This is a genomic window from Paenibacillus macerans (genome assembly GCF_900454495.1).
In the GTDB taxonomy this organism is placed as follows: Bacteria; Bacillota; Bacilli; order Paenibacillales; family Paenibacillaceae; genus Fontibacillus; species Fontibacillus macerans.
The window spans coordinates 748,114-805,784 of sequence record NZ_UGSI01000002.1 but is presented as its reverse complement, the minus strand read 5'-3'; the positions used below and the strand labels follow the sequence as shown (position 1 = coordinate 805,784).

The 57,671-nt window shown below is 45.6% G+C and carries 46 protein-coding genes (2 of these 46 only partly in view); 1 reads left to right on the top strand and 45 read right to left on the bottom strand.

The genetic code is table 11. The features are described from left to right. The 34 genes from DYE26_RS26685 to DYE26_RS26515 all read right to left on the bottom strand — a co-directional run. A protein-coding gene (locus tag DYE26_RS26685) for a glycosyltransferase (RefSeq protein WP_036619329.1) crosses the window boundary here: on the bottom strand, nucleotides 1–441 show its start. It extends 708 nt beyond the left edge of the window; 441 of the gene's 1,149 nt are visible here — the first part of the coding sequence; its start codon is at nucleotides 439–441; the stop codon falls past the left edge of the window. A 15-nt stretch (nucleotides 442–456) separates the two neighbouring features. Beyond that, on the bottom strand, nucleotides 457–1,569 hold the full coding sequence (locus DYE26_RS26680; protein ID WP_036619328.1) for a glycosyltransferase: 1,113 nt from the start codon (nucleotides 1,567–1,569) through the stop codon (nucleotides 457–459). Nucleotides 1,570–1,664: 95 nt separating this feature from the next. Further along, a complete protein-coding gene (locus DYE26_RS26675) occupies nucleotides 1,665–3,014 on the bottom strand; it encodes a sugar phosphate nucleotidyltransferase (protein WP_036619327.1) in 1,350 nt (449 codons plus the stop codon). Between the two features lie 16 nt (nucleotides 3,015–3,030). After that, entirely contained in the window at nucleotides 3,031–4,134 is a 1,104-nt protein-coding gene (locus DYE26_RS26670) for a glycosyltransferase family 2 protein (RefSeq protein ID WP_051985223.1), read from the bottom strand. Next, complete coding sequence (gene fcl / locus DYE26_RS26665; RefSeq protein ID WP_036619326.1) at nucleotides 4,127–5,077, bottom strand: GDP-L-fucose synthase; 951 nt, start codon at nucleotides 5,075–5,077, stop codon at nucleotides 4,127–4,129. The genes DYE26_RS26670 and fcl overlap by 8 nt, the downstream gene beginning before the upstream one ends. A gap of 18 nt (nucleotides 5,078–5,095) precedes the next feature. Next, nucleotides 5,096–6,133 carry a GDP-mannose 4,6-dehydratase gene (gene gmd / locus DYE26_RS26660; RefSeq protein WP_036619325.1) on the bottom strand — a complete coding sequence of 346 codons (1,038 nt, stop codon included), beginning with the start codon at nucleotides 6,131–6,133 and terminating at the stop codon, nucleotides 5,096–5,098. 11 nt (nucleotides 6,134–6,144) lie between these two features. Then, nucleotides 6,145–7,869, bottom strand: coding sequence for a glycosyltransferase (locus DYE26_RS26655; RefSeq protein WP_051985222.1), 1,725 nt, complete (start codon nucleotides 7,867–7,869; stop codon nucleotides 6,145–6,147). Between the two features lie 2 nt (nucleotides 7,870–7,871). Continuing rightward, nucleotides 7,872–8,972, bottom strand: coding sequence for a DegT/DnrJ/EryC1/StrS family aminotransferase (locus DYE26_RS26650; protein ID WP_036619323.1), 1,101 nt, complete (start codon nucleotides 8,970–8,972; stop codon nucleotides 7,872–7,874). Between the two features lie 39 nt (nucleotides 8,973–9,011). Further along, entirely contained in the window at nucleotides 9,012–9,641 is a 630-nt protein-coding gene (locus tag DYE26_RS26645) for a PglD-related sugar-binding protein (RefSeq protein WP_036627432.1), read from the bottom strand. A gap of 57 nt (nucleotides 9,642–9,698) precedes the next feature. Further along, a complete protein-coding gene (locus DYE26_RS26640; RefSeq protein WP_051985220.1) occupies nucleotides 9,699–10,937 on the bottom strand; it encodes a hypothetical protein in 1,239 nt (412 codons plus the stop codon). Nucleotides 10,938–11,149: 212 nt separating this feature from the next. Next, nucleotides 11,150–12,418, bottom strand: a complete 1,269-nt coding sequence (locus tag DYE26_RS26635; protein WP_036619321.1) for a UDP-glucose dehydrogenase family protein — start codon at nucleotides 12,416–12,418, stop codon at nucleotides 11,150–11,152. A 41-nt stretch (nucleotides 12,419–12,459) separates the two neighbouring features. Beyond that, complete coding sequence (locus DYE26_RS26630; protein ID WP_036619319.1) at nucleotides 12,460–13,407, bottom strand: UDP-glucuronic acid decarboxylase family protein; 948 nt, start codon at nucleotides 13,405–13,407, stop codon at nucleotides 12,460–12,462. Nucleotides 13,408–13,732: 325 nt separating this feature from the next. Beyond that, entirely contained in the window at nucleotides 13,733–14,746 is a 1,014-nt protein-coding gene (locus tag DYE26_RS26625; protein ID WP_036619317.1) for a UDP-N-acetylglucosamine 4,6-dehydratase family protein, read from the bottom strand. Continuing rightward, the gene (locus DYE26_RS26620; RefSeq protein ID WP_036619315.1) at nucleotides 14,743–16,611 is read right to left on the bottom strand and encodes a motility associated factor glycosyltransferase family protein; all 1,869 of its coding nucleotides are present in this window, start codon (nucleotides 16,609–16,611) and stop codon (nucleotides 14,743–14,745) included. Before DYE26_RS26620 ends, DYE26_RS26625 begins: the two co-directional genes overlap by 4 nt. Continuing rightward, nucleotides 16,608–17,189, bottom strand: coding sequence for a DUF8042 domain-containing protein (locus tag DYE26_RS26615; protein WP_477529254.1), 582 nt, complete (start codon nucleotides 17,187–17,189; stop codon nucleotides 16,608–16,610). The genes DYE26_RS26620 and DYE26_RS26615 overlap by 4 nt, the downstream gene beginning before the upstream one ends. Nucleotides 17,190–17,313: 124 nt before the next feature. Beyond that, nucleotides 17,314–18,150: a flagellin N-terminal helical domain-containing protein gene (locus DYE26_RS26610; protein WP_036619311.1), complete on the bottom strand. Its 837-nt coding sequence runs from the start codon at nucleotides 18,148–18,150 to the stop codon at nucleotides 17,314–17,316. 105 nt (nucleotides 18,151–18,255) lie between these two features. Further along, on the bottom strand, nucleotides 18,256–18,660 hold the full coding sequence (locus DYE26_RS26605; RefSeq protein ID WP_036619309.1) for a hypothetical protein: 405 nt from the start codon (nucleotides 18,658–18,660) through the stop codon (nucleotides 18,256–18,258). Further along, nucleotides 18,653–19,036 (bottom strand): flagellar export chaperone FliS, encoded by a 384-nt coding sequence (gene fliS / locus DYE26_RS26600; RefSeq protein WP_036619307.1) that lies wholly within the window; start codon nucleotides 19,034–19,036, stop codon nucleotides 18,653–18,655. The genes DYE26_RS26605 and fliS overlap by 8 nt, the downstream gene beginning before the upstream one ends. Nucleotides 19,037–19,072: 36 nt before the next feature. Further along, a complete protein-coding gene (gene fliD, locus DYE26_RS26595; protein WP_036619305.1) occupies nucleotides 19,073–20,473 on the bottom strand; it encodes a flagellar filament capping protein FliD in 1,401 nt (466 codons plus the stop codon). 23 nt (nucleotides 20,474–20,496) lie between these two features. Next, complete coding sequence (locus DYE26_RS26590; protein WP_036619304.1) at nucleotides 20,497–20,856, bottom strand: flagellar protein FlaG; 360 nt, start codon at nucleotides 20,854–20,856, stop codon at nucleotides 20,497–20,499. A gap of 28 nt (nucleotides 20,857–20,884) precedes the next feature. Beyond that, nucleotides 20,885–21,124: a carbon storage regulator CsrA gene (csrA, locus tag DYE26_RS26585; RefSeq protein WP_036619302.1), complete on the bottom strand. Its 240-nt coding sequence runs from the start codon at nucleotides 21,122–21,124 to the stop codon at nucleotides 20,885–20,887. Further along, nucleotides 21,125–21,553, bottom strand: a complete 429-nt coding sequence (gene fliW / locus DYE26_RS26580; RefSeq protein WP_036619301.1) for a flagellar assembly protein FliW — start codon at nucleotides 21,551–21,553, stop codon at nucleotides 21,125–21,127. Further along, a complete protein-coding gene (locus DYE26_RS26575; RefSeq protein WP_036619299.1) occupies nucleotides 21,550–21,942 on the bottom strand; it encodes a DUF6470 family protein in 393 nt (130 codons plus the stop codon). Before DYE26_RS26575 ends, fliW begins: the two co-directional genes overlap by 4 nt. Next, on the bottom strand, nucleotides 21,939–22,826 hold the full coding sequence (gene flgL, locus DYE26_RS26570) for a flagellar hook-associated protein FlgL (RefSeq protein WP_036619298.1): 888 nt from the start codon (nucleotides 22,824–22,826) through the stop codon (nucleotides 21,939–21,941). The genes DYE26_RS26575 and flgL overlap by 4 nt, the downstream gene beginning before the upstream one ends. Nucleotides 22,827–22,867: 41 nt before the next feature. Beyond that, nucleotides 22,868–24,439, bottom strand: a complete 1,572-nt coding sequence (gene flgK, locus DYE26_RS26565) for a flagellar hook-associated protein FlgK (protein WP_036619296.1) — start codon at nucleotides 24,437–24,439, stop codon at nucleotides 22,868–22,870. Nucleotides 24,440–24,472: 33 nt separating this feature from the next. Further along, nucleotides 24,473–24,973 (bottom strand): flagellar protein FlgN, encoded by a 501-nt coding sequence (locus tag DYE26_RS26560; protein WP_036619295.1) that lies wholly within the window; start codon nucleotides 24,971–24,973, stop codon nucleotides 24,473–24,475. 9 nt (nucleotides 24,974–24,982) lie between these two features. After that, nucleotides 24,983–25,270, bottom strand: a complete 288-nt coding sequence (flgM, locus tag DYE26_RS26555) for a flagellar biosynthesis anti-sigma factor FlgM (RefSeq protein ID WP_036619294.1) — start codon at nucleotides 25,268–25,270, stop codon at nucleotides 24,983–24,985. 133 nt (nucleotides 25,271–25,403) lie between these two features. After that, nucleotides 25,404–25,820 carry a TIGR03826 family flagellar region protein gene (locus tag DYE26_RS26550; RefSeq protein WP_036627427.1) on the bottom strand — a complete coding sequence of 139 codons (417 nt, stop codon included), beginning with the start codon at nucleotides 25,818–25,820 and terminating at the stop codon, nucleotides 25,404–25,406. Nucleotides 25,821–25,930: 110 nt separating this feature from the next. Then, nucleotides 25,931–27,022, bottom strand: coding sequence for a ComFC family protein (locus DYE26_RS26545; protein WP_051985219.1), 1,092 nt, complete (start codon nucleotides 27,020–27,022; stop codon nucleotides 25,931–25,933). Further along, complete coding sequence (locus tag DYE26_RS34395; protein WP_244927446.1) at nucleotides 27,023–29,698, bottom strand: helicase-related protein; 2,676 nt, start codon at nucleotides 29,696–29,698, stop codon at nucleotides 27,023–27,025. A 779-nt stretch (nucleotides 29,699–30,477) separates the two neighbouring features. Further along, complete coding sequence (locus DYE26_RS26530) at nucleotides 30,478–30,897, bottom strand: hypothetical protein (RefSeq protein WP_036619291.1); 420 nt, start codon at nucleotides 30,895–30,897, stop codon at nucleotides 30,478–30,480. Between the two features lie 727 nt (nucleotides 30,898–31,624). After that, nucleotides 31,625–32,353, bottom strand: coding sequence for a response regulator (locus tag DYE26_RS26525; RefSeq protein WP_036619290.1), 729 nt, complete (start codon nucleotides 32,351–32,353; stop codon nucleotides 31,625–31,627). Beyond that, on the bottom strand, nucleotides 32,346–33,518 hold the full coding sequence (locus tag DYE26_RS26520; protein WP_036619289.1) for a sensor histidine kinase: 1,173 nt from the start codon (nucleotides 33,516–33,518) through the stop codon (nucleotides 32,346–32,348). The genes DYE26_RS26525 and DYE26_RS26520 overlap by 8 nt, the downstream gene beginning before the upstream one ends. Before the next feature lie 48 nt (nucleotides 33,519–33,566). Next, the gene (locus tag DYE26_RS26515) at nucleotides 33,567–36,299 is read right to left on the bottom strand and encodes a stalk domain-containing protein (protein ID WP_036619288.1); all 2,733 of its coding nucleotides are present in this window, start codon (nucleotides 36,297–36,299) and stop codon (nucleotides 33,567–33,569) included. 373 nt (nucleotides 36,300–36,672) lie between these two features. Here DYE26_RS26515 and DYE26_RS26510 point away from each other — a divergent pair, with 373 nt between their 5' ends. Further along, nucleotides 36,673–37,353, top strand: a complete 681-nt coding sequence (locus tag DYE26_RS26510; protein WP_036619287.1) for a hypothetical protein — start codon at nucleotides 36,673–36,675, stop codon at nucleotides 37,351–37,353. A gap of 380 nt (nucleotides 37,354–37,733) precedes the next feature. Here DYE26_RS26510 and metK read toward each other — a convergent pair whose 3' ends face one another. The 11 genes from metK to DYE26_RS26455 all read right to left on the bottom strand — a co-directional run. Beyond that, nucleotides 37,734–38,936: a methionine adenosyltransferase gene (gene metK, locus DYE26_RS26505; RefSeq protein ID WP_036619286.1), complete on the bottom strand. Its 1,203-nt coding sequence runs from the start codon at nucleotides 38,934–38,936 to the stop codon at nucleotides 37,734–37,736. Between the two features lie 187 nt (nucleotides 38,937–39,123). Next, nucleotides 39,124–39,399, bottom strand: coding sequence for an alpha/beta-type small acid-soluble spore protein (locus DYE26_RS26500; RefSeq protein WP_036619285.1), 276 nt, complete (start codon nucleotides 39,397–39,399; stop codon nucleotides 39,124–39,126). A gap of 103 nt (nucleotides 39,400–39,502) precedes the next feature. Then, nucleotides 39,503–40,027, bottom strand: coding sequence for a hypothetical protein (locus DYE26_RS26495; RefSeq protein WP_036619283.1), 525 nt, complete (start codon nucleotides 40,025–40,027; stop codon nucleotides 39,503–39,505). 71 nt (nucleotides 40,028–40,098) lie between these two features. After that, the gene (locus DYE26_RS26490; protein ID WP_036619282.1) at nucleotides 40,099–42,615 is read right to left on the bottom strand and encodes a hypothetical protein; all 2,517 of its coding nucleotides are present in this window, start codon (nucleotides 42,613–42,615) and stop codon (nucleotides 40,099–40,101) included. A 137-nt stretch (nucleotides 42,616–42,752) separates the two neighbouring features. Next, nucleotides 42,753–44,273 (bottom strand): stalk domain-containing protein, encoded by a 1,521-nt coding sequence (locus DYE26_RS26485; RefSeq protein WP_036619280.1) that lies wholly within the window; start codon nucleotides 44,271–44,273, stop codon nucleotides 42,753–42,755. Between the two features lie 161 nt (nucleotides 44,274–44,434). After that, complete coding sequence (locus tag DYE26_RS26480; RefSeq protein ID WP_036619278.1) at nucleotides 44,435–46,864, bottom strand: copper amine oxidase N-terminal domain-containing protein; 2,430 nt, start codon at nucleotides 46,862–46,864, stop codon at nucleotides 44,435–44,437. A 468-nt stretch (nucleotides 46,865–47,332) separates the two neighbouring features. Then, complete coding sequence (locus DYE26_RS26475; RefSeq protein WP_036619276.1) at nucleotides 47,333–48,691, bottom strand: efflux RND transporter periplasmic adaptor subunit; 1,359 nt, start codon at nucleotides 48,689–48,691, stop codon at nucleotides 47,333–47,335. A gap of 34 nt (nucleotides 48,692–48,725) precedes the next feature. After that, nucleotides 48,726–51,860 carry an efflux RND transporter permease subunit gene (locus DYE26_RS26470; protein ID WP_036619274.1) on the bottom strand — a complete coding sequence of 1,045 codons (3,135 nt, stop codon included), beginning with the start codon at nucleotides 51,858–51,860 and terminating at the stop codon, nucleotides 48,726–48,728. Between the two features lie 412 nt (nucleotides 51,861–52,272). Then, nucleotides 52,273–56,217 (bottom strand): S-layer homology domain-containing protein, encoded by a 3,945-nt coding sequence (locus DYE26_RS26465; RefSeq protein ID WP_036619272.1) that lies wholly within the window; start codon nucleotides 56,215–56,217, stop codon nucleotides 52,273–52,275. A gap of 375 nt (nucleotides 56,218–56,592) precedes the next feature. Beyond that, complete coding sequence (locus DYE26_RS26460; RefSeq protein WP_051985218.1) at nucleotides 56,593–56,868, bottom strand: hypothetical protein; 276 nt, start codon at nucleotides 56,866–56,868, stop codon at nucleotides 56,593–56,595. 638 nt (nucleotides 56,869–57,506) lie between these two features. Further along, nucleotides 57,507–57,671: the final stretch of a glycosyltransferase family 4 protein gene (locus tag DYE26_RS26455; RefSeq protein WP_036627422.1), read on the bottom strand. It continues 957 nt past the right edge of the window; the window shows 165 of its 1,122 coding nt (coding positions 958–1,122); its start codon lies off the right edge, out of view; its stop codon occupies nucleotides 57,507–57,509.

Sequence of the window (57,671 nt, the reverse complement as noted above, 5' to 3'; positions counted from 1 at the left end):
CATTTGGACGAACCCCTCCTGTCCATGAAGATCGTAACCGCTAAATATTCCCGATATGGCTTCTCCTCTCTCATCCACTTGAAGGGCCTGACTATACACTGCACAATAACGCGCTGGATTCTCCTGCAAAAACCGGGTATAGGTCTCGATCAGGGTAGGTGCACATTCGTCATCTGCATCCAGGAAAAGAATCCAGTCACCCTGCGCATTGTTTAGGCCTGTATTTCTTGCGGCCGATGCTCCTTGGTTGGCTTGCTGCAGGAGTACAATGTGCTCATAGGTTCTTTGTAGGGCTTTTACTATCTTTACTGTATCATCGGAACTACCATCGTCAATGATAATGATCTCGTGCAGCGTTTGGGATTGAAGGATTAAACTGGATATCGATTTTTCTATATACTCTTCAGCGTTATAAGCAGGTATAACTGCGGATATCTTCATCATAGATCTCCTTATTCACCTAAAATATGGATCAATAAAATGCATTCCTTCAACCCATCCCGCTTCCGTAAGTGTTGCCTTAATCGCGTTATAGGCATGATACGGAGAAATAAGCACTTTACTTGGGGACGCATTTACGATGTTATGTGGAGCGTATACTTGCTTACCTAGCACAAACTGCCCTTGCTTCTTCGCTTCACTATCTATAAAACCACTCATCAATGGCTGATGCGGCATCAAGGCATGACACACACTTTGCCCAGCCTCTCCTGCTCCCCAAATCCAAAAATGGTCATCGCCAATAAAATGTTTACACTTTTCTATATCGATTTGATTATAGAAATAGGTATTTTCCAAGAAACTTTCTGTTGTGTACTGAATGGTTGGCATACCATATTTTTGAGCACAGCTATTAAAAAAGTTATAGAGTTGCTCTGTATATACTTTATGAACATCTGGATCCGCCATCTTCCCCCAAGTATTCTTGCCATGCCTCCTGTAGTAAGCCAAAGGCTCAAGCGAGGTATGAATGGTTGAGGTCAAAGCCGCTATAATCATTAATCTGGTATCCACACATAGATGGATCAATTCATCCTCAGGCAAAGGCATAACTCTGTCAAAGAAACTTTTTCGGAACGCCAAACCACTTGTCATGGAGAATAAATGAAACAGAGATTCAGATGAATAAATATATTCTTTATAATTCTGAACATTCTTAAACACCGGAATGATTGCGTTGTTCGATTGCCCCTGGGAATTTACTTCCTCCAACGCATGCTGAATGACTTCCAGCTTAGGATTGCTCTCAAAAATATTAATAATATGTTCAACCTTGTTACTTTTAAACCAGTCGTCACTATCCAGAAGGAATATGTACTCCCCTTTGGAATGCAGGTATGCCTGATAGACAGCATTCATTTGATTTAAATTATTGGATTTTCCGTGGTTCGCCTTGGAGATCACCTTGATATCTGAATACTGTGATAATTTCTCTAGGGAATGATCTGTTGATCCATCATCATATACGATAATTTCAATATCCTTGTAGGTTTGATTAAGAACCGAATCAACACATTGGACAATAAAATCCTCATAATTGTAGTTGTTGATTAACAGAGAGACCAGCATTGCGTTCCTCCTCAAAGCCGGGATACAATGAATCATAATTCCATCAACCTGTATCCAAGCACATAGGGATTTTATAACTTGAAGCTCACCACTGCCTAAATAGTGAGGATATGTTGAATATCTTCCTCCAGGCGGACAATATCATCATCGACCGTTACCCTTCCAATCTGTACTTCAATTAACTCCGTATCCTCCTGGGCTTGTAAACAATGTCTGGTACCGCTCGGAATCTCAATCACGGCCCCTGCCGTTACCATTTGAGCTATGCCGTCTATGACCAGAGTGGCTCTTCCAGCCGTAATAGTCCATACCTCAGTTCTCATATTATGATAATGATAGCTGAAATGATAGCCTGCCTTGATACAGAGACGTTTAGTCAACACTTCATTGTTCTCTGACTTGGAATAATCCAATATTCTATACCAGCCCCAGCGCCGTTCTTCGTACATGGGTCTTGAGAACAAGCCTTCATGCAGCATATCCTTCATACGGGAACTTGACGGCTTATCTGTGACCAATATGCCATCCGGGCTCACAGCAATAACCGCATTAGATATCCCTAAGACTTTTACAGGCAGTTCGAGCTCATTGACAATATGGGTATTATGGCAATCATCACTGAGACCGCCGTTGCCTATCACATTTTGAGACATCTCTTCCGTCAATGTATTCCAGGTCCCAAGATCCTTCCAATAACCCTCATAGGTAAGAGCTACAATAGAATCTAAAGTCTCCAGCAGTTCGTAGTCAAAGCTCTTTTTCGGCAACATCGTGAACCTGTCCAATAAATCCTCATAGCTGACAGGCATCTTCAGATTCTCAAGATGATCCATAATTAATTGCAGTTGAAATACAAAAACACCACTATTCCAATACGATCCATTTGCGATTAACTGCTCCGCCTCTTCTTCTGTAGGCTTTTCTTTAAAGCGCCCCACCCTCATATAGTTCTGAACTTCTCTAGGAATCAAATAACCATACTTTGAAGAAGGATAAGTGGGTTTAATTCCGATTAGACCTATCTGAGCATCGGTTGTTCGAACAAGCTGCTCCAAGTCCTTTAGCATCCTATAAAATTCTGTGCCCACATAAGTGTCTACGGACACAACGCCGACGATTTCATCTTTTGCAATCTCGACATGGGAATACAAATATGAACAGGCTAACGCCACTGCAGGAAATGTGTCCCTACGCTCTGGCTCAATAATCATCGGAATGTTGCCCAACTGATTAGCAATCATATCCACCTGCAGCTTATTGGTAGCAATAATAATATCATCCGCGGATACAATCTTTAATAGCTGGCAATAGACACGCTCCAGCATCGATTCCATCTCATGGGTTTCCTGATTATGAAGCACCTTTAAGAACTGTTTTGCTCGTGAATCATTAGATAGCGGCCATAGACGGGTACCTGATCCGCCCGATAACAATATAATTTTCATAATATTCCCCTAGGATTTACGAGATAAGCTCTTGCCAAGTGTATAATTGAGCGTTTGTGAATCGTTCACTTAATATGCCTTTTACTTCACTCATTACAGAATGTCTTTCAACAGATACTATAATTGTCATCTCGGCAGTTGCATCCAGCTCCTGGGGCGAAATAATTGGAATATTATGCATCATATTTCCTTGCATTCTCTGATCATTATCCAAAAAATATTCCACCTCAATGCCTTGCTTCTGAAGATCAAGATATAAAAATGTTGCGAGCTTTCTCGTACCGAATATGATAACTTTATCAAGATTCTTGGCCAGCAGCTTTGAGGCAGCGCCAGCATTGCCCAACAGTATGTTTTGCAGCCATAATTGATAATGGTTACTGCTTTGGACCAAATCTACATTATCTAAATAATCAGAAGCCTGTTTAGGAATACATTGGAAATGCTCCAAGTGAATAATTGCATTTTCGTTATACATTCTGCTTTCGTGATGAACATGGGTGCTTACACCGCCAAGCCTGAAGGTTGCTATTTCCAGTGGTACATACGCAAAATGAGCCTCGTATTTTTTGATACATTTAATAGTAAAATCGACATCCGCTAAAATTTTATATCTTACATCAAAGCCTCCGAACTCTTCAAAAAGCTTCTTATGTGTAAAGACTGATTGATGAGGGCACATTTTACCGTTTTTCATATCATCAACTGTAATCGGTTGTCCGTCGATATGCCAAATCCCCAATGCATCATTCATCACTCTCACGTTGCCGTGAAGCATGAGCACATCAGGATTCGATACTAAGTAATTGGCCACCTCTGCAACAACTTGTCCGGATGAGAAAAAATCATCCGCATTCATAAAGTTAATAAAATCCCCGGTGGCCAATTGTACGCCCTTATTAAAGGCATCATATATCCCATGATCAGGTTCAGATACAATGGTATTTATACGATCCTTATATTTATGAATAATATCCAAAGTATGATCTGTGGATGCACCATCCACGATAATATACTCCAAATTAGAATAGCTTTGGTTTAGTACACTTTGAATGGTCTGCTCGATCGTATCGGCAGCATTATAACAGACTGTAACAACAGAAATTTTAGGTTTATTCATCGTTGTTCACCACATGCTCGAGGTACCATTGATAGGTATCCCGAACCCCTTCCTCTAATTCAATGGAATAACGCCAACCTAATTGTTCCAGCTTTGTCACATCAGTTATTTTTCTTGGCGTACCATCCGGTTTGGTTGAGTCATAAACCAGTGTTCCCTCGAAGCCAATATTACTACACAACTGTTCTGCAAGCTCTCGAATAGAGATTTCTTTACCAGTGCCAATGTTTACGAAGGTGCCTATTTCCTCTGCCGAGTGATTTTCCATGAGATAGACGCAGGCATCTGCCAAATCATCTACATGCAGGAATTCACGAAAAGGTGTACCGCTGCCCCAGATGGTGACCGTTTCACTTCCGTTTGTTTTGGCCTCATGTATTTTCCGCATTAATGCCGGCAACACGTGCGAGTTCTGCAAATCAAAATTGTCATTGGGACCATATAGATTCGTAGGCATGACGCTCATAAAGTTCGTACCGTATTGTTTATTGTAAGCATTGCACATTTTTATGCCAGCAATCTTCGCTATGGCGTATGGCTCGTTGGTTGGCTCCAATTCATCCGTAAGCAGGTATTCTTCCTTAAGCGGCTGAGGAGCCAATTTAGGATAAATACAAGTGCTTCCTAAAAAAAGCAGCTTCTTAACACCATAGTTCCTAGCTGCTTCAATAATATTAGATTGAATCATAAGATTATCGTATAGGAACTGTGCCGGATAAGTGGAATTAGCCAGAATACCGCCTACTTTTGCAGCTGCTAGATATACGTACTCCGGCTGTTCTTCTTCGAAAAATCGCTTAACTGACGACTGATCACGTAAGTCCAGCTCTTGACTAGTTCTCCCTAGTATGTTGTTGTAGCCTTTCGCCTTCAGTTTTCGCACAATGGCAGAACCTACTAATCCACGATGACCAGCAACATAAATTTTAGAATTTGCTTGCATTTCGATCACCTTTTCAAGCTAATTGTGTTTGCCTTTGCTCGCTGTTTTTCTAAGATCCTCTTGAACCATCATAGCTACCAACTCGTTAAAGCTAGTTTTAGGACTCCAACCAAGAATATTCTTTGCTTTCGCCGGATTGCCGAGTAGTAGATCTACTTCAGTAGGACGGAAAAATTGCGGGTCTACAGCCACAATTACCTTTCCGGTTGTCGGATCGATCCCTTGTTCATGTACCCCTTCCCCATGCCATTCGATATCAATCCCTGCCTCCTTAAAGGCTAACTCAACAAATTGACGCACTGTTCTTGTCTCGCCGGTTGCGATCACAAAATCTTGCGGAATATCCTGTTGCAGCATCAGCCACATCGCCTCAACATAATCTCCCGCATACCCCCAGTCACGTTTGGCGTCCAGATTCCCCAAGAATAGACAATCCTGATATCCATACTTAATATTAGCTACCGCCATTGTAATTTTGCGGGTGACAAAGGTCTCACCACGCATTGGAGATTCGTGATTAAACAATATGCCGTTGCAAGCAAACATATTGTACGCCTCACGGTAGTTAACCGTAATCCAGTAGGCGTACATTTTAGCAGCTGCATATGGGCTGCGTGGATAGAAGGGTGTAGATTCAGATTGGGGTGTTTCTTGGACTTTCCCATACAACTCGCTTGTAGATGCCTGATATATCTTTGTCGTCTGTTCCAGCCCTAGAATACGTATCGCCTCAAGCAAACGCAGAGTACCAATTCCGTCTGCATTTGCCGTATACTCCGGCGTATCAAAAGAGACCTTGACATGACTCATTGCAGCCAGATTATACACTTCATCCGGTCTTATTTCTGCCATTAATCGGATAACGTTAGATGAGTCTGTCATGTCTCCATAATGAAGCTTTACTCTGGGATGTTCTAAATATTGTTCTATTCGATCATATCGTTCAATCGAAGCACGTCTAATTAACCCATGCACTTCGTATCCTTTATCTAACAATAAATTTATAAGATAAGCTCCATCCTGCCCTGTTACTCCAGTGATAAGTGCTGTTTTCATAATTCCACCATTCAATCCCCATATATTCTTAAAATTTTATTGCATGGAATATTGGCCTTTATTAGTTCTCCGTATATATCCCTTTCATAACTAGCTGATGAAATTAATATATAACAGTTTTCTTGCATCAAATTTTGATTGTAAGAGATAATGGGGTAACCTTCCATAACCCCACCGTCATTCTTTTTGGATATAATTCCTTTTAGGTTGTAATTTGAAAAATCTACATTTTTCAACAATCTTTCTGTATGTCCACCATCAGCATAAATATATATAACGTCACTTCTTTGGACGGATTGAAGTACATATTTTTCAATATAGTGCGCAATCGGTATAGAAAACAAATCTTCCTCTACTTGTTCTGTTATATTTAAATCGGTCGTATTAAAAGATATTTGTGAAGAAATAATCTTATAAAAATAACCGGAAGAAACCGACCTGTAAAAAGCATTTTGATCTTTGTCCAAAAGTAACACTGAAGAAATTTTCCCCTGCCCATGATTAGTAACTATATTTTCATTTAGTCTACAGGATTGGAGAATTCGGGAATCGAAATAACTATAATTTATTACTTCTCCCTCAATATCACTACTTATATTTCTACTTTTTTTTCGAATATCATCAAAAGCATTAAATAGGGCCGTTCCTAATTCAAGTCTATTCGCTTCATGATTTATTTGGTTATCAGATGATGAATCTTTTTGCATAGCTAAAGCCTTGTTCATAGCTTTTTCTAAGTCGCTAACTGAATTGCTATTAAAAAAGATAACTTTAGAATTGATAATCTCTCTGTTCACTTTAATATCTGATAAAATCACTGTCTTATTTAGTGATAATGCATCGTATGTCGAACCTCCACCAGGTCCGCCCTCAAACAGTGTGGGTTGAATTACGGCAATGCATTGATTCAGCAATTGAATCTGATCTTTTTTGGAAATTAACCCCAACAATATTATTTTATTATTTAGTTTGTTTTCATTGATATATTCCAATAGCTCATTAGTATATGTTAGATCCCTATAGTCAGTTAAATCTCCAGTACATATTAACCGAATGTTAGACAGATGCTTATTATTCTCGTAGAACAATTTCATTGCTTTAAATGCAAGTATATGATTCTTATGCTTCCAAAATTGATTGGAAATCATAAAGTATTCAGTTCCTATCAAATGTTCAAACTCTTTATCAATATCATTATTTAAATACTCTTCATATCCATTTTTCAGAAAAGGTACAAAAGGCAAGGAATATACGTTTTTGATGTTATGCGTCAAAAATTTGAAAATGTCATGCTTCGTATCCAGAGAATTTACAATTATTCCATCAGAGTCCTTTAGCATCTGGGAATAAAATGCATCGCGATAAACTATTTCTTGTTTACTAAAATTGGAAGGTAAATATTTATGTTGAAAGTCTGGAAGGTATCCAACCCAAGGAACAGGCATAAATTTACCTAAATGTGTTTGGAATGAAAAAATCACATCTATCCTCTTATCTTTTACGATTTGATATACTCTATCTTTACTTACCCCATCTACTTCAGTAAATTCTATCTTAAACTGATCAATAAACTGATTTAATATACTTTTATCATTTCTTGTACCAATAATACTCAATTCCAGTTTTACTTTTATGTCACTTTGGACCAATCCTGAAAGTAAATAAAAGACAAAATCCTTTCCACCGTTCCAAGAAAACATAGTATTAGGTATCAAACAGATTTTTAATTTTTCCATACTTATCTCGTCCTATAGAATTCTTTTATTATATTACATATATGTGTTATTTTTTCTTGACTAAGTAAAGGAGAACTAGGCAAGTTAATCCCACTTTTGCTTAATTTAATAGCATTAGGGTAATTATAGGATGACCCTTCATTTTTATACATATCCATTAGATGTATCGGATGAAAGAAAGGACGCGTCTCTATTCCAAATTGATACAAATGACTTCTTAATAAGTCTCGATAATCCCCTTGTTCTAATACTACTGAAACCATCCAATGTGAATTTATGACCTTTTTATCATCTACGAAGTCCATAGGTAATTCCTCAAGTTCCTGCTTATACTGATCTGCTATCTCCCTTTTTCTCACGAGGATAGATTCTATTCTCTCCAACTGTGCGAGTCCAATTGCCGCACAAATGTTGGTCATTCTGTAATTATAACCAACCACCTCATGCCAATACTCTATATTCTTGGAAACTCCCTGCCCCTTGAACAATTCTACGCGCTCTTTTAAAATAAGATCATTAGTGCAAACCATTCCTCCTTCTCCAGTCGTGATGGTTTTATTACCAAAAAAACTAAATGTAGAGACATCACCGAATGTTCCTACATGCTTATTATTAAAATACGTTCCTATTGCTTCTGCGCAATCTTCTACTAAAAATATATTATGCTCGTTACATATATTTCTTAGTTCCTCCAGATCACACGCATTTCCATATAAATGTACTGCTATTACTGCTTTTGTTCTTCTATTAATATTCTTTTTTACTTGTTCTAAATCTAACTGCCAATTTTTTATATCGCTATCTACAAAAACAGGCGTGGCCCCAACGTATCTAATACAATTCACCGAGGATATATAGGTCAATGTTGGAACAATGACCTCATCCCCTTTACCTATTCCTAATGCCAGCATAGCTAAATGCAGCGCCGTAGTGCCATTGGAGGTACTTACAGCATATTGGGTTCCCACATAGCTCGAAAAATGATCCTCAAATCTGTGAACATATTTTCCTTTTGAAGATATCCAATTTGATTCCAAGCAATCCATTACATATTTTTTCTCATTTCCATCTAATGCAGGCTCATAAACTGGAATTTTGATCATTATTCTCTTTCTCCAATCTAGTTGACTTGTTGAATGATTTTACTTGGCAGGTATTCCTTTTACTATTGCATGAGGAGCAATATTATTAATGACAACTGCTCCCGCCCCAACAATTGAGTTAGGACCAACATGTAATTTTTCGTGTACGCCTTTCCCTTGAATCACTGTTGCTCCAATCCCTATAAATGCCTCTTCATGGAGATGCACATTGCCAGCTATGTTTGCACCTGGTGAAATGGTTACAAAGTCTTCAATGATACAATCATGGGCAATCGTTGCATTAGAATTAAACAACCCGAAATCACCCATTTTTATATTATTTGAGAACCTAACGCCTGCACCAACTATATTCCCTTTATGTCTTTGCAACTCATTTAATTGCATCCTTCCAAACGTCGCACTAGGATGTATAATATTTATGAATTTAAGGTTATTAAATTTTCTATATATTTTTTTTCTGATAGCTCCGTCCCCTACTCCAATTACAAACGAGTATTTTTCATAATACTCATTAATGTTGGACTCACTTACAATCTCAATTCCTGTAATCGGATCTTTACCTTCTTTGATATCTATAAACAAAAGATTCTTGAACCCTATTTCCAGGCAAATATCAGCAACTTCACGTGCTTGACTAGAAGAACCAAAAATCCCTATGCCGTTGTTCACTCGCACTAGTCCCCTCCTTAGGTAGACGCTGCTCTAGTTATTCCCCTAAGCACAATGCTACAAATCTTTCCAGCTTATAATTTCCAGGTCATATCCCTTAAATTTGTTTTTTAGTTCATTTATGATACTCACATCATGTCCTCCCTCTATTGAAATCAAAATTGTCGAAGGAGTACTGAGATCAAGGTCATCTATGGATTTAATCGGAGTACCTTCCACCAGGATGTTGGGAGAAGGATTATAACTTGTTAGAAAACTACTTATTTTGATTTCCTTTATTTCTAATATTTTTTTTAACAGTATTCCGTATTCACCATATCCAAATATATATACATTTCTCTGAAAAAAATTATAATTTTCATAGTCATTCTTAAGGATCAATTTGTTTACTGTTTTCAACTTATTTTGATCTGTTATTGCCTGCTGCTTTAATGCATTGATTTTATATATCATTTCACAGGTAAAGAAATCATACATTCTATTCCGCTCTATAACATCTGGATGCTCTAAAGGAAAATTAATGGGATATGTTGGTAAACTGGCTTCCAAATTATCATACATTGTTGTATGTGTAGCACTTTCGTCAAAACCAATATTACTGATTAAATTAACAGAAGGTATTATACCGAAAGCATTGCGAGACCATGAACTAAATAAAAACGGATACGCCCAACTATCTATCTTCCCTTCGTATGTTTGGTCAAATATATTCGTCCAGTATTTTCTAAAAAATGGATCATAACATATTTTTTCAAAATCATCTGACTGTCTATAAGAAGGCCAATCAAGCATACGCATATCTCTTAGTTTCCAGGCTCTTCTCCATGTCGCCCAACCTGAACTATGAAAAAACAAAGAAAAGTAGTAACTAAACTCAGGCTTGTAGTATTCATTTTTTTGTTGAAAATTATTTCCTGATATGCCGGTTATTTTGTCATTATGTTTATATCTATCTAGTAATTCTTCACAAAATTCAAAAAAATCCTCGCTCGGAACACAATCATCTTCTAGAATTATGGCATCTTCCACTTGCTTAAATACTTCATCAAGTCCTGATGAAATGCGTCTCCGACAACCTAAGTTCTCTTCAGCATAGAAATACTTCACATCACAATCCCAATCAACCTGGATCACGGCTCGCGTTTCTTCACACAATTGAACGTCGCGTTCTTTATCTGGTCTAGGACCATCCGCAATAACAAACAACTGTTTTGGTGAATACTTACGGATTTTTTCGAAAACAATGGCAGCTTTATCAGGACGATTAAATATTATGAATGCTACTGGCTTTGTCAAATTGAATCCCCCAATTTAAAGCTTATTAACTCATTACTATTAGAAGGAAATGCCACATCCTTAGCTAAAATGCTAGCAGTTTTATCAGTGAAGGAGGGGATATATTATCATCGTAGTTGTTCCCCCTAAACTATTTTTAATAGCAATGCAAAGGTGCTCCCGTTCCTCATTACTTCTTCTCTATAAACAATAATCAGCCCTTATCCAAAATTTTATATATTGGAATAGTTAGCTCTTTTATGAAGCAAGTTTCTTCCATCGAAAATGACATCATATTGCAAGACTGATTTTAATTGTATCCAGTCTACATCAACAAACTCATTCCATTCTGTCACTAGTAGAACAGCAGCAGCTTCACTAACGGCCTCTTCCAACGAGGCAGCATACTTCAAGCTAATCCCATTTAATACATCCGTATATTTGACAACAGGATCATAAACAAAAATGTCAGCCTTTTGTTCTGCTAATGCTTTAATGATGTCGATGGATGGTGCCTCTCTCATGTCATCAGTATCAGGCTTAAATGCTAAGCCCAGAACAGCTATCTTCTTACCTCTAACATTCCCATCAAAATGTTTTAACACCTTATTAATAAAAAATGTGCGCTGATCATGATTTGCCTTAATGGCAGATTCTACAATACTCAGAGATACATTATTTTCTCTACCTAGCTGCACGAGTGATATAGTGTCCTTAGGAAAACATGAACCACCGTACCCTAGCCCCGCATTTAGAAACTGGCGGCCAATCCGTTTGTCCATGCCCATTCCATCCGCGACTGCATTAATGTCCGCCCCTAATTTATCGCAAAGATTTGAAATTTGATTGATATAGCTTATTTTCACAGCCAAAAAAGCATTGGAGGCGTATTTAATCATTTCTGCGCTGCGACGATCGGTACGTAAAATAGGTATTTCAATGTTGCTATATAACGCTTCAACGGTGTCGCCTGCTGCTTTACTTTCTGCCCCAATAATAATCCTATCTCCATAAAAGGAATCATGAATGGCATGACCCTCACGTAAAAATTCCGGATTTGATACCACATCAACATGAATATCGTTCTGTTTATTTTCACGAATGAAATTCTCTACCCAGTCATTTATCCCTACTGGTACTGTGCTCTTCATAACGACAATTACATCGTGATCCACATTCTTCGCTATACTCATTACGGCCTGCTCAACATAGCTCAAGTTGGCTGCCCCATTTTCTCCTTGAGGCGTACCTACTGCAATAACAATCACTTCAGCATCTTGAAATGCTTCTGCAGGGCTTGTTGTGAAAAACAAACGTTGGCTTACAATATTCCTTTGTAATAATTTATCAAGGCCTGGCTCATAAATTGGAGATGTGCCTGTTTGTAATTTAATTATTTTCTCCTCATCTACATCTACGCACACTACCGTATGACCAACCTCAGAAAGTATAGTACCCGTAACCAACCCTACATATCCTGTGCCGATAACTGCCACTTTCATATGGTAACCTGCTTTCACGCTGGATTTAAACTGTAAGCGTTCTATGAATTTGCTTTATTAATCAATTGGTCAAAATATAAAATAGTAGGTTGAAGTCCTTCATCAAGAGTTACTTTTGGATACCAATTAAGCACTCTTTTAGCTTCTTCTATGACAGGCTTGCGCTGCTTAGGATCATCCTCAGGCAATAACTCATACTTTAATTCCGTATTGTTCTTGGTCCATTTCATGACTTTTTCGGCAAGCTCCAACATGGTGAACTCATCCGGGTTTCCCAGATTAATGGGGCCTGTTACTTCCTCCGGAGTCTCCATCATTCGCAGGAAGCCTTCGATTAAATCATCCACGTAGCAGAATGATCGAGTCTGCTGTCCATCACCATACACTGTCAGCGGTTTGTTATGCAGCGACTGTACAATAAAGTTACTTACAACACGGCCATCTTTTGCATCCATTCTTGGACCATACGTATTGAAGATACGTACCACTTTAATTCGAACATCGTACATTCGTGCATAATCAAAAAACAAAGTTTCTGCCCCACGCTTGCCCTCATCGTAGCAACTGCGAATTCCTATAGGATTCACATGTCCCCAATATTGCTCAGGCTGAGGATGTACCAAGGGGTCTCCGTATACCTCGGAAGTCGAAGCTTGCATTATTTTCGCACCACATTTGCGGGCAATTTCAAGCAGCTGTAGAGAGCCAAGTATATTTGTTTTAAAAGTATGTATTGGATTGGCTTGGTAATGAATCGGACTAGCAGGACAGGCCAGATTATAAATCTCATCAAATTCACCCAGTTCAGGAAGAGGCTCAGTAATATCATGCTGAATAAAAGTAATGGCATCCATCACATGATCAATATTCCTAAGTGAACCTGTCTGCAAATTATCTACACAAACAATTTCATGCCCTTGCTTTAGCAATCGATCTATTAGGTGTGATCCCAAAAAACCAGCGCCACCCGTCACTAATATCTTTTTCATGACTGCCCTCCGAATTTTCTCTTATGCCAATTCCAAGCTATTTCAATAATTTCATTCAAATGATAACGTGCTTCCTCAATCAAATTATACTTTTCTTACCGTTATATAATATATCGGCAGTTTACTCTACTGAATAGAGGATTTATTTATTGGAAATTGATTCCACCCTTTAACGAAAAAGAATCGCTATCAGTATAGAGCCACAATTCGCTCATCTCACCGAACACGATTCCTTTGTCCACCAACCATATACCTTGTCCGGTATTTATGGATTTTCGTTGCCCCACGCTAAACGGAGAATAGAATAACCTTTATACCCGTTCTATCAGGCCAAAGCCCCTGATCGTATTAGCAACTCTGTTACCTCGTCAAACTCCAACGTTGTTTGATCCTCTGAGCTATACTTCCCATCTTTAACAGGCTTTGAATTTGGATAATCTCCCTTTTTATAAAATTCATTTGGAATGACAAACATTTCCGTTAGTTCTTTGGCCCGTTTTCCTTCATCTTCCGTCATAAGTTCCTCATACATTTTTTCACCGGGGCGCAAACCAATTTCTTCAATCTCTATTTCCTCAGGAGTTATTCCTATTTTTTTGGACATTTCTAGAATTACAGCTTTTATTAGATCTTCCAATCTAACTACAGGCATTTTTAATACAAAAACCTCTCCACCTTGAGCATAATCTGCAGCTTTAAGGGTTAACTCAGTGGCTTCTTCCATAGTCATCATAAAACGAGTCATATTTTTGTGAGTAATTGTAATCTTACGCTGAGATTCGATCTGCTTTTTAAAAAGCGGTATAACAGATCCTCTTGACCCCATAACGTTTCCAAAACGCACAGCTGCAAATGTGGTATTAGCTGAACCTGCTTGGTATTGTGCAGAAGAAATTAGACGTTCGGCCATTAATTTAGATGCCCCATAAGTATTTGTCGGGGCAATGGCTTTGTCCGTACTCACAAAAATGACTTTTTTCACTCTAGCCTCCAATGCAGACTGTATTACATTTTGCGTGCCGATTATATTGGTTTGTACGGCTTCAAAAGGATTATATTCACATGCCGGGACATGCTTCATAGCAGCACAGTGAAAGACATAATCTATGTCCGCCATGGCCCGGGACAATCTTTGCGCATCTCTTACGTCACCTATTAAGAAACGCAACTGTTGAGCATACTGCTGCAGCTCCTGCGCCATTTCAAACTGTTTGAATTCATCTCTGCTGAATATGCGAATAACACCGGGTTTTTCCTGCAACAAACGTCTAACAAGACGTTGACCTATTGTCCCAGTCCCCCCTGTTATTAAAATTTTCTTGCCTTTATATAAACTCACGGCTTTTCCTCCTGCTGATGCAATCGATCCATGCGATGAAGGGCATGTTGGATATAATTAGTCATTTTGGGGTTGAAGGAAATTAGTTCATCTACTAATTTGCCTAAGTGCTCCATAATTAATGAGGCTTTTACGAATGGATTCGTTGCGTCAACGATCTTGGGAACAAATCTCATATAGTGGTTAATATGATGAGCCAGTCCAAAACTGTGAAAATATTTAAAGATGTCTTGGTCCGTTATTGATTGCCATAGCTTATTGACTTTCAGCAAATTTTTATTTAAATTATTTACGTTTTTGGTTTTTACGCTCCTAGCCATTGAAGTCAATTCTTGCTTTATCTTAGTCAAACTTTTATCCAGCATTTGGGCTTCGCTTAATATATGATTCATTTTCTTCGAAACTTTCTCACTTAAGTTTTCTTCCATTACTGGCATGGAATTTAAACCATACAAAGCAGGCACCGGATTTGCCGGCAATACCTTTATGATGCGCTCAAGGCTTTCCCACTCTGCGCCTTTTATTTTCGCTCCCTTGGCGGAAGTATTTATGAATTTAATTCCATCAAGCTGTAAAACTGAAATAATGTTTTCTATGTTCTTACGAGTAATCGTCATAACCGCATTGGTGGGATTCATGCCGCCTAATACGTTTTCCACATATTCCGTTGCACTGCTTAGAGCGTTGGCCAAGCCCTGTTCTGTCACATGATTAGCACCAGCGCTATAATACTTTTGATCGGGGAAAGATAAATCCTGCCCGAGCAAAATGATATCCTTTGCGCCCATATAAGCCGCTAATTGTATGGCTGTTCCAGTGACTGACGCAGTTGGTCTAAATGAGGGGCCCATATCCTCCTCCAACAAGTATTGACTTATCGTATCGCCTTCAAAAGTGGCATGAAACATCCCCGACTGGTACATATCTTGGATTTGAAAATGACTATGATTGACAAAGATCAAGGGAGTCCGTCCACAATCTATATTATTAAAAACTTTTAGATTTGGGTCACCGCCATCCATTGTTACTATAAAATGCGGATTGATGTGATGGTGCTGCAAAACCTGAATACTGGAACCGGCTGCAATCAGAATACATTTTTGTTTCAATTGCTCAAGTAAATGAATATCTTCTTGCAATGATGGACCAGAGCCGATAACCGCAACCGCTCCTTTATTGCTAATTCCTTTAAGAGGAGCTATAGAAGGATTCACAATACAATGCGGGATATTATAAAGGATGTTCCGCACCCATTCCATTTGATATCTTTGATAGGTTTGAAAGTTTGACTGACTATTGAGAACTCCGTGTTTAATCACTTCTTCCAATTGATTAAACGTTTCTTTATATAGCCGTCTGTATATTGGCGCAGCGATCAGTGTAATTGTTCCGGCCAACTGCCCACTGATATAATCTGCCAACTCTGAAAGAACTAGCTCATGTTCCCCCAAAGCCACCATCTTAACACGATCATTGTCTAACAATTCACTGACATCCTGGTGCTGTAACATGCTATGGAATACATTTATATCAGGCTCATATACAATGATTTGCTTGACCTCGGTCTCTTCCAATACAGCTTTCAAAAAATGGCCCATCCCCACTCCAAACAGCAATAAAGGCCCTTCATTATCCGATTTCCCAGCCATAGTTGCCTGAACCCATCTAGCAGCTTCCACTTCGGCATTATATTTACTATGGAAAAAATATTCTACGCCATCTTCGTGCCGCTTCAGGTTAAACTCATTGTTTTTCGTATAAACAACTTCATATTGTTCCCGATCGGGAACATTGTGATCAATAACCCGGACTAGCTCGGGATATTTGTCATGTAAAATCTGTTCGTTAGCTTCCAACAATTTCATGCTGACACCTTTTCTTTATATTGTGAATGATAGTTTTCAAGAGCAGGAATGATTTCGTATTCTAACACATCACTTACTCCTACAAAATCATCTTGTTGGATATTGGTATGCATAACGCTAATATATTGATTTACTGAAGTAATTTCAGCAAGATACTCCGGAAGATTCTCTGTTTCCTCCATATAAAGTTTAACATTTAAAGCAATTGCACTACTGATCCATTCCAGCCCCTGCACAAGTTGGGACAACAAACCTGCATTTTCCTGATTAAGTCCACCATATAACTGGTTAACGACACTTTTGGCCGCTGGAATGAATCGGCTGAGATATTGGTCTAACTCTTGTTCAGTAGACACTATACTTTCCAATCTCGATAAGCTATTAATATTAACGCACTGTATTTGATCCACATTAAGAAATAGATATTGTTCGTAACCGGTATAAAAAGTTTTACCATCAATATCAACGCAGTGGATAAGCTGGCCGGTTTGAAAAATCGAGCCAGTCGCCTCTTTCCACCATTTATCAAGCTGCTCGATCGATCCGTCAATGACTTGTTCCTGCTGCTGGTTAATCATTACCTTCAATTCACTCACGTCCTTATTCATATATACCTAATATATCGGAATAAACATAGTGGATTTGTATAGGTAAAATAAAGCAAAAAGACCCCCAGAAGGGGGTCCAAAAAAAGGTTCGATATTATCCGAGCAATTTAAGAACGGATTGTGGAGCAGAGTTCGCTTGTGCCAACATCGCTGTACCTGCTTGTACCAGGATTTGGTTCTTCGTGAACGACGTCATTTCAGTAGCCATATCAGCGTCACGAATACGTGATTCGGAAGCGGACAGGTTTTCTACCATTACGCCCAAGTTATTAACTGTGTGCTCCAGACGGTTTTGCACGGCACCAAAGGTAGCGCGTTGAGTGGAGACTGTGCTGATTGCCGATTTAATAGCATCGATAGCTTGATTCGCCTTTGTTGCATCAGCGCCCGAAACTGAAAGATCGCTCAATTTCATAGCAGCGCTACCAAGATCTGCAGGCGTCAAAGAAGCTAACTGAATAGAAATTTCAGTGTTAGCATCCGATCCAATCTGGAAGTCCACCTTATTGTTATTATTCAGCAAGTTAATACCATTGAAGTTAACTGTTTTAGCAATGTTACTGATTTCACCAACAAGCTCTTTAACTTCCAATTGGATTTTTTCGCGGTCCGTGCTGTCGTAAGTTCCGTTTGCTGCTTGGTTAGCCAGCGTGTTCAGACGTTGCAGCATCGAGTGAACTTCGGTCAAAGCACCTTCAGCCGTTTGAATCAGGGAGATACCGTCTTGAGCGTTGCGTTGCGCTTGCGTCAAACCATTGATTTGGAAGCGCATTTTTTCGGAGATCGCAAGACCAGCAGCGTCGTCCGCAGCACGGTTAATCCGATAACCGGAAGACAATTTTTCCATTGTCTTGCCCATTTGCGTGTTGTTGAAGTTCAGGTTGCGGTTAGCGTTCAATGCGCCAACGTTCGTGTTGATAAACATTCCCATTCTAATCATCCTCCGTGATTGGTTTATATTGGCTACATCCTTGTGGCCTAATCAATATATCGGCATCGTTAAAATATAACTTTATACCTATCCAAAGAATTTTCCTTATTTTTTTTCGTCAAAATAAATAGAATGATATCCTCTTCGATTCATGCCGTAATAAGCGTTCATCAGCACCTTTTGGTCCTTTACTGTCCGCAAATCACCGCCCGTTTCATGGATCGAATCGCTGAGCCGGGCTTCAATCATCTGCAGGTAGGCCTGGATGTTCTTCATCGTCTCTGCTAAAGCCGCATCCTGAATTTCTTTTAAAGTTGGAAATTCCAAAGCCATACGATCAATCCGTCCTCTGATCTCCTCCCACTTTTCCGCCGACTGCAGATAAATATCCGTCATGCGTTCCAGCGACTCCTCAGGCGATATTAACTCCAACTGATGTTTCGTACACTCAAGCAATTGGCCGTAAAGCTCCCGATATTCCGCCATGATTGAAGTGTCGTGATTATCCAAGGCTGACTTCCTTTCCGATTTGCTCCCAAGCAGACTGCAGCTCTTTGAGATGACGGATAACCTCTTCTACGTAGTCGGCGTTTTTCTTGATGTTAGCCTGCACTAATCTATCAATTAAATATACATAAATATTTTTTAAATTACGGGCCAATTCGCCGCCTTCCGGCTCATTCAAGGAAGTCATCAATTCATAGATAATGTCTTGGACCTTCTGTATGTACTTGTTGGTATCTTCCAAGCTTCCGCTTTGAATGGCTTTATGGGCCCGTTCGGCAAATTGCACGGCTCCATTATACAGCATTAATGTGAGGCGGTGAGGCGAAGCCGTCTCATATTTATTTTTTTGATAGCTTTGGTAAGCATTGGGCATAGCCATGGATTGTTCATCTCCTAAAAGGAACTATAAAAACGATCAACTACTGGACGACATTAACGAACTTAGCTGACCGGCCATCCAGGATTGTTGTTTTTGCAGCTTCGACAACGCTACTTCCATTTGGTCAAATTGTTTCTTAAGCCTCTCCTCTTTTAGCGTTAATCTTGCCTCCATATTTTCCATTTGTTCATCAATAAAATCGATGTCTTGTTCGAGCCCTTTCTTTTTCAAATCCATCAGACCGTTGGCCTTAGTATAGTTATATAACCGGTCCTTAGCCAGAGTCCCTAGCCCCGACTCGCCATTAAACAATTCTTCTACAGCGTTCGGATTATCTGTCAATTTCTTCTTAAACACTTCTTTGTCAAAGGAAATCTCACCGGTCATTTCCGAAGCAGATTTTTTCCCTTTATCGATTTCCAGGCCAATATCGCTCAAAAGTCTAAGGTTATCCGCACTTCCAGAAACACTGCTGATGATATCGGACAATTCTGTGCTTAGCTGTCTTAGCAGAGAGTCGCTTTGGAGATTCGTTTTAAAATCTTTATAAGAGCCGTCCGCATTCTTTTCGTTCTCAATCTTTTTGGTGTTTTCGCGAATAAGTTTAACAACATCATTGTACGCATCGACAAAAGTCTGAACTTTTTCGGCAATCTTATCCACATCCTGTTTGACCTCTACATTGACTTTGGTGTCTTCGGCCAACAGCTGCAGGGTTACCCCGGGAATCGCATCCTTTACCGTGTTGCTGGAACTGGTAATTTCTATACCGTTAACTTTTAAAATGGCCGGTTGCGCCGTTACTTTATTTTCTAGAGTAAACGAGCCGGTACCGCTCATGTCGATTGTCTTCCCGTCTTTGGCCGTGACGACCAAGCTCTTATATCCATCGGATGTTTGAACGACGGAAGCCTGAACATCGCCGAACTGCTTATTGATTTGCCCTGCGATGGTCGAAAGCGCATCACTATAACTTTTATTGGTTAAGTCCAGATCATCGCTCAGGACAAGACTCTTTCCCCCAATCGAAATCGACTTGGCTGCAGCCAGATCATCAGCGCTAAACTTAATGTCTTTGCCGTCCGCATCCTTAACCTGAATCGAGGTTGTTGCATTCATCTGCTGCTTGGCTAATTTCGTAACTTCTACGGTATAATTGCCGTTGACCGAAGCTCCTCCGCCCGTAGCCGTCAATTTGGTCGTGTCGGAACTGACTGCGCTGCTGACTTGAAAAGAACCGAGGTCCGTGAAAGCCGAAGCTGCGTCCCGCAGGTTTTTCAATTTCAAATTAATGCTATTAAAAATACTTTTGTTGTTTGTAATTGTACTTTTTTTAGTTTCCAGCTTCTTATAAGGAACTCTTTCAATATCCATTAAGCCATTTATGATATTCTGGGTATTCATACCCGATGCCAAACCCGATAAAGCTACTCCCATGATCTACACCTCTTCCTCTCGTTTTAAATTTTTTCATCAAAAAACATGCCGATTAATTCCTTCATCTTGACCGAAAGATCGATGAGAAATTCCGGCGGCAGGCTGCTTAAGACTTCTTGCGTCTTCGCATCCAGCACCTCTACGTACAATTGCTCTGCATCCTCGTTGTACTTGAATTTGAGTTCCTTGCCCGAGGCCGCGATCGACTCGTTAAGCTTCTTGATTTGCTCCTCTAACTTCGCCTGTTCATCCTTGGTCAGCGCATGAACTCTTTGCTCTTCAATTTTGCTGCTGTTTTGAGCAAGAGATGGGGTCGTCTTTGACAAGCCGTAATCCCCGGACCTTAACTCTTGAACATTTGCATCCAACCGATTCAGGTTCATAACCCAACCCACCTACCTTCAAAATGATTTACATTTTAAATTTTTTTAGCAGGTCCAGGATTTGTTCTTGCTGCAATAGACTGGTTTGCTCCTTTGCCGCCAAATTTTCGGCAACGATTCCTTGGTACAACTCTTGGCGTAAAATAGATACATCCTTAGGGGCCACGAAGCCCAGCTTGATTTGATCGCCTTCGATCCCCAAAATCTGCACTTGGATTTCGTCTCCGATCATAACCGCTTCTCCGATTTTCCTTCTCAGGACCAGCATCTACACGCCTCCTTTTTGTATAAGAAGGGGATGCCGGATCGGAAACTCCTGATCCTTGATAATATACTGGCATCCTTTATGCGAATTCGGAGCAAGAAGGACCGGAGCCATCAGATTTACAAACAGTTCGCTCGACTGGACATTGACGATAAGCATCACGCCCACATCATCCGGTGATGAAAGTTCCAGCGAGTCCACGATTTCTTCCGGAATGCGAAAGCTGTAATTTTCAACCACCTGATGAGAAGGTAGTAAAATAAAACTGACTTCATCCTCTAAAGAATGCAATACATAGAAAGGAGTGTCCTGCATAGGAAGCAACGCATACTGCTTGATTTCAGGAATGCCCAAAATTCCAGGTTCGAAGGAGTAAATCTGCTCTTCCTTAACTTCAAGCACCCCGTATGTCTCACTATGAATCTGCATCATTTTGGAAGTGCTCCTCTCGGATCAACTTGAATTTCTGGGGGATAAATCCGGAAGTCGATAATCACTCCCTGCTTTGGAAGAGCTTCGATCGTCACTTCCTTTTGTCCCTTTCGCATGTATCTTTCGTGGGCAATGTGACCGAACACGTTTTTTTCGCCCGAGGAAATATTGGCCACCCGGTCACCTTCCTGAGCCTTGGAAGCAATATCCCTTAATATCGCCGCCTGAGCTTGTCCGTCTAATTCCCTCGCAAGTGAACGTGGACGTTTCAGATCCAAATCATCATAAACGCCTGTCCAATCGGTTTCCAATTCGGGAGGAGTTAGGCGAACGTTAATTTCCGCCGGTCTATACTTCCCCCAGTCATTTGGCAGGATGGCGCTAATCATCGCAGGAAGTCAACCAGCGACGTCTGCATAATTCTCGCTCCCGTGGACAAAGCTGCTTGAAGTACATTTTCTTTCATCTTCAAATCCACGATTGCTTCCGGATAATTTACGTCGGCGACGTTTGATCGTTGTTCCTTTATATTTACCTGTTCATCCTGAATCCGGTTGATCATTAGATCAAACCGGTTCATTCGCGCACCTATCTCCGACCAACTGACATTAATGCGGTCGGAAACAACGTCGATATTATCGATGGCCGCCTGAATTCCGGCCTCATTATTGGTATCGAGCGCATTCGCCAGATCGTCCAGAACCTTAAAGACATTATTTGTTCCGGCTTCTCCGAATACAACTTCGCCGGTAATGCTTACCGGCACCTTTACGGACGGGCTTACGTTAAGATAAAACAATCCCGGATCCGTTTCTGCGTTAGCCGCTCCATCTACGGTATAGGGAGCCTGATCCGTTTTCTGCCCGTTAAACAGGTATCTACCGTTAAAGGTGCTATTACCGATAGTAACCATTTGTTCCTTTAACTGTTTGATTTCCGATGAGATCGTTTGTCTTTGCTGTAAATCCAAAGTCCCGTTGGCCCCTTGAAGCGCCAAGGTACGCGCACGCTTCAGCACATCCGATGCCTGCTGCAGCAAAGAATCCATCGTCTTCAAAATCTCCGTGCCTGTCTGCGCATTCGTCAAAAACTCCTGGCTCCGCGCCAAGTCGGTATCGTATCGCATTTGATAACCGGTTCCGATCGGATCGTCGCTCGGTTTGCTGATTTTTTGCCCGGTTGCCAGCTGCTGTTGGCCGGTCATCATCGCCGTGTTGATATTTCTCACGTTTTTTAACAGCTGCAAGTTCTGCATCATACCTGTTACACGCATTCCATAAACCTCCCTATAAATCCAAAGCTAAGCTATCTATGTTATAAACCTACCCGGCCCATTTGGTTGATGACCCGGTCGAGCATTTCGTCCACCGTGGTCATATTGCGCGCTGCGGCATTGTAGGCTTGTTGGAATCGAATCATGTCAGCCAATTCTTCGTCCATCGAGACGCCGCTGACAGATTGGCGTTGGATTTGCAGATTGTCCGTCATCGTTTGTTGATTCTCGTAGTTCCTTTCCGTATTGCTGGCGCGGATCCCCAAGTCGGCGGTCAATGCCCGGAAGTAGTCGTCCGTTGTCCCCTGCGACAAAGAAGTAAGCGCGTTAGGGAAAGTAAAGAGACCGTCCCGCAAGCTGGCAATGGCATTCGCAATGTCGCTGTTCCCGCGGATAACTTTGTTTACTCCATCTTTTACCTCATACTGTGAGGAAGCGGCAATTTTATTGGTATCGGCAAGAATTGCCGGATTCACTTGAATATTGTCAATCGAAAACGCCCCGCCGTTGGATACGAAAAAGGGAATTCCCGAAGAAGTAGGCTCGGTAAGCGTGTAACCCAGTTGATGAAGTCCGTTAAAGCCTTTCACCATGATATCCATGGAAGAAGTGATCTTGGAGCCCGCAGGTATCGTGGTGCCGGCAACAACCGTCCCCATGCCTTCCACCGTTACATCGTTCAAAGCGACAATATCACTGGAAGCGATGTAACCATTGCTTAAAGTGACTTTAATATCCCCTGTCACAAGCGTGCTGACCAAACCGTTCAACTGGTTGCGGATCGTATCGGTTTCCTGCAGCGATTGAACGTATCCATACAGTTGACCAGCCGTTGCCGTGGTGGCGTTAGCCGCAGTCAAAGGGGTCACCGCTTCTCCGTCCAAAACATTGACGCCTGCGGACGTAATGCTGACCATACCGTTTTCATCCTCGGTAAACTGAACGTCAACGATCGTCGACAACTTATCGAGCAGCAAATCCCGCTGGTCGCGGTAGTCGTTGGCATTGTCGCCAAAGCTTTCGTTATCGCGGATCAGCACATTCAATCTCGCGATATTTTCCACGATATTGTTGGCTTCCTGGACCTTCTTGTCTATGTTGGAATTCACATCGGTCGATAAATTGGTCAGCGATTCGCTGATATGCTTCAGCGTATCCACCAGGTTGCTGGCGGCCCCGGCCACGGCTACACGCGCGCTAAGGAGGGAGGGATCGCGGTTCAAGGTCTCCCAGGAATTCCAGAAATCGTCCATCACCGCGCTAAGTCCGCTGCCCGAAGGCTCGTTCAGAATATTCTGAATGGACGTCATCGTCGAATTCAGTACTTCCCAGGAGCCAAGCAGTTGGTTCTCCCGGCGGTATTGGACATCCAGAAAGCTGTCCCTTACCCGAGTAATACTGGTGTACTCAACCCCGGTGCCCAATTGCCCGGGCTGCTGGCTCTTCGTCATCCCCATAGCCCAAATCGGGTCGGCTTCGGTAAGATTCACGCGTTGCCTGGAATAACCTTCAGTATTGGCATTAGCTATGTTGTGCCCTAACGTTTGCATCGAAGTGGTATTTACGAAAAGGGCTCGCTTGCTGGTCTCTATTCCATGAAAAGTGGAGGTCATTTTGTCCCATCTCCTCTACGCGTTATATATGGATCAAGCTCTTGTATCAAACATTCTTCGGGTCGCGGATTTTCTGTCCTGTCCCGTCGGCGGCGAATAGGTTGTATCATCGTCTTCGTTGCCGATCATTAAATTCAAGGAAAAATCGATAAACGAAAGATTCTGCTTAATCAATTCCTGATTCAGCGCGTTCACCCGTTTCACCTCAGCCAAACGGCCCTCCAGTTTCTCCTTTAACTCCATCAGCATTCGTTTCTCTTCGGGGTCAAAGACGAGTCTTGATATTTCCGTAATCGTCAAGTTCAGTTTTGATTTGATTCCCTTGGACTGCAAAAACGTCTGGGCAACCGTTAGAAGCTGCTGTTCCAGCTCTTCAATCGATTTCAGCATTTTGGATTCACGCGACAAGATGCGTACCAATCCATCAAAGTCACGGTCTAATATAGCCTGTTTTTTTTGCAGCATCATTTCCAATAAAGCCGATTGCTGCGCATCCATTTGCGACAAGCTGCCGATGATTAACTGAACTGACATAGCCGCCCCCTAATTATCATTGAAAAAAGATTTGAAGTACGGAACGAGCTTCTCCGCCAGTTTCTTGGCGTCTACCTGGTACGTTCCCGCGGACACCTGCGATCTCAAATCCTCGATTCTTTTGGCGCGTTCCGCGTCCGTGCCTTCCTCCTGCGCCTTGAGAAGCTCTTTGGCCTCCTCGGAAATAGAAAGTTCGTCCTTGCGGCGTGCTCTACTGTCTGTATCTTTACGCTGGGAATCCAGTTGGCGTTGATAATTGTTAATGGCTCCGGCCCGTCCGGTTTCATTGATTTTCATGGGCTCCACCTTTCTTTCCAAATAAAAAAGCCGATAATCTTTACTAAGTTTATCGGCGGCGTTTGAATCATTTTTAATAGCGAACTATTGGTTTATAAAGAATATTATACCGAACCGACGGTCTTTTTGTCGATTACGGATTACGGAATTTGTCGATGGCGTTGTAGGCTCCTTGTCCGGTTCTTTCGTTTAAGCCGGCCGTTTTTGGCGCATCATCTCTAGTAGCGGCTGTTAAATCGCGAGTCAAACGGGTACGGCAGGAATCGCACATATTGCCTTGCCGAATCAGCACCCCGCATACCTCGCAAGGATACATCATATTCGGGTTGTTGGCGACCGAAATGCGTCCTTCCTTGATGAACTTGGTAATTTGCCGGATCGAAACGCCCGTTGCCTCGTGGACCTCCTGAATTGTAGCCAACTTCTCCTCACGTAAATAATCCAGGCACTTCTCGTACTCCTCTTCGATCTCCTTAATGCAAGAGGGGCAGATGTCTCTGAAATTATTGGCAAACAATCTCCCACAACGCGGACAATTCCCAAGATTCATACCCATGCTTAATCGTCCCTTCACATAACATCTATATAATGTTAGATTACTCTATTCGAGGGGGATTCGTCTATATCTTTTACATAAGGATCGCCCAAAAAATGTAAGAATCAGGAACGGGCCCATGTCAAACTGTAAACCTCCGCCCGGCGCCCCAACCGCCCGCAAATATCATGCAGCGCCTTGGAGCATGATTCCACGGTGCTGCCTGTCGTATAAACATCATCGATCAGAACAATGCGCACGGGAGGCGCAGGAGGATCGGCAAACTTGATGGCTGTCGCATCCGGGAAAGTAAAGGCCGATGAAACGGAATGCTGCCCCGTCCTCGTTACACCGGACTCGGCGACATGCCCGACGGGGGCGGTTTTACCAAACCAGCGGTCAGCAAGAAGGGAAAAACCGCTTCGCTTCCGGCTGGCGGCCGCCAGAGCCGCCGACAGCTGCTGTGCCCCGTGAATGTCCGGCTGAAAAACGTCATGCAAATCCCGCAGCCGTTCCCAGCGGCTTTTAAAGCTTTGTTTTTCGGTATGCCGGGAGCGCTCCACCAAACTAAGCAGCGGAAGACGTCCGGCTGCGGCAACGCCGTAGGCCAGGCGCTTGGCCTGGTTAAATCCCCGTTCCTGCATGCGGTCGCCGCTGACCGGCACATAGGTAACGGCATCAAACCGGAAACGCCCAAAGCCATAAGCTTCTTCCAACTCCCGCAACATCGCCCTGTATGCTTGAGCCGTCATTCTGGCAAGCACCGCCCCATAAGATTCATTTCCTCTGAATTTATACTGGGCTAACCATTCGCGCATTACCGCGTTATAGCTTACCGCGCTGCGGTTCATCACAAAACTGGAATGCGAACGTTCCGGTCTGCTGCAATCCGGACAGCCCACGGGCCGCCCGCAAAACCGGCAGCGGATTTGCTTGATCCAAGGAATCGAAAGGTAGCAGGACATGCAGATTTCCGGATAACCCCGAACGCGGTCGGAAATCGTCTTGCCGCAGGTTAAGCACGGAATTCCCGGAGGAGCAAGCAGGGTATGCAGCGAGGAGAACACTCCCGCCAAAGGGGAGTTCCCCTCCGTTAAAGCGTATTGAACTCCTGGCGACGGCAAGCGGAGCCTGCCGCCCGCCGCATAGGCCCGCGTCCCGCTCCGTCTTCTTCTGCGGGGCCCCCGAACCGCCAAACTTTGGGATGACTTCGTCATTTAGACTACCTCCTTTTGTTTCAAAAAACCGCCCCTTAGCGCGGCCTTGTTCATCCAGCGAATTTGCCGCAGAGCTCCGCGCTGGGACTTCGTCCATTCATGCGAGGCGAAGATCACCGTCCCGTTCGGGTCATCCTTTGAGCGCCCCGCCCGTCCGGCCATCTGCACGAGGGATGCTTCATCGAACAGGTCGCTGTCCGCATCCAATATGTATACATCGCTTCGCGGCACCGTAACGCCGCGCTCCAAAATCGTCGTGGTCACCAACAGCCTGATTTTTCCTTCGCGGAACTCCAGCACCTTCCGATTCCTTTCCTGGTCCTGGGAAGAGGTTCCCGCAAGCGGCAGTCCGGGAAAACAGCCCCGGAGCAGCCCCGTAAGCGGCTCGATCTGCCGGATGCGGGTGACGAACATAAAAATTTGCGCGCCGCGGCGGACCGATTCCTCCAGGGGCCAAAGCAAGCTGCGCGGAAGGGAGCGGCGGCGCAGACAGGTCCCGACCGGGTCCATCGCAATCCGAACCGGAACCGGGAGCGGATGGCCGTGGAAACGGGCCGGCACTTTGGCATGAGGCAGCCTTCCGGCGCGAATTTCCCGCTGCATGGCCGGGGGCGGCGTGGCGGACAAAAAAATGAACCGTCCGTCTCTTTTGCAGGCCGCCTCTGCGGCAAATTCCAACATCGGGTCGTTATGATACGGAAACGCGTCGAGTTCATCGATGATAACCAAATCGAAGGCCTCGTAAAAACGCATCAATTGATGGGTCGTGGAAATAAACAACCTGGCCTCTTCCCAGCGCTGCTCGCTCCCGCCATACAGCACCGCCATGGGCACATCGGGAAAAACTTTGGCCACCCGCGGCGCCAGTTCAAGCACCACGTCCCGGCGGGGCGTGGCGACCAGCGCTCGCCCTCCTTGGTCCAACACGTAACGCAACAGCGGAAAAATCATCTCCGTCTTGCCGGCCCCGGTCACGGCCCACAGCAAAAACCGGGGAGGCCGGGCATCCGCCGGCCTGCCGAAGGGCAACAGGCGCAAAAGCCGGGCAAAGGGTGCGGAGCGGGGGACGGCAGGTTGCCCGGGCGGGTTGGCCAAAGCCTGCTCCGCCGGGGGCTCAGGCGAATGCGCCAAGGGCCCGGGCAGTTGCGTCAAAGGCTCGGGCGGATGCGGCAAAAGCTTGTACGACTGCGGCAAGAGCTTGTACGACTGCGGCAAGAGCTTGTACGACTGCGGCAAGAGCTTGTGCGCCTCCGTTAAGAGCTTGTGCGACTGCGGCAAGGGCTTGTGCGACTGCGTCATGGGCTTGGGCAGCTGCGCCAAGGGCTCGTGCGACTGCGTTAAGAGCTTGTGCGACTGCGGCAAGGGCTTGTGCGGCTGCGATAGAAAGCGCAGCGCCTGCCCCGCCGCGCTGCGCTGCGCGGGGCTCAGCCCCCACCGGTCCAGCAGGGACGCGGCGGGGGCCACGGCCGAGCCGCCCGCCGCCTGCGGCGCCGCGGGCGGCTCGGCGCCAGCGCTGCCGCGAAGCAGCAGCGCACAAGAGCGGCTGCGCCCCAGCGCGAGGCAGGCCTCGCAGTAGGCGCAGCCGCGGGAGCCGCACGCCCCGCAGGGCGTGCGGCGGTGCACTTCGCTGCCGCAGCGCCGGCAGCGGTGGCCCGCCCGGGCCCGGCGCCAGCGCGGGCCCGCTTCACCTCGGGCGCGGCTTGTCCCGCCCACGCCCGAGGTGAACCGCACGCGCCCCTGCAGGTGCGCGAGCTGGGCGGCGGAGCGCCATGCCGGCGCAAGGCCCGGCAGGCGCTCCGCCAGCAGCTGCTGGAGCTCCGCTTCCAGCAGCGACCTGCCCGCGAGCGCGTCCGCAAGCCGCCGCGCCTCCTCAAGCGTGTGCACAAGCCACGCTTCCCCTGCGGCAAGCCACTCCCTCTCCACCGAATCGGCCTGACTTAAAAAAAGCTTGTTATCCCGGTTATCCTTCCATCCCCGCTTGCTATCCCGCCATGCCTTTGCGTTTTCACCGCCTCCAGGCACGCTTTCCAACAACCTGAGACCTAGCGGAGTCAAGCCCGCCTCCCCTCTCCATAACCAGCCATGATTTCCCGTCAAATTCAAATCCTTTTCCCCGGCTCTCCTCGGCGTATTGCTCAAATTCACTCCACTTAAGGAACTCAAACGTTCTGCATTTTTCCGAACGCCCCCCCGTTCATCATCGCTTAGCTTCTTTTCGGCCGCGAGTTCCGGCTTCAAGCCAAGCTTTAAAAAGCCCTCCCAATCCCTCTCATTCCACCGGTCCATCGCCTCCTGCGTTTTAAACCGGCCGCGCAGCTTCACCGCCCAACCCAAGGGCAAACCGTCCGAAAGCAGATATATCGCCGAGGCCCCGAGTCCAGCTCCCGCATGATGTGAAAATCCAGCGCCGCGCAGAACCCCGTTTGAACCCACGGTCCCGCCGGCCAAGATCGGCCCATCGGTTAAACCCATCTTTTTCTTCACTCCCTGTCTTTCAAGCCCCCCTTGCCCATTCAAAACGTCCACAACACTGCATGCTGCTGCATCCCCCTGATCCCCCAGCCTCATCCACCGGCTTCCTCCCACAACCCACCAAAGCAAATCAACCCGCAAATCCAAACTGATCCAAAGCCGCCACTCCGTCATGAGCTTTACCGCATACAAACCCGCCTTCATTTCCACCTCTCCCCGCCAAAAAACAGCAGTTTATTGCATACTTCAACAATTACAATATAATTCCTCCATTTACTTATATTCCTTCAATATTTTTTGCTTCTTTTTTGTGGCATTAAATCTGACAAGATACATCTTCTATCCACACATATTCTAACGGTTGCCACAAACGCTATTTGTCCCAAAAACGTTGGTTTCAAATTGTAACGGTTGCCATAGCGCTTATTTCACAGAAATCAGGCTATTTTTGCTTAGATTCAGGCAAATAACGACGCTTACAACCGTTAGAATTTAGAAAAGGTCTTTTTCCGGAAAATAGCCGCTGCTACAACCGTTAAATTTCCGGGCAGCCTTTTTGGGGAATCTTGAGCAAGAATTAATGCAACGCTGGTGCCAAAACGCTTGATTTCAACGAAATAAGGTTATTTCGGTCCGTTAGCCCTCCCCACGTACTCCGAGCAGCTTCGTCCAGTCCCTGTCAAGCCCCGGTTTCGGTTCTAAGCCTTTTTTTCGACATCCCCTTTCTTCACAAACCGCAAGACGCAAAAAAGCACACCCCTCCGGCCTATGGCCTGATAAAGAGTGTGCTTCACACTTTGCGCCGCGCATCCCGATGCGCGAGTATAAAGTTATGATTTTGTTTCGGCTCACTTATTGGTATTCGCTGCGGCTCGGCGTTTTCCTGCAACCCCTGGTAATTTTTTGAAACCCAATAATCGGTGCGCTTCCAAAACCTCGTACGCTCCCAAACGCAGCCTGATGCGAACATATGACTTGGCGGCTTACACATGGACATAGGGAATCTTACCCGCCTCCTGCGGAATACGAAGGTCGATGCAAACAGGAGCGTCGCCAGCCGTTTTGGCAGCCTGCGCCTCCACATCTTCTTCCCGGACCGCTGCCAGCCCGATAATGGTCAACTCCATATCGCCTTGCGCCTGCAGCTTTTGCATAATTGCAAGCGTATCATCCTCCGAAGCCTCGTCGAGCACCGTTACCCGCAGCGGCAATCCGCGCAGTCTCGCATACCATGACAATGCCCGCAAATACCATTCCATTTGGCTCTCATGATTGCTCGTCACCAGAATATAATGCATCGTTTTGATTGTAGACTTCCGCCGTAAATATATCCCGTGCAAAAAATGAACCAGCGCCGCGGCCAATCCGTAGCTAAGCAGGACCCAACCCATATAGGGAACCACGGAACTCACCTCCTTTGTAGAGGTAGTTCAAAAAGTCATCTTTTAATCACGAAGCAGATCATGAAGCGGATTCGACGTCGAATCTTGAATTCAGCCGGGCCTTCCGTTGCTCACGTAGGCTCCTCCTACGCTCCGCTACTCAGTCCCTAAGCTTCATCCAACCTTCTCGGTGCTGAAAACCTGACTTTTTGAACACTCCCTTATAGCGACAATATATGCCGCTAGCAAAAGGAGGGTTACTGGGCTCCCGTCAAACAGACCGCTGCCTGCAATAACGGGAGCCTTCCAGCCCTTTTCATCCAATCGCAGTTGGACAGATGACTAGACCTTTTTAACGCCACAGTGCCGGAATAACAGCCCACCTGCCCGTTTGGGCCGGCGTACTGCATTACGGCTAAATTCATCAATTTCCGCAACTCGCAGACAGCGCTGTACTATGTACCTGGCCGCTTCCCTGTCCCTATAGCATTCAAAAAAATAGGAACTCGCCTCACATTTCAATATCATGAATAATATGGAAACCAAGGCACAGAGAAGGCCAGTCAAAAACGATTTCCGCATCATCTGCTGTGTCTATCAACTCTAATGAACATTCAGCTATCTCTGCCGTCCTAAAACTACGAGCTGCCGCCGCCTTTACGTGTAGACACCATCCGCTGCCGCGGAATCGGCTCGGCTAATATCAACCGCGCCAAACCGAATTTATATCTGTAAATATTTTAGCCGGTTAAAGAGTGACCCAACCGAACTTAATCGCATTAATAACCGCTTGGGTACGGTCGTCAACGTCCATTTTCTGCAAAATGCTGCTGACGTGGTTTTTGACGGTCTTCTCGCTAATAAACAAATGCTCTCCAATCATTTTGTTGCTGCGTCCTTCCGCCATCAAACGAAGCACTTCAGCTTCCCGTCTCGTCAGCGGATTGTCATCGCCGGCAACGAATTTAACGCCCGCTTCGCGGATCGCGTTGTCTTCGGCAATCGCCCCCGTCTCGCTCAAATATTCCATGCGGCGCAGTTGCTGAATCAGTTTGCCGGTTACTTTCGGGTGAATAAACGCATTCCCCTCGGCCACCGTACGGATGGCATTAACCAGCGATTCAGCCTCCATGTCTTTCAGCAAATAGCCGGTTGCCCCTTTGCGCAGCGTTTCAAACACATAGCTTTCATCATCGTGAATCGACAAAATGATGACCTTGACCTCGGGATACGACTCGCGGAGTTCAGCCGTGGCATCCACGCCGTTCAATTGCGGCATATTGATGTCCATCAGCACGATTTCCGGAGCAAACTGCTGGCAGCATTCCAACACTTGAGTGCCGTCGCCGCATTCTCCTACAACCTCGATGTCTTCCTCCATGTTCAAAATCCGCTTCAGACCCTCCCGAAACAACTGGTGATCGTCAGCCAAGAGAACTTTGATTGCTTGTCTGCTGCCACTCGTAAGATTATCCATCCTGGTACTCCTTTCTCTTCTCTGTGTTCGTTGGAATGTGGATGACGATTTTGGTACCCATATTCGCTGCCGATTCGATTTCCATTCTTCCTTCGAGTAATTCGACTCTTTCCCGCATGCCAATCAGTCCGAAATGGGTATGCCCTTTCGTCTTTTGCTCCAATTGGTCCACCTTGAAGCCAAGGCCGTTATCTCGCACAATGATGCGCAGCATTTGCGCCTGATACGTGATCTCCACGCCAACATAGGTCGGAAAAGCATGCTTCGCCGCATTGGTGAGCGCTTCTTGCACCAGCCGAAAAATCGCCGCTTCCATCGGAGAGGATAACCGATGCTCTTTGCCCCTGGTTTCAAAGGTGGCTCGAATCTTGGTCTTCTCTTCATAATCATGAACGTATTTGCGCAGTGTTGGAATCAGACCGAGATCATCGAGCGCCATCGGACGCAAATTAAAGATCACTTTCCGCATTTCTTCGAGACTGGAGCGGACCTGAGCTTTCAAATCTACTATTTCGTCCTGTACCAGTTTAAATTCCTGCTTAGCGAGCATTCTTTCTACAATTTCCGTCCTAAGCACTAGATTCGCGAGAAGCTGAGCGGGACCATCGTGAATTTCCCGCGAAATCCGTTTTCGTTCTTCTTCCTGCGCCAAAATAATCTTGAGACCGATCAGCTGCCGGTTCTTAGCGGATTCCAAGATTCGGGTAACCTGTCCCAATTCGCCGGAAAAGTATTCGAGCACAACGCCCATTTGCGTACTGATCGTTTCAGCTCGTTCGACCGATTTTTCCACGTTTCGAACTCTTTTTTGCAGTTCATCGCGTCTGGCCTTCAAATACATTTCCTTCTCGCGATAAATCAGCAAATCAAGCTGAAGCTGCGTCGCCTTCTCGTAGGCCTGTTTGATGTCTTCCTCTTTGTACCGCACGAAATCCCGGCTGACTTCCGTCAGCCGGATGCGGGAACGTCTGTAGTTCACCTCGAGCTGGTCGACCTTCTCCACGGTTTCCGCCGTTTCTTTCATTACGTTTTGCATCTCCGTGTTCAGCGTCTTCAGCTCATTTCGCGCCGAGTCCAAAATTTCGAGAATTTGCAGCTTGCTATTTTCAAGTACGTTAACAGCGTTATTTATTACGCGATCTATGGCATCTGCTTGAAAATCCACCTATACCTTCTCCGTTTCTGTAGTCCGAATAGTCCCAGACTAATCATATCATGATTCGAGGGTGATGGATTTGGTTTTCTTTTCCCAATTTACGCCAATGCCCAGCTGTTCCGACACCAAACGTAACGGGACTAAAGTCCTACCTCCCACAACGATCGGAGAAACCTCCGCTTGCTTGCTGGTTCCGTTCACAAAAAATTCCTTTTCCCCCACGGTTAACTCGAGTACGTTCGTTCCGCGCTTTACGGTAATTTTTTTCGCGGCATTGTTCCAGGTGGAGGTCCCGCCAAAAGCATCCAGCACATATTTAATGGGTACATACGTCGTGTTGTCCTTCAGCAGCGGAGCCACTTCCAGGCTTTGTTTCGCCCCGTCCACCGTCATCGATTTTTGGCCGACAACCATGACGGCTTTGACGCTGGGCTGGGTCACGGCGGCGGCTTCCTCTGTAGCGGCGGCGGGAGCGGTAAACCGGATATTGTCAAAAGAAACACTGCCCGTCAGCATACGTTCATCTTGCCCTTCCTCCACACTTACGACATACAGCCGTTTCAGCTTGGCCGGATATTTGATGCCCGCTGCCGTTAAGTCGACGTTCAGCGTTTTCCAGCCCGTGAAGTCCAGCGGCCGCGCCAAATCGAGATACACCGGTTTGCCGTCGGCGTCCGCCAGCTCCGCGCGCACCCAGTTCAAGCTGGCATCGCCCAGGAGATCGATCGTCATCGCCGTGGCGTTTTCCGGAATCTCCTTGCCGGTCGTTCCGTTGATTTGCGCGTAAGCGAATTTATTGCCCGTACCGCCGGTCAAATCGTAGTCAAGCTGCAGCACTTTCGAATTCGCGCGTTCGCCCGTCCCTTGGACAATCGCTGCCGTTCCCTGCGACTCGGCCGGAAGCCCCGTAAACGAAATCGGGTAAGACACGTTTTCAAAGCTTTCCCAAATGGTGTCCGTGGAAGCGGACAAGACAACCGGCGTGCCGGTGAAGCCGTCATAGCTAGGCGTTGCATAAGCAACCTTCGTGCCGGAATTTATCGACTGCACGGTGAGCGCGCCGTCCTTTACGCTGGCTTTCATGCCGCTGAAGGTCCATTTCACGGATTCCGCCGGAACGTTTACCGTGCTTCCGCTCTTCAGCTGAGCCGTAACCGGCACGGATACGGAAGCCCCCGCTTCGAGCGGCGCAAACGTCGTAGCCGGCGTCAGGCTCGTAAGATCGCTGCCGCCCAGCACCGTCACCTCCATGCTGCTGCTGGCCGAGCCGTTTGTAGCGGTGATTTTTGCCGTACCCGCTTTAACGCCTTTAAATCCGCTGCCTGTCCACTTGACGTTTCCGTTGCTCGCTTTCCAGGAAGCCGCCGTGCTTTCCGTCGCAATCGGGTTGTAGTACGTATCGTAGCCTTTCAGGGCATAAGGGACCGTCTGCCCGATGAGCAGCGTGGATGATCCGCTGACTTTAAAGCCTTTCAGCGTGCCTTGCGGAGCCGAAGTGAAGACGCCGAGGCCGTTGGCGACGGCGCGTTGTCCGGCCGATCCGTTGGACGTCGTGAAGGTGAGCTGCGCACTTGTTTCGGCAAGCGGACGATTCACCATCGTTGTTGAACCGCCTCCGTCCAGGTTCAACCCTTTCCATACCCCAATGCTCGTCATAAAACCTTGCAGTTCCTTTAACGTCATCCCGGAGCTGTTGCTGTTTTTCTCGGCGGCAATAATATAAGCCGTTTTCCCGTCTTTGGAGTAGCCAACGGCCGTACGCGCCACGGTGCTGCCTCCGCTGATCGAGTTCGTTGCACGGGTAAACGCCGAGGCTTGGCCTTGATCGACCAGCAGCGTATGGCCGCCGATCATCACCTTGAGATCCGCGGGATTGACGCTATTCCCAGTCGTTAAAGACTGCAGTTCATACTGCGTATCGATGCGCTGTCCGACCTCCAAATGTTTAGCGACAAAGTCCGCCGCCGTTCCATGGGCGCGCAAAATATATCCGTCCGCCGGCACGGCTCCCGGAATCGGCGCTTTGATCGAAATCTGCGTGATCACATCGCCCTGTACAAGCACTTCCGTCGGCGTTGTCGAAGTGTCCACCGGCCGCTGCGCGGATTTCCAGGCGCTAGTGTATATAAACAATTTGTTGACATGGCTGCGGGTTTTATCCGGCTCCGTTACATAAGATTCCTGATTGATCCCCGCAAGCTCAAACGACGAGCCGTCCTCGGCAACCACCGTCCCGTTGAAGCCAAACCGGTCAATGAACGGCGTTCCGTCATTTTTCACTCCAAACGCGTACATGCCTTCGAGTTGCGCCGGGCTTGTGACAAGCGTTCCTTGGGAAACCGCCGCTCCCATCGGCACGCCTTGCCCTCCGGTGGCAAAGAAATCGCCGTTTACCCCGGCCACGGCACCGGTCTCTTTGGCCATGCCTTCCACCGATTGCCGGGTCGTCAATTGCCCCCCCTTGCCGGTCATGACATCCAAACTGACGTAAGGATTGGTTAAATCGACTTCGACCACATCCGCAAGCACTTTAACGGACTTGCCCGAACGCGTCACCGTGTATTGATATTTGACAAGTTTCGCCCCGGACGTAATGATTTCTTCGCTTAATTTTACGGCTTGATTGCTTGCCGCATACGCCGTAGAAACCGTCCCCCCAATAGGTACCGGTCCCCATCCGATCGCCGGCTGAATCCAAATCATTCCCGCCAAGGAGACGATCGCCAATCGTTTCCCGCCCCGCACTACAATCCGCATCCATTTCGAGTCCTGATTCTTATCCACTACCATATTAATTTGCTACTCTCCCAACTTTTGCAATAATTATCCAAAGCGAACAGCCTACCCTATCCCTTTGGAAACCTAATCTATAAATTATAGACTATTTTCCCGCCAAAAAGTTACGAAAAAAAGCAAGATTGTCAAAGTTCTCTATGTTTTTGAAAAGTAGTGGTTGCTGGCTGTGAATATCGTGGATTATGTGGATAAAAACTGTGGATATTGTGGATTGTTTTTGTGGATAATGTGGACATTGTGGAAACTCGGCGGATAAAATGCTACTATTTAAATATATAAGGCGTAGCACGTCCTGATCTTCTCTGTGGATAGAGGGTCAGGACTTTTTATTTTACTATATAAAAAATAAGAGGAGTGATCGGTATAAATGAAAACGTTAACTTTCGAAAAGGCGCATAAAACCTTCATCAATCAGCACTCAGACTCACGAAAGGGAGAGCGCAAAGCCCGCCTTTTACGGGGACACGGACATGGAGAAACCTTATTTTTGAAGAACGTATGGTGGCCGCTGTATGGAAATTTCGAATATCTTCATCCCGAATATGAGATTCTCGATTGGCGGGGGCGCTCATATTTTGGCGATTTTGCCTATTTGCCGGGGCTTCTTAAATTTATGATTGAAATTAAGGGGTATGGCCCTCATGTACAGGAAATGGATCGTCAGAAGTTTTGCAATGAATTAAATCGTGAATTATACCTGCAATCCCTCGGCTTCCGAGTAGTTTCTATCGCCTACGATGATATCGAACAAAGGCCTGATCTGTGTAGAAATCTCCTGCAAGTGTTATTTAACCGGTACCAAGCCTATCCGCAGCCTAAAGAACGTTCTGTTTTCGCAGAAAAGGAAGTTCTCCGCCTGGCATTATGTTCTGCCGGGTCCATCAGTCCTAAAGAGGTATGCCAATATTTTGGCATCAATTACCGGACTGCGGTGCGCTTGCTACAATCTCTTTCTGCCAAAGGGTGGATGCAGCCGATCCGAAACGGAACCGGACAAAGAATTCATCGCTACGAACTGCTTCAAGGAAGTTGGGAGATGATTGACTGACATAGGCAAGATCCATAAGATATTTTTCCAAATAGTTGGTTACCTGGGTGTTGAACTAGTTAGGAGCCTGGCTCCGACGAATTAGTTGCAAAACTTACAGGTAGGATAAATTTAGATGCGGGCTAATCCGTATTAATTGCATTTCTTGCAATTACATCCAGACATCTTCACCAATCCCTTCAACTATGCCGTTTTAATTGTAGGATTTGCATTTAAACTAGCGCCCAGCTACGTCATCAGCTAAATAACTGTATGTTTTACAACTCTTCAACTTTATAAGCACGCAAAATTCTCGATACATAAGAAACGAGAGTCGCAGCGTAAAAAACGGATACCCTCTCCCTTCCAGGAGAACGATATCCGTTTCTATTAACGATAGTTTATAATCCCGCTTGTGTTTTCAGCGCTTCGGCCTTATCTATGCGTTCCCAAGGCAAATCGATGTCCGTACGTCCAAAATGACCGTAGGCTGCGGTTTGGCGATAAATCGGACGGCGAAGATCCAACATACGAATGATGCCCGCCGGACGAAGATCGAAATTCTGGCGAACGAGCTCCACCAATTTTTCTTCCGGTACTTTGCCTGTTCCGTAAGTATCGACATTAATGGATACCGGGTTAGCGACGCCGATCGCATAAGCCAACTGGATTTCCACTTTGTCGGCCAGCCCCGCGGCAACGAGGTTTTTCGCCACGTAACGCGCCGCATAAGCGGCCGAACGGTCAACTTTGGTCGGGTCTTTCCCAGAGAATGCGCCGCCGCCGTGGCGGGCATATCCGCCGTACGTATCGACAATAATTTTGCGGCCCGTTAAACCGGCATCTCCCTGTGGCCCCCCGATAACAAAGCGGCCTGTCGGGTTAATGAAATATTTCGTTTCCCCATCCAATAATTCCGCCGGTACAACCGGAAGAATGACGTGCTCCTTGATGTCTGTTTGAATTTGTTCCAGCGTAATTTCTTCCGCATGCTGCGAAGATACAACGATCGCGTCCACCCGTTTGGGTTTGCCGTCGACATATTCAATCGTAACTTGGGTTTTACCGTCCGGCCGGAGGTAACCCAGCGTGCCGTCCTTCCGCACTTCGGAAAGGCGGCGAGCAATACGGTGCGACAGCGCAATCGGAAGCGGCATGAGCTCCGGCGTTTCATTCGTAGCAAAACCAAACATCAACCCTTGGTCACCGGCGCCGATATTTTCCGTTTCCTTATCGACCTGGGCAGGATCCCGGCTTTCCAGAGCGGCGTTTACGCCTTGGGCAATGTCTGCGGACTGCTCATTAAGCGAGGTGAGGACCGCGCAAGTATTGAAATCGAACCCATATTTAGCACGGGTATAGCCAATCTCCTTCACCGTTTTGCGAACAATAGCAGGAATATCGACATATTCGGATTTGGTGCTGATCTCCCCGATAACGAGCACTAGCCCGGTGGCTACGGAAACTTCACATGCAACCCGGGCATAGGGATCATTGGCCAAAAATGCGTCAAGAACCGCATCGGAAATTTGATCGCAAATTTTATCAGGGTGTCCTTCCGTAACGGACTCGGAAGTAAATAAGTGTCGCCCTTGTACGGACATAAAATTTCAACCTCCCCATGGATAGTATGGCGAAAGCCTTCGTATCCAATACTAAAAATGCCCCAACTGGATTATGGGCAGATTTACCGACTTTATTTACCAAAAAATGAACCTTTCCCTGATCGGAAAAGGTTGTTTGACAATCCTCAAAGTCATATTATCGCATTTGCCATGTCATGTCAAAAGATTAGTGCAAAAGCAAATCACGCTGCGCCTGAGCGACCAGCCGTTTTGTAATTTCTCCGCCGACCGAGCCGTTTTCCCGTGATGTGAGATGCCGCCAGTTGCCGCCGGAATCACCGCTTGTCCCCAAAGCGCCGAGCTCGCTGGCGAATTCCGTATCCGACGCCTCACCGGCTACCCCGCCGCCGACCGGCAACCCGAACTCTGCCGCAATTTCATACTTCCACTGTTTAAGCATTTGACGGCATTCCGGAACCAGCTTGGAGTTGCTTCTTGCCATCTTTAATCCACCCCCATAAATATTGTCGTTCAGGAGTAGGATGTGCTCAGCCATGAAAAATACCCTATAGAATTATTGTTCGTTCAGGAAGAAATCGGCTGTCCTATTTTAGCGAATATCCGCCGCGAACCAACACCGTCAGGCTGTACTTATTTCCGGCCTGAACCTGAACTCCGCGTCCATCCCGGGGAAACGAAAGCAGGTGGTTGTTCGTTACCGCTCCTCCGTTTTTGATATCTACGCCATCGGTCAAATCCGTAACACCGTCGGCGTCGCTGCTGTAAATTACAGCCTTTCCTGCCCGAACCACGAACTCCGCTCCGGCCGCCGCAATCAACGTCTGACCCGGCTCTACCGTTACAACTTCAATTGCATCGGTTGAGCCGCCTCCTTTGCTGCCGGTGCTGCCGCTCGTCGAAGGAGCCGAAGGCTTTGTTGGGGTCACGCCTCCCTTGAGCGCCTGCTGAATGGCTTGGTCCACATAACTCTTCGTCACAACCGGATCGTCAGCGGTGCCTGGTTGACCCGTTACGCTTGAGCCTTCCGCCGTCAAATTCAGCAACGAGCCTGCCCAAATACTACCACCGATCACCACCGTCGCTGACATGACTTTCCATACTGTCTTCATCATGTTCCTCCTCAAATCTCTCATTACGATAATGATAGAGGTTATACAGGCATGAAACAAGCCCGATTTTACTACTCATCCGTATCAGTCTCATCATCATATTCAAAGCTTTGGCTGCCAAGCTTGATTTTGTATCCCTGGAACAGGTCATAAACCGTTAATTTAAATTCGTCGTCTTCGGTGAGATCTTTAAATAGCGGATCATTAAAGCTGAAGCTTGCTCTACCGTCGCCTGTAAGAAGCAAGTCGGTTTCAGGGACGAACTCCTTCTCGAAAATTCGACCGCTGGAATCCTCGACCTCAAACAGATATTTATGCCCAAACTCGCCGATCGTATAGTCCCTATTACGGGTCAGATCATAGGTAAAGCTCAGATTCATGGAGCTGCCGGAGAGAGTAGATTCCACGTCTTTCACCGCCAACTTATATGGGAATATCTCCAGGCCTCTCAGTTTTTTATTGGCTGTTGGATTAGAAACCCCAAGCTCTAGGGCCACCGCATTTATATAACCTGTCGCTTCGCCTTTGACCGGCGTCAGCTTATTGTCGGTGATCCCTTCCCCAACAATCAGCTTCATATCGGTTATTGAGACCCGCTTAGGAATTTTAGTCCATACTGCAACCACACTTTTCTCTTCCGGTCCGGCCGGGGTGTCGATCTGGCTGACCGTGGCTTTATATGTCTGGCCGTCGGATGTCTGGTATGCCCCGACAATTTGCGAAAGATCCATTTGATGTTCTTCCAGATTCTTGACATCCAGTTCGGTATAAACTAGATCGCTGGATGGACCTAAGTAAACACGGGAACTTATCACACCCAACTCTTGTTTGCGTCCAGGCGTATCGAACGTAAAGGAGGCTCCCTTGGCTATACCGGCCACCTCCGGTATTGCGCCCGTATTGCTGAATTGAATCCAGTCGGTACTCTCTTCCCCTATCTTCTCAAGCAGGGCAACCTGCAGTTGGTCAAACTTCAGATAGTTGGGCACCTTAGCTGTCACAAAAATGTCCATCGACATTCCGGCTCCAATTAATCTGTCCGGCTGCGTGAATATCAGCTTGGTTCCTTCAGTCAGCTTAACGGAGTCCACTTGCAAGCTCCCGATCAGTTCCGGCAGCTGTAACGTTTTGATGTTATCATTGCTAATCGTAATTTTGGCGTTGACCAGATCGCCATCACTCCAAGGCAGTCTTTGCAGCGAAGACAAGGTAACGCCAAAAACACCGTCCTTCGTCTGTATAAACTGCTCGGTTCCTACCATTTTATCGGCGGTATGAATGGTCTGCAGCGCAAAAATCGCGAGCGGATAGGCGATTTTCTCCTTATTGTCCTCCGCGGTCGGCAGATTCATGAACAGACGCGGATAGGCAATGCTGATATCGGGCGGCACCGTCACCGGGAGTGTTATGAATCTTTGTTCCAGCGGTTGAAGGGTCATATTTTCCAGTGCCGGCGCCTTAATCGGCATACGGTATCCATCCGAGGTTTGCAGTTCAAATTGATACTTCGGCAAAGTGATCGTCGCCCCGCTTGTATTGCGGAAAGCAAAGCGTACGGACAGCTCATGTTCAAGATCATTTTTGTTCACGACAGCGCTCGTCACCTGCACGGCTATTTTGCCGTTGCCGGCTTGAATGAACTTTTCGACATTGGGCTTAACCGTCATCAGGTTATCGCCTTCGCCAGGCAATTGCATCGTTGCAATCGGCAGACTCTGCTTGGCCGTTTCGTCATCCAGCGCCACTTGCAGTTCCATGTTCGACAACTCGATTTTCTTCGGGATTTGAGCCATCAGGTGAAGTGTTTTCGTATCCTTGGGCTGGATTTTGTAATCCACACTGGTTGTTGGGTCCGCTGTCATCAGATAGCTTGCTCCTTTAGATGAACGGATCACAAATTTCATTTTCGGATCTTCAAACAGCTTGTAGCCAACATTCGTCATATTGAGCAAAACATTGACGTATTTGTAGTCTCCTGAAACATAAGAAGCCACTTGCCCTACCTTCGCCTTAACACGGGCATCGGCAATCCATAATGTTTTGGATTGATTCGCAGGGGTCGACGTCAAATAATCTGCTGGAATCTTGAACTGTCCTTTCAACGCCTCGTACTCAGGCTGGCTAAAATCCCATTTGACCACCTGGAATATTAGATTTTGCGGCTTGATGTGATTCGCAATTCGGGCTGTATACGTCAACGTCGTGGAAGAACCGGCCGCCAGCTTCTTCTTGTCTTTGTCTTTGGTCATCAACGACGTACTATAAGTTGTCCCGCTTGTGGTTTTTACTTTGGACCAGTAATCGAGCAAATCGATCGTCTTGTTGTCCTTATTTTGGATCGTCAGCGTATACGTAAGAATACTTTCGCCGTCCAGCGTTAAAATATTGACATCGCTCAATCGAACCAAACTTTTTGCGGTAATCTTCACCGGAGGCAGATTAGCCAATGTATGTACAGTTTCCTGTTTTACAGTTTTAGCCGAGTTGGTAGTCTTGGGTGTTGTTGCAGCCCAGGTTTGTGATGACAGGGGCACTAACGCGGATACTGTCAAAACAAAGGCTGCTGCAGTCTTTGAAACTTTTCTCAAATTGTCTCCTCCCCGTTTAGCATGATTAATTATTTAGACGTTTTTTGATAAAAATAGTTTCGTATAAACAAAAAACGAGGCGAAAGCACTGCTTCCACCCCCGAAAATTATTCATTCTGTGTTATAAAAATATTTTATTATGGTGCTGCAATCCACGGTTTCTCATAGGCCAGTTTGGCGGTATCCAGACCTGTGACGATGGCGGATATTTTCTGTTTCAAGGTTTCTAATTGAAGCTGCGCTTGAAACACTTCATATTGAGTCGCCATGCCCAACTCATAACGTTTTTGTACTACGTTCAGGGCGTCAGTGGCGCTTGTTAAGGAAGCCTGAAGCTGAGTGTATTGAGTTTCAAGCTGTTTGATTTGATCATAGGTTTGCCGAATGGCATCTTCAAGTTGTTTCTTGGCTTCAGATACACTAATCTTTTTCACATCAACACCGATTTTTGTATTTTCATAAGCGTTGATCGTTTGCCCATTGGCGAAAGTAAAATAATTAACGTTCAGATCAGCCTGCTCAACCTCGCGTTCAGCCTTCCACACGGTAGGGCTGTCGGCTTGAACACGGCCAATATGAGCGTCCACATTATCTTCAAATACTTCAAATTTGGGATGATCGGTTACTTCATATTTCTGATCCGCTTTATAGCCTATTAACGCATTTAAAGTTCGATAGGCTTCATCCAGAGCCTTAGCCGCTACTTCCTGCGCAGCTTTAGTCTGGGCCAACGTATTCTGCGCTTGGGTCACTTCATATTCGCTGGCCATTTGATTCGCCAACTTGGTCTGTGCAATGCGCAGCTTCCATTCTGCATCCGTTACGTTGAGATCGGCCAAGCGCTTATCCTCAATGGCGTTAATGATAGCATTATAGCTTTTTTTAACCTGGTAAGCCACGCTCTCTTTGGCCACCTCTAAGTCTTTCTTGGATATCAGGTAGCTTATTTGCGCCTGGCTGTAATTATTAAAAGCGGCTTTTGCTTCAGGATTGCCGTTCGGACCGGGAGTAGGGATATAATCGATCTTATCGGCTGAGTCTACCAACCTGTTGTCATCTGCCTTAAGCGATTTCTCCTGCATCTTGATTTTATTGTTGTTGGCGACCGCAAGAGCGACAGCGTCTTCATAGGCCAGCGGCTCCGTGTTGGTCTCATAGATGGCTTCCGTAGTTGTAACAGGGACACTCGGAGCAGGATTTGAACTGTTTTGTTCACTTTCCGTCTTCACAGGCAGCTCAATTTGGATGGTTGAAGTTGCTTTATCCCAATCCACTTTAGCGCCGAACGATTCCCCAACAAAACGTAACGGTACGTAGGCAGACCCATTTATGAGTTTAGCGGGCGTCTCCAAAGTAATCGATTCACCGTTCTTGTGAGCGGTAGTATTATTCACTTTCAATTCAATGGTGTCCGCACCCTTGGTTGCAGAAATTAGTCCGGTTGCCGTGTCATAATCAACTTGCGCGCCAAGCGATTCAAACAGAGCCCGCATCGGAACCAAGGTTACATGATTGCTTTGAATGGGTTGTTGATTATATGTCTGAGTTATTCCATTGAGGGTTACATGAATATCGTTTGCCGATTGCGCAGAAGCTGCACCCACTACAACGGAAGACAACAGTGCTGTGGAAACTAAAGCGGAGCCCAGTCGTTTCATCTCACACCACTCCTCCTTACACTATATTGTAGATTGTAGACTTATTACGATTCCATAATGAATAAAATCTGTATTGCGGGATATACTATGAAAAAAGGGCTCCCCTAATAGGAACCCCTTTTTCATTATTCATAAGACGTTAGAACCAGCGATAACGGTTCTTATTTTACTTGTGTTACCGTAACTGTGTTAGTATCTTTGTCCCATTTGATATCTGCTCCCAAAGCTTGACCTACCCAGCTGATTGGCAGAACAGTACGGTTGTTCTTAGTGATTGCCTTAACGTCCATGTTAATTACTGCACCGTTAACCGTCAGGATGTTAGTTTTCAGTTTGATTTGTACGATACGGTCACCTTTCAACAGCGTGACTGTGGAAGTCTTCTTATCAAACTTAATGTTTTGCGGAGCAACACCCAGAGCATCGGCTACGTAACGAACAGGCAGGAAAGTGCGTCCGTTCTCGATGTAAGGAGCAACGTCGGCTGTATAAGTTGCACCATTTACAGTGTAGCTCGTGCTACCGATTTTGAAAATAGATACAGTATTACCTTTGGAGTCTTCAACCGGTGCCGGAGTAGAAACTTTAGCGATAATTGCTTTTGCTACCGCTTTGTTATCTTTCCAATTCGAATACTTTTGAGTTTCGGATACAGCATCACCTTCAACGGACAGTTCAACTTTTCCTTCCGGAACAGTACGGTCAAGAATAACGCTAACATTCGATACCGAAATCGTGCTAGCCGTATCGCTTTCGCCCTCAACGTCGAAGATCACAGTTCTGTCATCGCTCGATCTTCTAACATTGTTGATAATCAGGTCCCCGCCAGATACTTTAACCGTTGGTGTGCTTGCAAATTTAACGCCATCCGGCAGAACCAAACGAACTTCGCCATCGTCCACCAAAGCGCCGGCTTTACCTTCAGTGATCGTGAAATCACCAGCCTTTTGTTCGCGTGCACCGATAATGACATCAGGAGCCGATGCTACTTGCGCAGTAACCGGAGCAACAACCTTAGCTACTACAACGTCCCCTTTAACTCCTGCGGAACCGCCAACCGAAATTTTCAAATCGCCGGTGAAGTCAGGAGCCAAAGCTACTTCAAGGTCTTCGAAGTCAAGCGTCGCTGCATCTGTATCATTTTGAGGACGCGGGTTTACCAAGTACTTGGCTGTACGATTGTTATTTCCTGTAAATCCTTCAAACGTCAATGTCAAACCTTCGTCTGTTATAGTAGGAAGGGGATTTGGTTTTTTAGATCTATCCTTACCAGCAATATCCCATTCATACTCATCCTGCCATCTAGCACCTTCCGGCAGCGTCAGTTCAAGATAACGTCCGTTCGAGCCAGTTACGATACTGTCACCAACAGTCTCAGTAATATGGAAATCGGCAATTCTCTGTTCATCTTGGCCGGAAACCAAAGTAGGTGCATCTTCAGCCTTCAGCGTGGATTCATATTCACCATAAGTACCAATTTTGGCTTCAGAAATGTTAGCGGAGGTTCTGCCGCTCAGGCGAGCAATGATATCGCCTTTCTTGACTTTTGTGGAATCATCAACTCTGAAGTCGTAAGGAATTTCAATTTTGGTCTCAACTTTATTGGCACTTTTATTACGTGCTTCCACCGCTGCTTTCGTAGTAGCATCAGTTTTAACCGTAATAACCAGTTCTTGATCGTCTTTCTCTTGTGTGATATTAAGCCACTCAGGGTTAAAATCACCGTACATACGTTTCATCGCTTTTTTATTGTCGACCCAAACATATCCATTAGGCAGTTTAATTCTTAATTCGGTGTTTAAATCCAATGCACCAGCATACGGTTCCTCGATGACGATCTTAGGATCAAATCTCTCATTCGATGTATCCAAGCTGCCAAAAGACACGTTAAGATTGTTTTTGTTTTTAGCAACTGTAGCAACAATTTTGGAACCAGCCGGGAAAGGACTGCTTCCTGGAGCATAGAATTCAACCTTAGCTTCGTCATTGCTGTCAATGATCAAACCACCGAGAACCAGCGTGAAAACTGCTGGGTCATCCGAAAGAACCTTGCCATTTTCACCAACGTATTTAATTGCAATTGTACTTGCATCGGAAACTTCCGGATCTAATTCAAAATCAGCATTTGTAAGACCGTTTGCGTCATTAGCCAATTTCAAGGTATTTACAAATTCCTTATATTCAGGCTTGTTCAAACCGCTAAATGCAACAAAGCTGCGTCCCTCAATGGTATAAACAGATTTAGTAACGGTAGCTTTATCCAAATCAAATGGCAATCTAATAATAAGCTGATCGCCAGTACGAAGGGTAGAGAACTTAGGAATCTCAAATTTGATGCTGCCAACGCGTTGTGCAGTACCATTATTAACTACGCTCGGCGTGCTCAGAACCGTAATGTCACCACTGCTGGCAGCTTCAACAGCGGATGGAGCAACAATTGCTGTTACAGGCGCCGCTACACCGGCAACCAATGTTGCTGTAGCAAGCACGTTAATAATTTTCTTGTTAAACTTTGTCATAACCTTTTTTTCTCCTCCTTGAACTTCATCAATTACAGTATTATTTTCTTTGTGTCGAGTCGTGTCACTCATCAGTCGTTACACCTCCTTTCCGAGTATGGATGCAACTCTTATAAAATGATATCTGTGACAATATCACAGAAGCTTGAAACCAAAATAATGTAGCAGGCGAAAAACTCACAACTTACTCCAGTATTATACAATGTGATTACAACGCCGTAAAGATTTTTTATCATATTTTGTCTTTTGAAATTGTAATCATCTGTATCATACTCACACAATTAGACGTTTTGGAGTTCGAAAAGTTGCGATACTTTTAAAAAAGTTTTTGTTTTTTTTAAAAAGTATGTATTCACCCTTCTTGCAGTTATAATTATACTCTAAAGGCTTATCTAGCGTCATCCAGCAATTATTTCCTGCATCTCCTAATATCTACATAATTAAGGAGGTGCAGAATGATACGGATAGGGGTTCTAAAACGCATCATTCTGCCCGGAATAAGTAATGACATACAAAGATATGCCAAACAAGGAGCCATTATTACTGATTTATAATGGTAACCTGCGCGCCGTCAGTAAGCATGGCTGCACCCTTAACAACGATTTGTTGCCCCTCTGAGAGCCCTTCGGTCACTTCCACCTGCTCGGCGCTCTCTTCTCCTGTTTGAATCTTCACTTGTTTTGCTACACTTCCTTCGATGATATAGACGTACTTTACACCAGCTTTTTCACTAACAGCGGCTTGCGGAACGAGCAGCCCTTCCGCGGCCCCGGATTGGATATACACGTTGGCTACCATGCCTGCCTTAAGTGTATTAGCAGAATTCTCTATAGAGATTTCAACCGGATAAGCTTTCAGATCCTGATCCATGACAGAGTTGATCGCCGTAACCTTGGCGTTAATTCTCTTATCGACGGAAGGAATGCCTACTGTCACGGAGGAACCGACTTTAACCTTCATCATTTCAGACTCGGACAAATTTACTTTCACCAGAATCGGATTGGTATTAGCAATCGTGACAACAGGCGACTGAGGACCGACAATCTGTCCAACATTGCCGTTGACAGCCGAAAGCGTGCCGGACATTGGAGCCTTAACGGTAGCGTCATCCAATTGGCTGCGAGCTGTCTCAAGAGCGGAGCGCAACTGTTCAACATTGGCCTTAGCCACATCAATACCGGCCCCTTTACGGGCTAATTCAAGTGATTTCACGGCGTTTTGGTATGACGTTTGCGCGTTTTCTAAAGAAGTTTGAGCGTTGCTCAACGTCAGCTTTGCATTGTCCAGCCTGGTTTGGGCCTGCCTTACTGTCGTTTGTGCCTGCTCCAGCTCCGTCTGAGATACAGCTCCTGCCGCAAATAGCTGCTGTGTACGGTTCAGGGCGTTTTGCGCGTCCTTCAAGGAGGTCTCTGCATCCTTAATTGTGTTCTTCGCCGTATCTATAGAGCTTTGCTGCTGATCAAGGGCGGCTTTAGCCTGATCAACGCCGGATTCCGCCTGCTGAATCGATTGCTCCGTACTGCTCTGCGCTTGCTTCAGGTTAGCAAGCGCAACATTATAAGATTCCTCGGATTGCTTGATGCTGTCGCGAATAGTCTTTTGATCCAGCGTAAACAAAACTTGCCCCTTGGTGACGGTCTGCCCGATTTTCAAATTGATGCTTGCAATTGTGCCATTGATCTTCGGAGCCACCTGAACGGTTTTGTTGGGGGCCAGCGTACCGACAACGCCCGCTTCAGCTTCAATATTGCCCTTGGTTACCTTCCCTACTTCGACAGACACGGCCTGTACTTCCTGCTCCGCCGGAGCCGCTGCAGGAGGCTGACCTCCTGAGCAGCCGGCTAACGCCACCGATAAAGCCAAGGCCGACAACAATATTACTGCACTTTTTTTATTCATGGTTTTCCCACCTCACTATGTCCCGCTTTATCTATTAGAGCTGCAAACTGCCTTGCTCAAGTTTCGCCTGTTTCTTCGCTTCCCTTTTCTGCTGGCGTTTAAGCTTGCGGTTATTGCGTCTAACCGTGATATTATCGAGCAAAATATATACGACAGGGATCAGAATCAACGTAATGATGGACCCGAAAGCAAGACCAAACACAACGACAACGGCCATAGGCGCCATAGATTCATTTGCCGGGTCACTAGAAACAACCATCGGCACCAAGGCAAGAACCGTCGCGAACATCGTCATCAGAATTGGCCGCAGCCGTTCAGATCCCGCAAGCAGTATGGCCTTATCCCTTTCCATCCCCTCTTTACGGAGCTGAATAACAAAGTCAATCAGGACAATCGCATTGTTAACAACAAGTCCGGCCAGCATGATATACCCGACAAAGGCCATGATACTCAAGGCAGTCCCTGTCAAAACCAATCCCAGAACAACGCCTATAAACGTTGGCGGAATCGAGAACATAATGACAAATGGTGTAAACATAGATTCGAACTGTCCGGCCATAACCATGTAAATCAGGACTACGGACAACAGAAGCGCAATAGCAAGACTCGTAAATGATTCCATCATTTGTTCCTCTTGCCCGCCGCCGGTATCCACGGTATAGCCATCAGGCATCGACATACGCTTCAGCAGTTTGGCCACATCCTGGTTAACACTGAGTAGATCTTTGCCTTCAACGCCAGCCGTAATCTGAATTTGGCGAGTCTGATTTTCACGGGTAATGGTGACAGGAACCTCGGCTCGCTTCAGGCTCGCAACTGAAGATAACGGTACATCAATACCCCGCGGCGTGGTAATCCGCAAAGTTTCAAGATAAGAAGCATCTTCCTTGAACTGCTCAGGCATGGAAATCTTAACATCAATTTCATCGTCTCCAGTGCGGTAGGTCGTAGCAACCGACCCATTAAATGAAGTACGCACTGCAGACAATATCTGTGATGTAGACAGCCCATACTCTGCAGCCAACTGGCGGTTAACGATGACTTGGAATTCCTCGCGAGCGTCGTCTAGTGAACTCTTAACGTTAACCGCTCCAGGAATATCGCTTACGCCTTTGACAAGCTGATCGGAAAGCTCCCGCAGCACCTCCATATCGTCGCCTCTGAGGTTGATTTGAACAGCTGCACCTGCAGCGAAACTTTCACCCGCCGTAAGGGTTACTTTCGCATCCGGAATATTGGTGATTTTTTTCCGGAGCTGGGCAACGATTTGATCCGTTGAACGTGAACGTTCATCAACCAGCGTCACATCCAATGTAGCTGCGTTCGTCGGACTACCAAAGCTGAACCCTCCAGACGAACCTACACTTGCCGACATTTTATCCAATTCAGGGATGCTCATGATTTCTTTCTCAATTTGCTGAACAACTTTGTTGGTTTCCTCCAGCTTGGTTCCATCCGGTAATTTCACCGACACATTGAACTGTCCCATATCTTGAGCCGGAATAAATTCCGACTTAATCAATGGAGTCAGGGCGCCTGCACCTATAAACAAAATAATCGTTAAAATGAGAACACTTTTTCTGTGATGGATGCTCCATTCCAGCGTCTTGCCGTAGCCGTTTTTGAACTTTTCGAACCCGATATTGAACCATACGATCGGATTGAAGCCCCGATAGTTACCCGACGTATACACCGACTCGTCCGGAAGCTTTGGCAACCAGCGTGAACTGAGCATCGGAACGATCAACAGGGAAACGAGCAATGCTGCGATATGAGAGAAAATAACCGTTAATGCGAGCGGCTTAAACAACTCGCCGGCGATCCCTTCCGTGAATACAATCGGCAAAAAAACAACGATCTGCGCAAGCGCTGATGCCATTACGGCATTGCCGACCTGCTTGGAACCATCAATTGCACCCTGCAGCATGCTTTTCCCCTCGTGCCGCTGCCTGAAAATATTCTCGATAATAACGACCGCGAAGTCTACAAACGAACCCAGGCCCAGGAGCAAGCCGGCGAGCGAAATAATATTGATCGTCTGGCCTGTGAAGTACATCATTAAGAAAGTGGCCACAAACGAAATTGGAATGACAACAGCCGCAATGATGGTTGAGCGGACGCTGTTCAGGAACAACAAGAGAATGGCGGATGCGATAACAAGGCCAAGAATAGCGTGCTCTACTAACAGGTCAACCGAGTCATGGATCGGCTCGGAGGCATCCGTTACAAGCTCCAGCTTAGTTCCTTCCGGCAGTTCCTGCCGGATCGAATCCAGTCTTTCCTTTACGGCATTCGCGATCTGCAAGGTGTTGCCGCCGGATGCTTTGGTAACCCCAATATTGATGCTCGGTTGTCCATTGTATGTAGAAATGGAGGTTACATCAGCGTAGGAATCCTCTACTGTTGCTATTTCCTTAAGTTTAATGGTCCCCGATCCCGCTGCAACCGGAATTTCTCCTATTTCCGAAACGGCCCGATATTCGCCATCAACACGTATTTGAATTTCCGAGCCGCCCTTTCTCACAGCACCGGCAGAACCGGATTGGTTATTGGCGGCCAGCGCTTGACTTACTTGATCCAGGGTGATCCCATAGCTTTCGAGTTTGGCGGGATCCAAATTCACGCGAATCAATCTGTCTTGTCCGCCTGCCACGCTTACGGATGCCACACCCGCAATTCTTTCAAGCTTGGGCTGAACAATGTCTTCCGCGATCGGCTTTAGGGAATTGACATCCCGATCTCCGGTGAACGCAAGATTGATAATAGGAGTTGAATTTATATCAAACTTCATTAGTCTGGGAGAATTGGCCGAATCAGGCAAAGCGCCCCTGACTGCGTCCAACTTATCCCGGATATCCAAACTAGCCTGGTCCAGATCTGTCCCCCAGTTGAACATTATCTGGACCATGGACGCTCCTTCCTGCGATTGAGAACTAATCGTATCTATGTTCTGTACTGAAGCAAGGTTTTTTTCAATTGGCTTGGTCACCAACTCCTCGACTTCAGACGGTGTCGCCCCTGGAATGCTTGTGGCAACGACCAAAACAGGAAACTTTAGCTCCGGCATCTGTTCTACCGGCAGCTTTGACCCAAAAATAACGCCCCCGATCAACAAAACCACAACCAGCATAAAGACGGTTACGGGACGGCGTATTGAAAACTGGGACATTTCTCCACCCCCACTTATTTCTTTAATCTATTTTTCGGGCTCCTGATTTTACTACGGCTACGTATTCCTTAGGTTGCATTTGCATTCTACTTTCCGGTACTGCTCCTCCCTGTTGAGAAATAGGCCATCAAGCTCAAGATTTTCATTAATCATTATGCATCCTGCATATTCAGCAGTCAAATTTTCCAAGCACGAATAAAATTCCAATTCGCCCCCTCCTTTTTCATTATTATAAAGCCTAACCCCTCCCTTTAAATCGTACTTTCGTACATGTACCTTAGTTCAAAAGAAGCCTAGTCTAGAGTCTAGGTAAGGTTAGGACTTGCGATAAGACAACCGCCTAATGTCAAAAAAAGTGCGGGCGCAGAGCCATTTCTCTACACTCGCACTTTTTTGCATTAAAGAAACATGATTACATCTTAGGCAGTTTCTTCTGGTCAATCATTACTTTGGAAATAATAATTGCAGCGTCCCCGCGAAGCGTGGATGCTTCAGGATTAAAATTATAACCTTTTGATGGATCTTTCGAATCTATCGGCGAACCGGTAATAAATCCTTTTTTCGCGATGGCCAGGACGGAAGCCTGGGCGTAATAATCAATCGTTGAATAATCCTTGAAATACTTTTGAAGTCCTTTTTCGATCTTCGCACGGTCAGTGTCAAGTTTCAGGTTCAACGCCTTTGCAATGATGACCGCAGCATCCTGACGTGTAATAAGACTGTCCGGATTGAAGGCACCAGGCTGCGCCCCCTTAATATAGCCTGCCCTTGCCGCAGTTTCTATGAAGCGGTAATCCCATAAGGCGTCCAGGTCAATCACTGCGCTTTTGGGCACGTCCCCAAAGTGCTGCTGGCCGCTGTAATTTAAAGGAAGCTGTTGGGCTTTGGTAATCATGCGAACAAATTCGGCACGCGAGATTTTCTTATCTACACCAAATTGCGTAGACGGATCTATCGGATTCATAACCCCTTTAGCAAAAACAGTCTCAATAAACTCCCGTCCATAGGCGTGATCGATAATGTCCGTGTAAGTAGAGCTTAACTTGGCGACCACATAATAGCCAAATCGGTCAAACGGAACTTTAATGGTATGCTTTTTGGCGTCTACAACCCCGCCGATGTTCTCCCATTCTTTGTTTTCCGGATCAAAATGGAACACGGTCACGAGCCGGCCGGCATCCTGAGCCATCGACGCATCGTAAGCCAACGTCAATTCGCCGCGTTTTGACGGAACCAGCTCATTTTCCGGGTCCCGTTTAAAGAAGCTTGGAATCTTCGAAAAATCAAACTGATACGGATCCGCCCCTTCGGTGATCGGGTCATATCCCGCTGTAGTGATATCGTCCGCAATACCGGCATCAATCCAGAACACCGGGCTGGCCTTGGCAAAACGATCCGGGAAATTACTAATAAAATATTGCCGTCCCGTATCTACCAAGTAGTTATAGTCGGCATAATTAACCTCAAATTCATGGCGGTCCACGACGCCGTCTTCGTTGTTGCCGATGGCAAAACGAATCGTATGGCCGGAGAACACCTGGTTCTTCAATTGCTCGGGAAGATCATAATCCCGGCGAATCAAACTGGTGCCTTTTGTAAATTTCAGCGACAAAGCTCCGTCAAACACTTTATGCGAGCTTGCCATTGCAGCCATGAATTGACCGCCTGGAATATTGGTAGGTACATATTTGACCGTGACGGTCTCCTTCAACTCGTCGTTTCCTTCCTTGACGACAATGTTGATTTTCGTATCCTTATTCGCCTTCAAGCCAGTGACAACGGTCCGGAAGGCACGCGGATAATCACTTTTACCATCCAAATCGGCATCGTAAGCAACCTGCTCCGCTTCTTTTTTGTCAATCGTCACGCTATCGGCAGTTTCCGAGGCAACGACAACCTCCACAAAATTTTGATTCAAAATGCGTTTCTCCGGCAATGGCCGAATGACGTTAAACACGGTGCGTTCGTATAAAACTTCAATACGATAGGTCGAAGTAGCTCCATTGCTGGTGACCGTGAAATTGTAAACGACAGGAGAACCGTCCTTAGGCAGTTCCTGATTAATTAATACGAAGCTGAAATATTGACCTTTTTCATTATAGTAAACGCGAAGGTCATTTACACTCTTCCCTGTGCTCTTCTCGTAAACTTTACCTGTATCTTCGGAATAAAGTTCGTTGTCCAGGGTCCAGGTAATGCCATCGGAACTGGCGCTGTCCTCGGAGGATTTAATGTTCAAAATGTAATCCTCAGGATTGTCCAAATCCTCCAGCGCAGCATTTACCGCACTATTGCTAATACCTAAATCCAGAAAATCAAAGGTGCCGTAAATTTTAATTTCCGACTCCTTCGTAGAGAACGTGGAGCCGTTTTGTTTGAAAGCAGGGTCGGCAGCCGCCGGAATCTCATAGGCGTTGCCAGTGGTAAACGGAATGACCCCCAAAGTGTCATTAACCGGGATATCCGGTACATTGGTTTGCGCCACATTAATTTTCACGCTTTTGGTGTAAGAGCTATTGCCGGATTTATAAACCAGCTTGATGACGTTGTTCCCCGTGCTGATCGCATTAGTCGCCGTTTTCTTATCCCCGCTGGCTAATTTAAATTTATTGGGTGCCCCGTTCTCCTCCAGATCAACCAATGTATTATTGATATACAAATAGACCGTACGGGTGGAGCCGCTGTATTTAATAGTACCGGAATCAGGAATATTGAACAAAGTACCCGAAAAATCACCGACCGCATCCAAAATATTGTTCGTCATGCTGTCAACCGACGTCGTATCGACCGAGATTTGCTGCCCTTCGTAGAGCTTGTCGAATTGAACATAAGGACCATACAGCACGCTGGCCGCAACCGTCTTTTTGCTGCCGCCGACGGACAAGGTAATGTACTGGGTACCGTCGGAAGGAAGTTTATCGAATTTAACGATAATTCGCATCACATCCGTCTGGACCCCATTAATCGACTGTGTCGACAACTTACGGTTCACCACTTCCGGTTTCACGCCGCTGATATCCAGATCATTCCCCTTGGAATCTGTGATCTTGTCCAGACCAACATCGGTGGAATTATCTCCGTTAACTACCAGCACTTCAAAACCGGCAGGCAATGCATAAATATCGGTAAAACTGGTTTCGCTTGTCAACGTACCCGTCAAGTTCAGAGCCTGGTCGGCAGTTGTATTGCTGTTATAGCCATCAAGGTAGTTTACTTGATAAATAAAGGGTTGCAAGCTGTCGCGCAACGTAAAATAAGCCGTAAATTCCCCGACCGGATTCCCTGTACCGCTGGAGTTCATAACTTTCAGTTCGACTTTGACCGTTTGATCGTAGGCAATGGTTGCCGGGGCATCAATGGAATAGCTGATTACCGTAAACCCGCTGCTGGTATCCGTCGAATCAACCGTAGCATTGACGCTCCCTGTCCCTGTAGCTCCGCCGGAAAATGTATAGTCTACCGTAAATGTACCGCCCGTAATTGGAACGATGGCTTTCCCGTTGAGGTCAATGGATCCTGCATTGCCTGGAGCAACGTTAAAATCCGGGGCCGTTGCCAGGTCCGGAGATTTCGAACCTCCGGCCGTCAGATAAGTATCGTAAAACGTAGCACGACCGTTATTAAACGCAAGCTCTCGTGTCGTTTCAACCGACTGGTCGCCGTTGGTCGCTTTGATCGTGATCAGGTTTTTGCCTTCATTCACCTTAATTGATGAAGCCGTAAATTTGTAATCGTTATAACTGGATACTTTATAGGACCAGCTCTTCCCGTCTACAGTTACCGTGACGGACGTAGCATTTTTGGCCACCCCGCTAATGATAACTTCAGCCGAGCTCTTCCCATAATCCTTTGATCTTGGGGATGCGGTTACTACAGCCGTGGAGTCCTCGCTTAAGTCAACGGTTTCTCCGCTCAGACTTGCTTTCAAATTGGAAAGCGTTGGTCCGTTGCGAAACTCGATATAGATGGACTCTTCGACCGATTTAGAACCATTCGTTCCTTTGAACGTAATTTTGTTCATCCCGGGGTATAGCTGCAAGTCCGTAACTTTAATATCATAGCCGTCAACCGTAATGCCTCCGGTTTGCCCTACATTGGAGTCGACAACTTCCCATTTTCCGGACTTGTTCTCAGCGATTTGATAAACGCTATATGAGATGTTGCCATTGACATTACTAATGGAGCCGACAAGATTCACCTCGTCCTTGTTTACGACTCTGGCAGAGCCCACATCATAGCTTTCGTTCGGAAACACGAAAAAACTCCCCGATGCAGCATGTGCGGTATTGGTCAAACCGGCCGGGAACAGACCAATCATCAGCAACGCTGTCATCAATAAGGACATTACTTTCTTCAACTCAAATCCCCCTTTGGTTTTCGCATAATCTGCCCTTCTGTCACCCGATGAGCGACGAAATCCAGCCACATAAACTTTATATCGGCCGCAGGAACTAAAAATTTAACCCCAAGACAGAATTAGATCAGGTATTCCGTCCGCCACTTCTCCTAGGAGGAAAGCAGAAACTACAATCTATGATTTTGAATATCGGCTCCCTCAGTTTTGTTAAATCTACAAAAAAGGCTCTTCCAGCTAAAATGCTGATAGTGCCTTTTGAGTTATTGTTGTACTATATGGTTAAATCATCCTTTCGTATGGATTATGCTACAAGAATAAGAGAATAATTAAAAAAATCCCGCCAACCCAATTAAGGTTAGCGAGATTTTTATCTTCTTAACGAAATGCTGTCCTAACCTGTGCTATGACAAAAGCGTTATTATCTCCTGAAATTTGGATGTAGTAATAGCCAGGGCGAGGATTTTTATGATGGCTCCTAATATTCAGGCTTTTCATTTCTGGCCTTAAAATTAGCTGGCTCATTAATATTGTATCCTCAGTCTCTGCATCTTCAAACAATAAATAGACACTAGCTTCTCCGGCTGCCATCATATCAATGGATAATTCAACTTCTTCATTATCAATATACAGCTTCTCACTCCTTACAAGCATATCATCTTCAGCTTTAGTTACATAGACCTACTTGCTTCCGGCGAAGGCGTTTGATGAAAACGAAAACATCAGAAAAGCAGCGATCATTACCAGCAACATTGGCTTTAACTTTTTCATATACAGTAATACCTCCATAATATGGTTTATATTACATAATAAGCTTATCCCAGTTAGTGTGTCGAAGTATCGCGTTTGTTGTCGCCAAGAAAAAATTTTCTACCAAAATACCACATACAGATATATTGCATTTCACTCGCCCCAAAACGGCCACTTATGGAAAGTAGAATGTCTTTTTGCAGTTGATCCCATAGAGAAGCCTTGCTCTTTGAATTGGACCCGGACAGTCAGCTGCAAAACCTGCAATTAGATTTCAACAACGAAGCGGGTTAGCCAGTTTTAATTGCATTTCCTACAACTCCCCCCAAACTTCTACGCCAGTCCTTCGAAAATGCCGATTTTAATTGCGGGTTTTGCATTTAAGCAAGCGCTTGGCTTCAATCGCCGATAAAGAATTGTGCATTTTACAACTAAATCATTCATTTCCTGGTGCGACGGACTCACCAAATAATTTCTGCAATTAAAAAAGCCTTGCCGCAACAACATTTGTTGCATCAAGGCTTGTCTTTTCTTTTTTCAGACTACTTCGATCCCCGTTCTTCCCCGACCTTCATGCGCAGGCGCGCGAAGAAGTCGAGCACCGGGCGTTTCGTTTTGCCGATCAGGCCGATGATTTCGGCGCCGATTTGCAGGAAAAATACCATGACGCAGATGACGACGAAGGTAACCCAGTTGGCGTTATACAT

Bases quoted from the DNA above. Each gene is read 5' to 3' on its own strand.
- flgM (WP_036619294.1), bottom strand. From the start codon at position 25,270: ATGAAAATCAATGAAACCGGACGGGCCGGAGCCATTAACAATTATCAA.
- DYE26_RS26545 (WP_051985219.1), bottom strand. From the start codon at position 27,022: ATGACGAAGTCATCCCAAAGTTTGGCGGTTCGGGGGCCCCGCAGAAGA.
- fliW (WP_036619301.1), bottom strand. From the start codon at position 21,553: ATGATGCAGATTCATAGTGAGACATACGGGGTGCTTGAAGTTAAGGAA.
- DYE26_RS26475 (WP_036619276.1), bottom strand. From the start codon at position 48,691: ATGAATAAAAAAAGTGCAGTAATATTGTTGTCGGCCTTGGCTTTATCG.
- gmd (WP_036619325.1), bottom strand. From the start codon at position 6,133: ATGAAAACAGCACTTATCACTGGAGTAACAGGGCAGGATGGAGCTTAT.
- DYE26_RS26495 (WP_036619283.1), bottom strand. From the start codon at position 40,027: ATGAAGACAGTATGGAAAGTCATGTCAGCGACGGTGGTGATCGGTGGT.
- DYE26_RS26610 (WP_036619311.1), bottom strand. From the start codon at position 18,150: ATGGGAATGTTTATCAACACGAACGTTGGCGCATTGAACGCTAACCGC.
- DYE26_RS26675 (WP_036619327.1), bottom strand. From the start codon at position 3,014: ATGAAAATTATATTGTTATCGGGCGGATCAGGTACCCGTCTATGGCCG.
- DYE26_RS26460 (WP_051985218.1), bottom strand. From the start codon at position 56,868: ATGCTTGTAAGGAGTGAGAAGCTGTATATTGATAATGAAGAAGTTGAA.
- flgK (WP_036619296.1), bottom strand. From the start codon at position 24,439: ATGACCTCCACTTTTCATGGAATAGAGACCAGCAAGCGAGCCCTTTTC.
- DYE26_RS26620 (WP_036619315.1), bottom strand. From the start codon at position 16,611: ATGAAATTGTTGGAAGCTAACGAACAGATTTTACATGACAAATATCCC.
- DYE26_RS26680 (WP_036619328.1), bottom strand. From the start codon at position 1,569: ATGCTGGTCTCTCTGTTAATCAACAACTACAATTATGAGGATTTTATT.
- DYE26_RS26615 (WP_477529254.1), bottom strand. From the start codon at position 17,189: ATGATTAACCAGCAGCAGGAACAAGTCATTGACGGATCGATCGAGCAG.
- DYE26_RS26470 (WP_036619274.1), bottom strand. From the start codon at position 51,860: ATGTCCCAGTTTTCAATACGCCGTCCCGTAACCGTCTTTATGCTGGTT.
- DYE26_RS34395 (WP_244927446.1), bottom strand. From the start codon at position 29,698: ATGAAGGCGGGTTTGTATGCGGTAAAGCTCATGACGGAGTGGCGGCTT.
- DYE26_RS26515 (WP_036619288.1), bottom strand. From the start codon at position 36,299: ATGGTAGTGGATAAGAATCAGGACTCGAAATGGATGCGGATTGTAGTG.
- DYE26_RS26670 (WP_051985223.1), bottom strand. From the start codon at position 4,134: ATGAATAAACCTAAAATTTCTGTTGTTACAGTCTGTTATAATGCTGCC.
- DYE26_RS26635 (WP_036619321.1), bottom strand. From the start codon at position 12,418: ATGAAAGTGGCAGTTATCGGCACAGGATATGTAGGGTTGGTTACGGGT.
- fcl (WP_036619326.1), bottom strand. From the start codon at position 5,077: ATGCAAGCAAATTCTAAAATTTATGTTGCTGGTCATCGTGGATTAGTA.
- DYE26_RS26650 (WP_036619323.1), bottom strand. From the start codon at position 8,972: ATGATCAAAATTCCAGTTTATGAGCCTGCATTAGATGGAAATGAGAAA.
- DYE26_RS26550 (WP_036627427.1), bottom strand. From the start codon at position 25,820: ATGAATCTTGGGAATTGTCCGCGTTGTGGGAGATTGTTTGCCAATAAT.
- DYE26_RS26480 (WP_036619278.1), bottom strand. From the start codon at position 46,864: ATGAGTGACACGACTCGACACAAAGAAAATAATACTGTAATTGATGAA.
- DYE26_RS26485 (WP_036619280.1), bottom strand. From the start codon at position 44,273: ATGAAACGACTGGGCTCCGCTTTAGTTTCCACAGCACTGTTGTCTTCC.
- DYE26_RS26575 (WP_036619299.1), bottom strand. From the start codon at position 21,942: ATGATTAGCGCCATCCTGCCAAATGACTGGGGGAAGTATAGACCGGCG.
- fliD (WP_036619305.1), bottom strand. From the start codon at position 20,473: ATGGGAGTAGCTTTATCGGGTTTGGCATCGGGTATGAATACCCAGAAT.
- flgL (WP_036619298.1), bottom strand. From the start codon at position 22,826: ATGCGTGTAACAGGTATGATGCAGAACTTGCAGCTGTTAAAAAACGTG.
- DYE26_RS26500 (WP_036619285.1), bottom strand. From the start codon at position 39,399: ATGGCAAGAAGCAACTCCAAGCTGGTTCCGGAATGCCGTCAAATGCTT.
- DYE26_RS26590 (WP_036619304.1), bottom strand. From the start codon at position 20,856: ATGAACCTGAATCGGTTGGATGCAAATGTTCAAGAGTTAAGGTCCGGG.
- DYE26_RS26525 (WP_036619290.1), bottom strand. From the start codon at position 32,353: ATGGATAATCTTACGAGTGGCAGCAGACAAGCAATCAAAGTTCTCTTG.
- metK (WP_036619286.1), bottom strand. From the start codon at position 38,936: ATGTCCGTACAAGGGCGACACTTATTTACTTCCGAGTCCGTTACGGAA.
- fliS (WP_036619307.1), bottom strand. From the start codon at position 19,036: ATGGCTATGCCCAATGCTTACCAAAGCTATCAAAAAAATAAATATGAG.
- DYE26_RS26630 (WP_036619319.1), bottom strand. From the start codon at position 13,407: ATGAAAAAGATATTAGTGACGGGTGGCGCTGGTTTTTTGGGATCACAC.
- DYE26_RS26560 (WP_036619295.1), bottom strand. From the start codon at position 24,973: ATGTCAGTTCAGTTAATCATCGGCAGCTTGTCGCAAATGGATGCGCAG.
- DYE26_RS26655 (WP_051985222.1), bottom strand. From the start codon at position 7,869: ATGGAAAAATTAAAAATCTGTTTGATACCTAATACTATGTTTTCTTGG.
- csrA (WP_036619302.1), bottom strand. From the start codon at position 21,124: ATGCTGGTCCTGAGAAGGAAAATCGGAGAAGCGGTTATGATCGGAGAC.
- DYE26_RS26510 (WP_036619287.1), top strand. From the start codon at position 36,673: ATGAAAACGTTAACTTTCGAAAAGGCGCATAAAACCTTCATCAATCAG.